Source organism: Caballeronia arationis (assembly GCF_001544975.2).
GTDB classification, from domain to species: domain Bacteria; phylum Pseudomonadota; class Gammaproteobacteria; order Burkholderiales; family Burkholderiaceae; genus Caballeronia; species Caballeronia arationis.
The window spans coordinates 1-52,933 of sequence record NZ_FCOG02000044.1; the positions used below are offsets into that span (position 1 = coordinate 1).

The window sequence follows — 52,933 nt, forward strand, 5'->3', positions numbered from 1 at the left end:
ATCCCAGATAGGAGAACGCGAGCGAATTGGGCACGTGGGGTGCTTGCAGTAGCGCAACCGGCCGGCGGCTGAGTTCGCCGAGCGCCGGGCGCAACAGGCGAAGCTCACCCACGCCGGGCTGCTGCACCAGCAATTCGACGAGCGACCCGAGCGGCCAGCCGCCACCTGGAAGCTCCGCCGACAGGGCCGCGTAGCCTGTGTCGACCGTCTTGCCATAGGCACGCGCGAGCTGCGACCCGCGCCACAGCGCGGGGTGGATCGACTCGACGTGTTTCGGCAGGGCGGACATAGCGTGAATGACTGTATGGATGTACAGTACTTTACATCGAAAACGCGAACAGTGAATTGCCCCTTATAAGTCGCCGGCAGGCGATCGAATGGATATCCTTGTACCGATGCGCATCGACGCAACGCTCGCTTTGACTGCCTCCAAGCCTCAGGTAAATCAGTTGGCGGGAGCCGCCGCGGGCGAATAGACAAGTTTTTCGGTGTTCAGGGCCACGTACAAAAGAGGAAAAGCGAGGATAAAGTCAGCGAATGATTTCAACCGGCGTCGCTGTCAAGAGCGTCATTCACACGCACTATCGCAGAACGTGTGACGGGCAGTGGGTTTGGCAACAATACGTGGTCAGCGGCGATGAAAACGCGCGCCTCGTCCGCAAGCAACGTGGGACGTCCGAGCGAGAATGTAGGAGAGAACAGGGATGGCTGAACACGAGATCGATGATCGGCCGGGCTCACGCGCCGAGTTACTGTGTTTCCTGGTAGCGACGGCCGCGGCGTCGCGTTCGCTCACGCACGAGTGGCGCGCGGATCACGTCGTCGAAAGCTGTCGCATCTGGCTTGCCCGGCATGCGGTCGTGATGCACTGGCTCGAACGCGTCAAAATAGGGCAGTTGGCGTTGCGGGTTGCCCGGCGCGATTTGCGTAGCGCGGGAATTACGGTTCGGCAATCGGATGTCCAAGCCCTCTTTACGGGCGAGATGGGTCTGAACCATGCGAGCACCGTTGTGCAGAAAATGATGACCCTGTGTGCTGCTTTGACGGCAGCAGAATAGAGGAACGAGCTGGCAGCGAAGTCGCACACGGTGGGATCCGGCGGCTGTCAGCGCAAACAGATTTCTGACGCCAAGCGCTAAACCGCTAGCGCTTACGCAGCCGCCGATTTTTATAGAAAGAGCACAGGTGTGATGTGGATACGAACGTTAAGCCGTTGGCGACGATCTCCCGCGACGGGAATGCTGTCGAGTTTGAGGTCGAGATGCGTGGAAAAAGACTCGCGTGTTCTATTAGTCGTGAGGCGCTCGAGGATCACTTCTGGCTCGGACGGCATGCTGATGAGGCTCACCTCCTTCATGCGTTTTCGGATGGTCAAAATAGGATTGTCGCAATGGCTGAACGCAAGGCCCGTCGCTTGGCGACCGAGGTGATTAAACTCACGTCACAGGACTTCGAACGGTAGGATCCGGACGGACGATGACGAAGAGCGATAAATCAAGCGAGGCGCGGGCGCTTGAACGTGTCGCGGATGCCGCGCGTGAAGTGCAGGCTGCCTCGATTGCGCTTGAGGCCCATTTTTCAGACGGCGCCTCACATGCCCCGACCACGCTTGAGTTGGCGCGGTTTGCCGCTGCGATGCAGGAATTGAAAGACGCTCGCGAAGCGTTTGACGCGTTGTTAATCGAACGAGAAACGAAGGGCGCCCAGTAATATCGTTGAAGCGTTGTTACGTCCGGGTGACTTTGCAAATGCCGAAACATCCGAGCCTTTGCAGACTGCTTATCGGCCTTAGCCGACGTTCGACGTTCAGCCGCAATTCGGCTGCAACGCGCCTCTTTGCTGTCGTTCGCGTTAACTGCTGTCGAACGTCAGTGTCTAGGAACGTGAACGGACGTTGAGCCTTCACGGCTCGACGGCCGCTGATTCTACTTTGCTTCGTCAGCCTCCCAACTGTATAGGACGGGCTCATCTCTCGCCTGCAGCTTGAAGTGAGTGTTGTGTCTTACGCGGCACAAATTCAGCGCATAATTGACGATAATCCATTAGTCGGCTCTGCGGCTGGCACCTACTCAACGAATCCTTCAATCTATCGATGACGCAATCACCCGAACTCGCCGGAGGCGAGGGCTTTACCTTTGAAGGCGACGCGGCTGCGTTCTATCTGGCCGCGTTGCTAGCCGAGGCATATGCGCCGGGCATTGACGATCGAACCGTTGTCCGAGTATCGGTTCAGCAGCGCGATTTCGGCGAACCTCTCGATGATGTGATTGTTGATTTCGAGGACGCCACGAAGGGCGTTGCGCGCCTTAGCCTCCAAGTGAAGCGATCGCTCACTATCAGTAAGGCGGACACGAACATTGATTTTCGCGACATCATTCGCGACAGTTGGGCCACGCTCAGAAAGTATGATTTCCGCATCAATGCGGACCGCTACGGAGTCGCAGTAGGTACGGTTGCGCCTGCTAAAGAACGAGCGCTAAAGACGCTTTGTGATTGGGCACGCGAAAGCCTAACGGCTGACCACTTTGACGCGCGCTTTGCAACGGGTGGTAGCGCCGGTGCCGACATCAAAGCGGTAAAGGAAGATGTCACTGTTCTACTAGAAGAAGCGAAGGGTGCCCCGTGCACACGCGAAGAAGTGCATCAATTCGTTGCGCACTTCGTACTCGTCCAATTTGACTTCCTTCGCGAAGGCGCTACCGATCCCCCTGACGCCATCAATCGGATCCGAAATTGCCTCGTGCCCGACGATGCGGCCAAGGCTCCTCTTGTCTGGTCGCGCGTCGTTCAGCTTGCCCGTTCGTCGGCAGGCAAGTCAGGTCAGTTTGATCGTGCGCGACTTGTGCGCTCGATTGCATCTGTCGCGCGCTTGCTCGGCGCGACCTCGTTTCGCCGCGATCTCGAGAAGTTGATGGAGGTCGCAAAGAGCTATGCCAGCCTCATTCCTGACGATGTTGGCGGAACAAGGCTTGATCGAACCTCGCTACTTGAGAGTCTGAACGCGAAGCTTACTGCTGCTCGAGTTGTCCAGATCCGAGGTCTTCCGGGCAGCGGAAAATCCGTCTTGGTGAAGCGTGCAGTACTCCACGCGCTAGAGCGCGGGCCGATCCTCTTTCTCAAAGCTGAACAGCTGGAAGGCACCAACTGGATCAGCTACGCGGCCTCGCATGGTCTTTCGGATGCTCCGTTGGAGCTACTTCTTGCGGAGGTCGGAGCCGCCGGCACTCCGACTTTCTTCATTGATGCGATCGATCGCATTGAGAAAGAGCACCAGGCAGTCGTCGTCGACGTCATCCGCACGATCGTAGAGTCACCGCTGCTCGATCACTGGCGGGTCATCGTCTCTCTTCGCGATACCGGCATAGAGGTGCTTCGCAATTGGTTGGGTGACTTTCTTGATGTATTGAAAGTTGAGACGCTTGGCGTTGATCAATTGAATAACGAGGAAGCCGAGACTCTCGCAATCGCCAAGCCACATCTGAGGCCACTTCTGTTTGGGGCGCCCCAAGTGCGAGAGATCGTCCGGCGCCCATTTTTTGCCAAGGTGCTGAATCAAAGCTACATTGCTGCCCCGAGCGAGCCGACGTTCGCCCCGCAATCAGAGGTGGATCTGATCGGGAATTGGTGGCGGCGAGGCGGATACAACGAGACCGGGCGAAGCGCAATTGAACGCCAACGCGCCCTGCTTGACCTGGCATGCGTTCGCGCCCGCCAGCTTAGCCAACCGATTCGCCTTAGTCAGCTTACCTCGGTCGCACACATCGATGACCTTCGCGCGGACGGCATACTTCAGAATGCTCGCGAAGGTATCTCGGTCCGATTTGCGCACGATATCTTTTTTGAATGGGCCTTCTTCCATGTCCTGGCCGATCGCGGAGCGCAATGGATGGAAGAGATCAGGGCGGGCGGCGAACCGCCAGCGGTCGCTCGCGTTGTCGAACTCGTCTCGCAGTGGGAGTACGCGCAGGGTACCGACTGGCGGGCATATCTCACGCAAACTGAAAGTTCGGATCTGAGGTCACAATGGCTGCGAGCTTGGTTGGTCGGGCCGCTTGGCACGGTGAGGTTTGAAGTTGACGAAGGCCAGTTCGCGACTGCCGTTCTTGCCGATGACTTCCGACTTTTCAGGAAAACGCTCGTCTGGTTTCAGGCCGAAAAGACCTCGCCGAACGTGAACATCCTCGCGGGTGCGCTCCCACTGGAGCAACTTCAACGGGTCGCTGATCTCCTCGGTTGGCCTTCTGACTTCGCCGCGTGGCGCCGCCTTATCAACTTTGTCCTCCGGCGCATTTCAGACATTCCGCAGAGACTCTATCCCGAGATCGTCGCGATCTTTGAGGTTTGGCAGAACGCTCTAGCTGGCATTAGCAACCCGACATCTCGCGCACTACTGCAACAATGTGCCGCCTGGCTCGCCACTATTGGTGCAATTCGCGCTGCTGATGGGCCTGACGAAAACTCTGCATACTGGAACAAGGTTCCCGACTTGGGCGATTTCGGAAAATCGCTTGGCCGACTTCTCATGAGATCGTCCAAGGCCGAGCCCACCCTTGCGGCTGGCTACTTGCAACGTGTCACCAACTCCGAGCGCATCAACGACGATGACTTCCATGACATCATCGCCTACACGCCCACCCTGGCCCAATCGCTTCCTCAGTCGGTTGTCGACCTATCGCTGATGTTCCTGCGAAAGGAGTTACCTGACGAGCAGGTTGTCCGCGAAAAGCGGGAGCGTCATGCCGCAGCCAAGTGGCGCGAATCTGTTTTGGCAGAACCGGAATCAGAGCGCACGCGTCGAGAGCAAAGCGCACTTTCGGTTGGTTTTTCGCTGCGAACCATCGGTAACTTCAGCTACCACGACTGGGATAGACTCTCAATTCAAGACGACTACCAAAGTTTCTCGCCACCATCGCCGCTCCGAGAGCCCTTTCACTCTCTCTTCCAGGCATCGCCCGGTGAGGCACTGCGGCTCCTTCGGGAACTCTGCAATCATGCTATGGCCGCATGGCGACAGTTGCATCGTCACTCGCGTGAACGTGGCGGCAGCCCTATACCGCTCGAACTTACTTTCCCTTGGGGTACCCAAAAATTCTGGGGTACCGACCGGGAGTATCTTTGGTTTCGGTCGATTTGGGCGCCGAAGGCTATCGGCTGCGGCTTTATGGCGCTGGAGGAGTGGTGCTTCGCCGAGCTTGCACGCGACCGGTCCGTTGACGAGCTGATACAGCAAATAGTTGAGGGGAACGAGTGCATTGCCATCCTGGGTGTCGCAGTGATGCTCGCGCTCCACACCGAGACGGTGTCCGAGGCCACATTGCCGCTAATCACCTCACAGCGCTTGTTGACGGCAGACCACAATCGAATGGTGCAGGACCTCTCGTCGATTGCAAACTTGATCGGTTTTACGCGTGAGACCGACGGGCCCCATGTTGTGGCGATCCGCGCAGCAAATGCCCGACCGATCCGTAAAGCACAGCTTAGTTGGATGGTACCAAGGTTCATCTTCACGACCGCACCGCTTTGCGACCAGGCCCGCGAAGCGATTCTCAACTTTAAGAACAATCTGCCCTACCAGTACGAAGAGCATCGCAATATTTCGGAGGCTCAGGAGCATCTCGCAGCCGAAGCTCTCGAATACGCCGAGATGGCGGATCTGGAGAACTATCAGGCATACCGCACGAAAGAGAATTCTGACGAGATTGCAATTGTTCACGTCAGCCCTACCGCCGCGAAGCCTGAAAACGTTGCTCGGGCCGAAGAGGCATCGAAGTATCTCAGGCAGACATCACTCTGGACGTGGGCATCCAAATATTTCGAAGAGAAGACGCTGGGCGCCACTTTCACAGTTGAGGCAGCCATCACATTGGCAAGAGAAACTGACGCCCGCGACTTGTTCGAGCATTCCAGCAATGAAAATGACGACGGGAGTTTGGGCATGCGCCGAGGAGCGGTCGCTGCTACAGCCGCCGTCGTACTCAGCTTCCGGAAAGGGCGCACCGATGTAGATCTTGAGTGGGCTCGTGAAGTTCTAGCTCGTGCAATCCGTCTGCCAGAAATACCTGGATCAAGGTGGTCGTCTGGCTCTGTTATCCCGTGGCACCAAGCGATCTACGTTGCGCGAGGTCTTGCAGCAGATTTTCGCGAAGGCACATCGGTGGATAGCACGCCTCGCGACCTTCTTAGTCTGATTGCACATCCACTTGAAATCGTCTCGTTAGCCGCGCTCGAAGAAGTCTTCAATCTTTGGTCCAAGGACCCCAAGCTGACCTGGACTGCGCTAATTTTGTCATTTTCGCTCTGCCACGTTTTACCGCGGCCTCAGGATCAGCTTCGTCAACACGGTGACGCGCTGCATTCGGTAAGCGAGGCGGAGGGGGCGCTTGGCGCGGCACTCGCGTTCTATGAGACTGGCAACGATTGGTCGCCCCTTCCGTTGCCACCTCCCGCGTGGGTGAGAGTCGAACCCAGCAAGGGCCGACAACGCTATCGAAACCATGACGAGTACAACGAAGATGATGTGGCAGATGCAAACGAGTTTTGGGGGGAGCCTGATATTTTCTGGTACTCAAAGCAGGCCGCAGAAATCCTGAAGCGCATCCCATTCGACGAGATCCTGCGCAGCGGGGCAAGGAATGCGCTACTCGATTTCCTTGCTGGAATTCTCGATTGGACCAACCGTAAGAATGCACCGCCCTGGGTAAGGCCAGGACGCCGAGATCGTTCTTCGTCGCAGATCTTTGAATGGACTCGCGCGCTTGGGTCGAGCCTCGGACGAGTAGCCGGGCTGCTCCCGCTCTGCGACTATCAGGTCCGCTTTCTTGACCCGATATTACGGCTCGAGGGCGACAATTGCTGGGCTCTCCTTTCTCCATTCGCGAGCACCTACATCTGCGCCTATGTGTACGATGCCCCGGTTGTTCCAACTGATGCAGTCACGATGCTCGATCTGTGTCTTGGTCGATTTCTCGTCGACCCAACGTTCGATCGCGACGCCTTCCGAAGCGGAGAATTTTCGGGCTTCGATCAGCCGAAACTCGTTGGCACGTTGATGTTTGTCGCGGTCGAGCACGCGGATTTGGCCGCTCGCTATGTCAATGGAAATTGGTCAGAGATTGGTCGCATTCTGCCCCTGATTGACCGTTTCATTCGCGCTGGTGGATGGGCCGCCTCCGTAATGACCCCGTTTTTGACGTTGTGCGAGCGAGCAAAGACAAACTACCCCGCCGAGCTGTTTGCAGACCAGATGCTTGCGGTAATAAGCGACGGGCCAGACCGCCTGAAGGGATGGCATGGGACATTCATTCCAGCGCGCATCGCCGAACTTGTGCAGCACTTCGCACATCGCGATGCGCCGATGAGGCTTGGCCTCGCACAGAAGTTTCTGCGAATTCTCGACATGTTGGTTGATATGGGTGACCGACGAAGTGCCGCGCTCCAGCTTGGAGAGGCGTTCCGCGAGATTCGTTTAGCTTCCTAGCGCAGAGGGGCCCCACTAGATCTGGATGCCCCTCGCTGCGTAATTTTGCTGTGCAGAGACGAATTCAACTTAGTGCTAAAAAAATGCCTCGAATTTCAAGGCACCATATGCGATGGTTCGCACCGGCGGCATCAAGATCAGCCATTCGCTTTAGCGGCGCTGCGAACGGCGGAGGATCGATCTACAGCTGCCGTATGTGTGGCGATAGGCGAAGGTCAGCTAAGGCCGAAAAGGGTGATGCCACCCAACGGGCATGCTGGCACAGAGACGAACATTCAGTCGTTCGTGCGACCGCCGCTGGTGTGCTGAAACGCACTTGAAGTCTAGATGGTTTCCGGAGCAAACCTCCGGAGACAGTTTTCGATGTGAAACTAGAAGGTCGCGCCGTCGCTTTTGTACTGCCCATCGTATGGACCCGCCGGTAGACCCTGGCCCGCCTTGTAGACCGAAATCGCATTCGCCTGCTGTGCGAGAGGGACGTAGTTCGGCTTTGCTTTTGCGATTGCTGCCGTGATTGCCGCGGCAATCAATGCCGCAAGGGGATTGCCAGCCGTCGAGGCTTGCGGCGAGTACACCATGGTCTGTTTGTGGGTCCACAAAGTTTCGCCTGTGGTACCGCTCTTAAGCGCATAACTTAGGTCCACCGTCACAGAAGTCGCCAGCACCGCATACTGAGCGTCCCAGCGATTGATCGTGATGTACATGATCGAATCTGCACCGAACATCTTGCCGAGGACCGTGGGATCGTTGGCGTGAACGAGGTCCGCATCGCCAAGACCGTCGTCTTCCATGACTCGCTTTGTCAGATTGACAGGAAATACGTAGTAGCCACGCTCGGCCAGCGGTTTGCTGATCGTCGACAGAAAGTAGTCGGGGGCGTCCACGTCAACGCTTCGATTTACAACCGGAACGACCAGAATCGAGTGGGGGTCAGAATGTCGGAAAGCGCTGTAGTCAGCGTGCACGGGCACAGGGGCGCACGCAACAATTCCAGTGACGGACGCTGCCGCAAATGCAAGCTTCATGAGACGGGCCATTGTGCTCATTGCTTTGCCTCCTTCGTAGTGCCTGAGGCAACGCGAATCATGGTCGTCATGAAGACTGTCGATTCAGGCCATGCAGCCTTTTCCTTCTCGAAAAATACCGCTGCTTGCTTAGAATCTCCAGACTCCAGCAGGACTTGACCATACTCAGCGTACACACCCGGCGGGACCTTTTTGCCGGAAGATTCTGCTGAGCTGATTGTGTCGGCCAGATGCTGAGCGAATGCCGCCGTGTCACCCGGCGTCTTATAGTGCTGATACAGCGACGATTCGTAGTTGCCCCACGTGTACTTCGTCTGAGGCGCGCATGCGGCTGTCATGCTGACCGCCGCGAGCCCCATTGCAAGCTTCCATACCTTCATTATTGTTGTCCTCCGCTCATAACATCGATGGCAACGGCTTCTCCGCTCGCTGCCAGAATCTTCTTTCTCGCTAGGACAGCAGAGCCTTGACGAACTTCGACGGAATGTGGGCCTTCTTCGATGGACATCACTCCACTTACTCCGTCAAATTGGCTCGCCGGCCCGATAAGCTGCCCGTCAAGAACAAGCTCACTGCCGTTGGGCGCGCCTACAAGACTGAGAGTCGGGCGCGAACTGCCCGAAACGACCTGACTGTGAGGCATAGCGCAGCCCGCGAAAGCAACGACGAGCGTTGCCACGCACAGAGAACGAATCATTTTGAAGTTACTCCGCTACGAAAAGAGACTTATCCTTCGTGACGGACCCACTGGTCACGAGGGCCACCGAGCCTTCGTTCACTTCGCTGTCGCCGAAGTTGGACGTGACGCGAATAGTGGCTACAGGAGTGGGGGGCAGGGCGATGGTGAAGCCTGTCTGTCCGCTTTGGATCGACTCGCCCGCCTTGTAAACATAGAGGTTCGCGCCCGGTTTGATGCCTTGGAGCGCGCCACCACTGAGATATATGGTTGAGCCGTCTGCTTTCAGGATGTCCGACTTCCAGGGACGTTCCTTGAGCTTCGTCATCGTTCGGCCGATGACGTCAGAGATTGCAGCGGAAATTGCCTTGTCGTTGAGCGAGCCGTCGTAGTCTGCGCGACTGCCAAACCCTGCAACTTCTCCGGATTCCGTCGAAGCTTCACCCGTTCCAGATGCCGAGAAGAAGACATACCCCGTCTTTACGTCGACCAGTCGAAGTTCGACTTTGGCGTGGGCATTCTGGACCTTGGTTGCGCTTAGGAAACCCGACTTTCCGGTCGTGCTCCGTCCAAATTCAGTTACTGAACCGAGAATAAGAGCGTCGACACCGATCAGACCTGCATCCTTTGAGAGGGACTGTTCTGCAGCGACCTTAGCGATGTCCGAACGTTCGAATACGAGAAACTGCTTGGACGCGACCAAACGGCTCGCGAGGATGTCGCTTGCTTGTTTTCCGAGCGGGTCGAGATTGGCGTCGGTGACGAACGTGCGCCCGTAGCGGGTTTCGTTGCTAAAGCGGCCAATCGCGACTTTTCGCTTGACAGCCTTCTCGTCGACTACCGAGTTCGCGACCTGCGCGGCCTGTTGTTGTGCTCGTGCGACTGGCGCCTCTTTGATTTGCGGAGGCGTAGATACGGTTGCGCAAGCCGCGAGCATCGCACTCGCCGCGCCAATGACAAAGACGTTTTTCATTTTCCCCGGAAGGCCGCTTGTAATGATTTTTCGATAGTCTAGACATCATGTATGGACCTGCCGCACCTCAAGGTACGCGGATTAAGCTTGAGGTAGGTTACGCCGCGGCTCAGAGCCGCATTGAGGGGGCAGGTCATGAACAAGTTTAGCAAGTACGTGGGCCTGGATGTACATCAGGAAACGATTGCCGTGGCGGTCGCCGACACGGCTGGCGAGGTGCGGTATATGGGCGAGATAGTGAACACGCCCGAGGCGATTGCGAAAGTGGTGGGACAGCTCAAGCGCGGCACGGGACGGCTGGCGTTTTGCTACGAAGCCGGCCCCTGCGGGTACACGATTTGCCGACAGTTGCGGCAACTCAAGCTGGACTGCCAAGTCGTGGCGCCGTCGCTGATTCCGAAGAAGCCGGGCGAACGCGTGAAGACCGACCGACGCGATGCCCTAAGTCTGGCGCGCCTGCACCGCGCTGGCGAGTTGAGCCCCGTGTGGATTCCGGACGAGTCACAGGAGGCGTTGCGCGATCTGACCCGTGCGCGTGAGGACATGAAGCATCTGCAACGCCAGGCCAAGCAACGGCTGTTGTCGTTTCTGTCGCGCCACGGCCATCGCTACACGGGCCGCTCAAGGTGGACGCAAGCGCACTGGCGCTGGCTGGAGGGCATCAAGTTCGCCCGGCCGGAGCAACAGATCGTGCTGCAGGAGTATATCGACACAGTTCAGGCCTGTGGCGGGCGCGTGGCCAGCCTCGACCGCGAAGTCGAGACGGCCGCGCACGCGAACGCAGTTTGGCCGGTTATCGAGGCGTTGATGGCGCTGCGCGGCATCGGTCTGCTCGCGGCTGTAACGGTGGTAGCGGAACTCGGTGATCTCGCACGGTTTTCCGGCGCGCCGCAACTGATGGCGTATCTTGGCTTGGTGCCTAGCGAACACTCCAGCGGCAAGCGCGAGCGTCGCGGCGGCATCACCAAGACCGGCAACGGCCACGTCCGGCGGGTACTCATCGAAGCCGCGTGGACGTATCGTCATGCCGCGCGAAAGACCGCGATCCTGCAGCGGCGCGCAGAACGTACGCCCCCCGAGGTCCAAGAGATCGCCTGGTCGGCGCAAAAGCGGCTGTGTCAGCGGTTTCGAAACTTGATGGCACGGGGCAAGCTCAAGAACCAGGTCTGTACCGCTATTGCGCGCGAACTCGTCGGCTTTATCTGGGCTATCGGGCAACACGTCATCCCCCTCAGCCGAGCTTAGCCGGCATGAGAAGATCGAGCACGCAACAGGATGTTTGGGCCAGGACCAGGCAACGGTGGGAGAACCCTCGTTGTAACACTAGGAGGCAACTGGAAACAGCATAACCCTCGAATCTAGATTGAGGCAGCTCCCCGACGTTTCGTTTGTCATGCGGTAACCAACCCGCGCATATCAGAATGTTCAACCGTCGGATAACCGCCTCGTCCTGGCCCAAGCATCCTGTTGTTGAAGACCGTCAAAGAAGCCGGTCTCGGATGATCGTGAGCACGCAAGTCCCGCGCTCACGATCCAATGCATAGCATGGAAAGCCTACGTCGCGTCAAGGGTTCGCTACGCCGGGCTCACGCCCGCCCTTGACCCGTCAAGCTTCGGAGATCTGCCTTTGGCACTTGACACGGTCCATACATATCAGTGTTACATATGGTTACAAGCAAGCTTGTCTTCTGCGCTTACCGAGAAATACAACAGTCCCGGAGATACCTATCAAAATTCTTACGAATTTGCCCAACGATAGTTCGCATTCCACCAAGGCGGTCGGGGGTTGCAGCGTTGTCAAGTCGATGCTAAAGAGGGGAGCGACGCCGATAACATTGATAACGAGAGTCGATGTGAGAATGAGGGCAACCGAGAATTGGCAGAATCCATCGACATTCAAGCAGCCCCTCCGCAGAGTCAGGCGCTGTCAAACGGCGGGCATCTTTCGAGATGTGTCGACCTTCGCGACGCTTTGCATTCGTATTTTAGGAAGCAGTCGGCGAGGAGGCGCTTTAGTCGTCGCAAAGGCAATCGTCGATGTCGAGTTCCCCGTCGACCTAGCGATGGAGCTTTAACCGCACAGATAGGCGCAATTACGTTGCGACTGCGCGACGTCATCGGTTTTAAGAGCCGTTGCGATCCGGCTCAGGAATTGGCGAGGGTGCGGTTCCGGCGAGAAAACGCAGAAGCCGTTGTTCAGCCTCCAACACCTTGTGGTAGGGCGCAGCGGCCAATTGCGCATCATGCAGCGCGAGCAACGTCTCGAAAGCCGGAATGGTGTCCTTGGCCAGAATCCATACATTGGACCTGTCCGCATGCTCAAGCGCTGACTCGACAGCGTATTCAGCCTTCTTATAGCATTCTACCGGCGCGTCGCCGTAACCAGCTTGCTGGAGAAACCAGGCCGTGTAGGCGACGCGAATCAGCTCGTTGAAAAGATAGCCACTTCCCTGCCCATCGCGGGATGCAGCAAGGGCGAGATGGTAAGACAAGGACCGCTCCCGCGCGAACGCCTGGTCGATCGGGAGGAGCATGTCTTTGTGAGAGTTTGACGGGCGCGTGATCCACCCCTTCTGCTACGCTTCGAACTCATGCGCCTTCTCGCCACACTCCCGAAAATTTACGAACCGCAAATTTAACCTCATGACCGACGACGTGTCATGTGTTGACGGCGTCCTCAAATGCCTCATCCGCCGTGAACGTGACGACTTTGACGATGAAATGGTAATGACTTCCCCGGTTGACGGATTGTGCCTGCCCCTTTCTGCGCCAGCCCGTCGAAAACGAACCGAACCGAATCAGTGGCGCACCGTCTCCTCAGGCCACCGCGTGTGTGACTGCGAAAGATCGCGTCAAACGATGCACCCCGATTTCATCAGGTATCCACGGTGGACCGGCGACTGCATCCATCAGTCCGCTTGTTCATGCGTCAATCCCATAAAACGCGTCCGGATAAGCGGACATTACCGCGCAGCTATACCGCATCTGGGAGCAAATGCGCAGCCGTCCGGGACTACGAGCAAATCGAAGGATCAATCTAAGCGAAGACAGTGTTATCGGAAGTGCGCACAAAGGTCGAATTATCAGCCCTGTGCGACCCACGCGTAGCGCGCGAACTCGCATGCAGGGTACGAATCGCGCAAGTAGGCGGGCGGCGCCACGCCGACGCTACATGATGCGCCTAGCAGGCTTCAGGACAACCTCGTTTCCGCAAAGACGTCGTTGTCGCAGATGGGGAACGTGCTGGTCGAGGTCGATGGGTTGCCGCAACTGGCACGCTCGTCAACAAAGTTATCCACAATCTCAGTGGACAAGCATGTTGATAACATTCTAGACGGCCTACTATGTTGTTGACATGCAACAAGATTCGATATGCGCTCAAAAACGCAGCAAACCGTATTACTGTTTTCGCATAGTTTGCGGTTTGTTGGAAATCCCGTCGACGATCACAGCGTGCCGCTTTCGGAAGGTTGAGACACGTGTGGGTCGACTGTCCCGGTATGGCGCTGGTGAGGGTAGCCCGAACAGACCCTGCCGACTGCTGTCCAGTTTTTGGCCGCACTAGTCTCAACACCGCCTCGTCTATAATTAACTACAGTGTCCTTTATCGTAGGAACCCTACTTATGAGTCAAGCGCGCGGGCGATATTCAGGGTCTCGAGACAGCGGTCAGCGCCAATCGAGCGCCATCAAGAAATCGTCGCCGAATCGACATCGCCAACCCTATGTGAAGGGGTCGCCTACTCGAGACACAACTCAGACCGCTTCAATTTTCAAGACCCGTTCGTTCCAGTTACTTGTCGAAGCGGTGGGCGCAGAAAACATCGCCCTCGGGCTGGATTCGAATCTGGCGCGAGTGACTGAACTGATGAAAGGTGAGCGGTTCACGCCCGAGACGGCCTTTCACATGGAAACCACGCTCGGGTTGCCTCACGGCTTTTTTGATCAGCCTAATCCTGTGCTCGCGGCTGAAACCATCGCTCGCTTGAGATCACCATTAGACTTCGTTCAAACGGACGCGGAAGCGGAAGCGGTAGCGGTAGGTGAAACGATCGAGCCGGCTCCCGCCTCAAGAGCGAGCGACCGGCCGTTTCTTGAGGATCGTGTTCCGGAGAAATCAGAAATGCAAAAGAAAGCATCTGGCGGCTCATCGAAGCTCGTCCGGGACAGTCGCGATGCGGCTGGGAAGCCAATCGCTCGTACCTCGGTAAAAGACGCGCCAATGAAAGTAAAGACTTCTCCAAATACGCGATCACATCCATCGATGGCATTAGATAATGCGGCCATTCAAAATATCAGGCGCGAAAACCTCCACGTGCTTACCACCCGCAACGGATCGAAAGTGAAGCTTGGCTCGGTCATGGGGCTCACCGGCTCCAACATGGCCCATCGGCTGCACGGCAAGAAGCGCATGGACGACGCCGAAGCGCATCGTTTTACGGAACGCCTAGGTTTGCCAAACGGGTGGTTGGATACTCCGCGTTCGGAAGCAGATATTCCAGAAGCGGTGTCTCGTTTGCTGCTTCCTTCTCCCCGCGGTCGTGCGCTCCAAGAACAGGGAACGCGTGGGCTCGCAGCAGAGGAGCGAGCGGTAGCGCAAGGTGATATCGAATCCGTTCCCGCACGGCACGCTCCAGTGAGTACGGCCGATGATGGCAGCCCGCATTTTCCGGCGGCGAGTACGGTCGGCGACGCGAGTTTCGTCAACCTGCAAGATCAAGCACGCGATTCCGCCAAAGGGCCTGCACGCCCTTCACATGGAGAGACCGACGCCTTGCTTGGGATAGCGCCTGAGCAAGTCTCGGTCGCTGCAGTTTCAGAGCTACAGCCGATGCCGCATCCTTTCACGTCTGCAACGAGCCTGAGCAGTCTTGAAGGTATCGAACCGATCGCGGAGGCGTTGATCAAGACGCTGGCAGGCAAAGCCCGCACCGGCCGATTGGACGAGTTAAAAGCGCTGAAGTTGTTGCAGCAAGCCGTGCTGCTGTGAGTGAATCGCCGGGCCGAAGCATAGTGCCGGCGCCTCAAGTAAAAGACGATCAGGCCGTAAAGCTAGAGGTCACGTTGTGACCGTCGGTGCGACCGTGCCGACGAAAGACAATCAGGAGACTTCGTGAAAAAGATCGTCGCGGTTGTAATCGCCATGCTGTGTGTTGCTAGCGCTGCCCAAGCTTGCCCCAAGGGCGAACATCCGCACGGAGGCACTGGCTCGCATCACAATGGCGGCTACTGCTCCTGAAATTAGCATTGGCGAGATAGGTAGAGCCCGCTTCGGCGGGCTTTATTTTGCGCGCCACGCATCGCTGCTGCCCCAAGGCCCCGTTTCGCTCAGGATCTTGCAGTTAAAGATGAACCGGTCGCCGATCACCAGGGTCAGCGGCCGCGATCCCGCTCGGTGACGAGAGACATGCAAGAAATGCAGAATACAAACAAGAAATGGGCGCTAACTTCAGGAAACTGGGAGGCAACCGACGCAGGATTCACGCTAGTCGCTTCGCCGCTGGGGAACACGCGTGCGATTGATTTGACGATGCCAGATGTCGCGCGACTGTTCGATATGTCCTTGGACAGCGACGATCTGAGTGCGCTTTACCCGCCCGAGTTCCGATATGCTCCTCGGCGTCCCGCTTTCCGTAGTTGAACGCGCTTTCGCTCGACGAGAAGCAAGGATTGCTTTCCCGATAGTAATCAAGCCCGCTGATCCAGTACGCCCAGGCCCAGTTACCGTCGACTGAAAAAACCTGAATCGCGAATCGTTCATTCCCGTAATCGAAAGTCATCGTGTCTTTTGTTCTTGCTTACAGTTTCTTTTGAACATTGCCCGACCCGCTAGTTGGTCGGCTACCCCACACGGGTCGTAGATCCACCCGACTGTCATTACTCATCCGCGTGTTTCAAGCTGCCGAACACGCTGAGGATGAAAGGGCACCCCGATCATCCAGCGTTTCAGAGCGCAGTCCATGTGCGCTCAGCAAGCGGTAGAGTGTCACGCGCGAGATGCCAAGCTCGTGCGCTGCCTCCCCGAGACGGCCGCGGTGACGCAGTAGAGCCATTTGGATCGCTTGCCGTTCCGCCACTTCACGCGCTTGCGCAAGTGTCATCGGCGCAACCTCGACGTGTTCCTCGAGTTCCAGATCGCGAGCGGTAATCTGACGCCCGTCAGACATCACGATCGCTCGGCGCACGCGGTTAATTAGTTCACGCACGTTGCCGGGCCATCCATAGGTGTGGAGAGCGGCGATTGCGCACGGGGAGAAGCCGCGCAGCCGCCGGCGCGCGTCCGTCTTGAAGCGCTCGAGCATGTGCTTGGCGAGCAACTCTATGTCCCTGCCGCGCTCTCTGAGCGGCGGCTCATTGACTTGCAACACACATAGGCGGTGATATAGGTCGGCGCGGAAGCGGCCTTCGATCATTGCCGTCTGCATGTCGACGTGGGTCGCAGAAATGATACGAACGTCGACCGGCGCGGAGCCATGGCCGCCGAGGCGTTCGATCTTGCGTTCCTGGAGGAAGCGCAGCAGGCTCGCCTGGCTCTCGAGCGGCAAGTCTCCGATTTCGTCGAGAAAGAGGGTACCGCCATTGGCTGCCTCAACTCGCCCGATCTTGCGCTGGTTCGCGCCGGTGAAAGCACCGCGCTCGTAGCCGAATAGTTCCGATTGCAGCAGATGCGCCGGAATCGCGCCGCAGTTGATCGCAACGAACGGCTGATCGCGCCGCGTCGAGCGTTCGTGAATTGCGGCGGCGGTCAGTTCCTTGCCGGTTCCCGACTCGCCTGAAATAAAAACGGGCGCATCGGTCATCGCGACTTTTCGGATTAAGCGGAAGAGGCCGAGCATCGCCTCACAAGAGCCGACCATTCCTGCTGTATCGTTTTCCCCGTCCGCTCGCTTGCCGTCTGAGGCCTCATCGTGTAACGACACCATGCCGTGCGCATGGCCGACAGCATCGACGATTCGCTCGTTGGCGATCGGTAGCGTTACATAATCGAAGCAGTAGTTGCGGATCAGCCGGCGCACCATGGCGTCGTTGAGCTGATCCGGAAAGCCAACTGCCACCCATCCCAGGCGCGAGTTGGCGAGCCACTGTTCGACAACAGGCAAATCCTGCGGAAGTCGAACGCCTGAAAAATCAACTATGCCCGCCCCGGCTTGCTCAGATCGGCTGGGGAAATCGCAACGGCTGTTGAGTCGAACCATGTCGATGGACCATCGACGCGCTTCTAGTGCGGTTTGCAAGTTGGTTGGCATTTCATGACCTAGATACCATAGGTCGCGTAATTCCCCGGTCATCGCCCTCTCTCTTCATATTTTATTATCTAATCGAGATTATGCATTTGTACAAAAAATCACGCTACGGCGCAAACGTTAAATCGCTTCTTCCTGATTTAAAAAGGGAAAAACAACAGAGTTTCAAAAACGACATGCAACATTTGCCGACTTTTAAGGCGAGCTTTCTTCCAAACTATAATTTTTACTTTCGGCAAATGTTTTTGCGATTCGCCCGCCTCGGCTAGCGCGAAAGAGCGCGTCCCATCATTTCACGAGCGAACGCAACAGAAGGCATTAAGAAGCAGATCGATAAGTTATTAGGCAATCGAGGAGCGAATCGCCCTAACGAATATTGCGTCCGTTTTGCTCGATTACCATCAGCACACTCGTCGCGAAGTGACCGCAGTCTCGCTGGGTGTGCCGATTTGGCTGAGCTCGACTCACGAAACCGGAGCGGACGCACTCGCCCTCGGGAACCGATATGCCTTGATTTGCGGATCATCTTTCCTAAAACGGTAAGCGGTTTCCTCGCGCATTCTGAGCGTGCGAATTGCCCGCCGGGTAAGCGCTGCGGCGGGTTTTTTTTGGCGTCCCCGGGAATCCATCAATCGACCAGCTACCGGCGTCCTTTGGTCGCGCGCGGCGGCAGGCGACTTAGATGTAGTCTTTTTCTTGCGCAGCGATAGCCGCATGTGTCTCGCCGGCCGAGGTCAATCCATAGTGGAAGGCCGACGTAGCTCCTCGGTCATGTGACTTGGCTCTTTCACGGGTCAGGTGGCCGCGCGCGACGAGCTCCGCGAGGTCTTGACCCAGCGTCGTGCAGCGCGGCCCGCTTTCACTTGCCGTGATCGTCCCATTTACGGCCGCGACATAGTCAGCGAGGAATGTCGGGGTTGTGGTCGTGACCTTGTGGCCGTACCTGCCCGATGCGATGGCAACGAGCAGCCAGTTCAGGCGCTCGCGCGGCGGTTTTTTCTTGCGTGCGAAGACGCGGTGCATCGTCATTTTCCTTCATTGCTCAGTTTTAGCTGCTCTCGCAATATGCGTGCTGGGGGCCCGAGCGCGCCCGTGCGCGGTTCCAACGAGACGCTCGACGGCTCGCCGGCAAGCTTTTACCTCGTGCAGCGATCGTTTTGACCGCGGGGTTGATCGCGCTCGTGCCCGCCCGGTTCGCCGATGCGGCCGCCCTGCAGGTCTCGCCCATCCGCCTGGACCTCTCCGCCGAGCGCCCCGTGGCCGCGCTGACGTTGCATAACGACGGCACGGCGCCCATGAACGCGCAGGTCCGCGTGTTCGTCGCCTGCTAATCGACGAAATTCCAAACGACCGGGCCGCCCAGACGGGCGTGCGGCAGCTGCCCTGACCTGCCGACCATAAAGTTCGCGCCACTTGTGCCGATAAACATGGGCCGGCGTGCTGCCGTTTTCAGCCGAACCGAGGAGACGGGCGCGTGAAAGGGAATAAGTTGAGAGGCATGATCGACGGATTTTTCATCGTGAACCCGCATCGACGCTACTTTGTTTATGTTGATTCGGAGGCCGGTGCTGGCGCCGAAACCTTTATCGTTGTGACGCGCGGCCTGGACGTCGTTGCGTTCGATCGCGTGGCGGATGAAAACGTTGTCCCGGCAGCGGCGCTCGCGGACTGGTTTAGCGATACGGACGAAGGGCAGGAGACGATCGCCAGGATGATCGCGGGCATGGATTTGGAAATGCGGATCGGCAGCGAAGTCCAGTCACGGGGGAACTCGCATTAATGACGGCTGACTCGACGGTGCACTAATCGGGGCGACGACATCTTTAGTCAGTGATTTGACAGTTATCGGCCCCATAGGTCTTGCATTTTGGGGTCGCTGCCACTAAAACATAGTGAGTCTCCTTCGCGTTCTCCTCGACGTGATGGTTCGCCCGCCCTGCCTCTGTCTCGGCGGGCCTTCTTTTGCCGAATTACCGGCTATGCCCAGTCTGAAATTGCGTCCTGCGTGGGAAGCGTACAGAACGCATGCTTGCGGACAGTTGAGGACCGGCTGAGCTCGCGCTAGTTGTCCGAAAGGCTGCATACGAACGCGCACCAGCCGGTACTAGTCGCTCAGCCCGCATCGAGCCAAGCAAATTCCGCGAAGCGGTAGCCCATCAAACGCCCCGACGGTGTTCCCACCAACCCTTTTACGTGAGTGCTGTGCGCATCGATGAAATTGATGAAGGCCGGAATGATGATGCTGCCTTTTTCGTAGACGATGGTCTGCATGTCGCCATACATCTGCTTGCGTCGGGTTTCATCCTTTTCCTGACGCGCTTGTAGTAATAGCTGGTCGAACTGCGCATTCTTCCATCCCGATTCGTTCCAGACCGAATCCGACTTGAAGAATTGCGTATAGAGCAAGTCGAGCGTCGGCCGTGGCAGGATCGATCCGTAGGTCATTGGATGCTTCATCCAGTGCGTCGACCAGTAGCCGTCCGCCGGCACGCGGCGCACGCCGAGCTGCAGGTCCGTCTGCAGCGCAGCCTGCTGCACCATCAGCGCGGAATCGAGCGCGGATTCGATCGACGGCGGCACCACAATCTCCGCCGCCGAAGCCGACAAATTCGCCTTTTTGATGAGCGACCTGGCGCGGTCAGGGTCGTAGGTGCGCTGCGGCAGTCCCGCAAGGTAATACGGATGCCACGCGGGAACCGGGTGGTCGTTGCCGATGCTTGCGTAACCGCGCAACAGCGTCTTCTGGATGCGCTCCCGATCATGAAGGTACTTGATCGCTTGTACGAACTCCGGGTTACCGGTAGGCGTCGCGTCCTGTCGCAGGATCAGGTCAGTGTACAGGCCCGACTGACTCTCCAGCACGCCGAAGCTGCCGGCGCGCTTGAGCCGCTCGACGTCTCGGGCAGGCACGGGCGAGACAAGCTGGACGTCGCCCGCGAGCAGGGCATTGAGACGCGCCGCATCATCGACGATCCCGACGAGCTGCACTTCGTCGAGATAAGGTAGCCCCGGCTTCCAGAAGTTCGGATTGCGCGTGCCGACACAGCGGCCGGCTGGCGTGAACTCCTTGCAGACGAACGGGCCCGTGCCGTTGCCCTTGGAGAAGTCATTCGTGCCTGCGGCGACAATCACGAAATGCGGCACGGCAAGCAACGCGGGCAGATCGACGTTCGGCGCGTTGAGCACGATCTCGACTTGCAGCGGCCCGGTCGCCTTGATCGAATCGATTGCGTCGGCGATCGACTTGGCTTTCGACGCCGTTGCCGGATCCTTGTGGCGCGACAACGAGAAAACGACGTCGTCCGCCGTGAGCGGCTTGCCGTCGTGGAAATGCACGCCCGGGCGGAGCTTGACGGTCCACAGCTTGTGATCGCTGGTGTCGAAGGCTTCGGCGAGCGCGTTCTGCACCTTGAACGCACTGTCGAACTCGGTCAGGCCGCTGTAGAAGATGAACATGCGCGAGTAGTCGGCGGTGTGCGAGGCCTTGGCCGGGTCGAGCGAATCCGAGAGCGATTGGTTCGCCGTCGCGACCCGCATCACGCCACCCTGACGCGGCTTGGCTGCGGCGGGCGTCGCCGACGCAGCCCGCCTGCGTTCGAGGTCGGGGCAATGCGCGTCGAGCGGCTTGGTCATGGTCTGTCCTTTGAGTGATGGTCGGTCGGAGAGCGCGTCGGCCTACATCGCGACGCAAAGACGATAGGCATCGTAGATGGCCGTATGAATGTCGCGCGACGCCACGGCGTCGCCGATGCGGTAGAGGTGGAACCAGGCATCGCCGTTCGCTGCCTGCAAGACCGGCTGCGCGGCACCGCGCGCGAAGGCGGCGAGATCGAGTTGACCGTCGTTCAGCGATTGCGCACGGGCTGCTTCGAAGAGATCGTCCACGGCGATCGTCCCGCGTTCGACCACGATCTGTTCTGCCTCCATTTCGACGAGTTCATCGGTTAATTGATGCCGGAAGACCGCGCGCAAGACGCCCGCGTCGCCGCGCCGGACTTCGACGAGTTCGAGATTTGCTCGCACCGGCACCTTCCAATTTTCGAGGTTGCGCATCCACACAGCGTCGTCGCCCTTGCCGCCGGCCTCCTGTGCGGGCAAGGCGTCGAGAATGGCGAGGCGCACATCGAGGCCGGCCGAGACAAAGCGCTCTGCGCACAGATAGGCATTGTGGCGGCCAGTACCGTCGTAGACGAGCACGCGTCCGGTTTTAGGCGGCGTGTCCGACAACGCATCAACCACCGAGCGGCACCACTCGCCGCCCGGCAACGCGTCGAGGTCAGGGACGCCGCCCGTCGCCATGATCACCACGTCGGGGCGCCGTTCGAGCAGGTCTTCGAGTTCGACGTAATGGTTGTATCGCACCTCGACGCCCAGGCGCTCCAGTTCGGCAAGCCGCCAGTCGATGATGCCGATCAGGTTCCTGCGCCAGCTTCCCGACGCCGCGAGCAACACTTGCCCGCCCGCACAGTCCGCCGCTTCCAGCAGGGTGACGCGGTGACCGCGGCTTGCAGCGACGCGTGCCGCTTCCAGGCCCGCCGGCCCCGCGCCGACGACCAGCACCTGGCGCGGATCGACGGCCGGGGCGATGGTGTGCGGCAGGAAAGTCTCGCGCGCGGTCGCCGGATTGTGGATGCAGGTCGCCTTCGTGTTACGGCAATGCGAACCGCCCACGCAGGGGCGCGCGGCGTCCTCGCGGCCTGCCTCGATCAGCCGCACGAGATGCGGCTCAGCGATGTGAGCGCGCGTCATGCCGACCATGTCGATGAGGCCCTCGCCGATCGCATAGCGCGCAGTCGCGAGATCGGCGATCTTGGCGGCGTGAAAAACCGGGAGCTGCACGGCGCGCCGAAACGCTGCAGCCTTGGAGAGCCACGGTGCCGAAGGCATGAACATACCCGGCATGCTGTTGACGATCAGCGACATCTTCGTGTCCATCCGGCCGTAGACGACATTGAAGAAGTCGAGAAGTTCGCTTCTTTGCAAAATGCGCGCCATCTCCAGGCTTTCCTCGAAGCCGCAGCCGTCCTCGAGCGCGAAGCGCAGGCCGACGGGAAACGCGTTGCCCACTTCCTTGCGGATCGCCTCGTGCACTTCGATCGCAAAGCGGCACCGGTTGGCAGTCGAGCCGCCGTAGCGGTCGGTGCGCTGGTTGACGGTCGGATCGAGGAACTGACCGATCAGATGGCCGCCGGCGTGCGTTTCCAGCCCGTCAAGACCACCCTCGAGACAGCGGCGCGCGGCGCGTCCGAAATCGCTAACGATGCGCCTGATGTCGCTTCCGGTCATTGCCTGCGGAATTGCGCGATGCAGCGTTTCGCGACGGGCCGACGGCGCGAGCATCGGCAGCCACGGTTCGGCGTAAGGATCGCCGCGGCGGCCGAGGTGGGTGATCTGGCACATCAGTGCGGCGCCGTGGGCGTGCACGCGCTCGGAAAAGCGCTGTAGGTGCGGCACGACTTCGTCGACTCCCATGTTGATCTGCTGGAAAGTGTTGGGGCTGTCGATGCTCACGTTCGATGAACCGCCGAACATCGTGAGCCCGATGCCACCCCGGGCTTTTTCCTCGTGATAGCGCTGGTAGACTTCCTGCGGGAATTCGCTCTGGATGAGGCGGCTCGCGTGGCTGGTGCTCATTACACGATTCTTCAGCACGAGGTGTTTGAGCGTCAGGGGCCTCAGCAGGGGATCGGATGAAGCGGCTGTCCGTGCGTCATCCGGGTTACGCTGTGTCATGTCGGGGACTCTCTGGATGGGTCTGCCGACAAGGTAGGATTGACGTTAAGGCGCGTCAATTTACATGTTCGTCACCGCCGATAACATGGTGTTAGTAGATGGGTCTTCGACTTCCTTCGCTGCAGGCACTCCTCGTTTTCGAGGCCGCCGCGCGGCATCTCAGTCTCACGCGCGCGGCCGCTGAACTGAACGTCACGCCGGTCGCGGTGAGCCGTATGGTCACGCGTCTCGAAGACGCGCTCGGCTTCAAGCTCTTCGCGCGCACGAAAACCGGGCTTGTGCTGACCGACGAAGGCGCAAAGTTGCAAGTCGCGGTGGCCTCGGGCTTCGGCGAGGTCAGCGACACAATCGAAGAACTCAAGAGCCACCAGGAACAGGGCGAGACGGTGACGCTCTCCATCTCGAGCGGCTTCGCGTCGCAATGGCTGCTGCCGCGCCACGAGCGCTTTCACGAAGCGTTTCCTGCGGTGAATCTGCGCTTGCAAGTGATGACGAGCCGCCTGTACGGGCCGCTGGATGGCGCGGATCTTGGCATTCGTTTGCATAAGCCCGGCTCCGAGCACGAGGCGTTCTGTTTCTGCCCGGAGGTGATCATCGCCGTGTGCAGCCCCGGTTATCTCGCGCAATACGGCCCTCTCGACGCGCCGCGTCAGGCGGGCGGTCACACGCTTATCCACCTCGAACCGACCACGCACGCATGGCCTGACTATTTCGAGCTCGCGCAATTGGCGAATCGCGCTTCGTCGAAGCATGTAAGCTATTCCGATCCGGGCCTGGCATTGCAGGCCGCGATGCTCGGGCATGGCGTGCTGCTCGGCTGGCTGCTTGCGATAGCGGCGCCGCTCAATATGGGCACGGTGGTCCCCGCGTCGAAACGAGTGGTGGAGACGGGTTATAACTACGTGCTCGAATGCCGCACGCATGAGCCGTCGGCTTCGGTCCGGCACGTCGCGCAATGGCTCATCGACGAGATGCGCGCGGAGTTGAAAAAGGTCGATTACGTGCTTGCTTCGGTAGAGAGAGTGCGGCGTGGCGCGCCAGGTTGAAGCGTGCGCTTCGGGTGCGCGACGAGGCGGGATAGGGCGCCGCAATCAGCGATTCAAGTTGGCTGAGATCGGAAAGCTTTGCATGATGAAAATTGAAGCGCGCGTCCATGGACTGCCCCTCCTGCCCGAGCGTTAATTATCCGCGGCGAGCGTTCACTGCTAGGAACCAAGCGTTTCGAGGAGTAACGCAGCGTCATCCGCGTCATCCGCGTCGTCCATGGCCCCACTCAGCTCGGCTGCGAAGGCGCGCGCGGCAGCGACGCGACAAGACGGGCGGCCTGAATGTTGACCGGTAACAAGCCTCCAAGCCGGATGCGCGTGAAGTCCATCAGATCTTGACGATGCGTTGCATCCGGGCGCTGTTGCGCTGAATGTTTGCCGCCACGCGCAGCGCTGGGGCTGGCGAATTCTCGACTCGCAATAAGTATTGGGCCGACGTGGCGATCGCGCCCGGTGGCGTTTTTAAATCATGCGCGAGGATGCCGGCAAACAGTTCGCGCACGCGGGCGAAGCCAGCCGAGTAGCGGGCAATTGACTCGGCTAGCGCCTGATCTACCGCCTCGTCGAACCGCACCAGTTCACTGAGGCGCGCGATCGCGTCCACAGACGGTACAGTCAGCCAGTGCCGGATCACGCTCGCCCGCAGCGCACGAAATTCGGCGACGACGTCATCCAACGAGAATCCTTGGGCGAGGCGATCATCGGCATGATTGCGTGCGATGCCGGTGATGCCCGGCGCATTGTCGGACAGCTGGCCGACGCTTTTCGCATCACGTTGCGCGTCGCTTTGCGCCTGCTGCTTTCCCGAGTGTGATAGAGCGGCAGCTCGGAGGGTGGGCATGGGCGGCGATTAACGGCAGCCCGCCGGGCACGGGCCGTAGCTTCTCTATCAATTGCACGAAGCGTTTCCGAGCGAAGAAGCCGCATTCAGCGACTCCGATAATGTGCTGCAGAAACTGCGCGTTACGCCTGCTGCAGCCCGGATTAACATAGGCAAGGCATAGCCATTGGCGTGACCGGAGAAAGCCCAAAGTACCAACATGGAGCGCGGCCGTTCACCTATTCCGGGACTGTGGAGCGTTCGATCGTTTCAGGGCGTCACTCCGCCCATCGCGGCACTGATCGTCGACGACGATGGTGCTCAGGCAGAGGCGCTCGCTGCTGCACTGGTGCTTGAGGGTTTTCGCACGACGGTCGTCGATGGGGGCTATTCGGCGTTTCAGACGCAAACTACCTTAACGCCCCATATCGTCATTTTGGACATTTAAATGCCGCGTTGCGACGGCTTTGCTGTGGCTGCGGCAGACCCGATTGCCCGCCTGTCGGGTTTGAAGCGTACGCACGACGTCGAACGGCAGCGCATGACGGGTTTTCCGCAGGGCACTGGCGCAACGTTTCGATCCCGCCCGGGCGCGGCCCTTCGTGCCGTCGATCGCCGCACGGCACCCGCGACTCGCGCAACGCAGCGCCGCGGGTTGGCACCGGAATACTCAGGGGTAAGCGACTCCAGCGGGTTGAGCGCCTTGCTCGCGCGCCGAGCATCATCCGACCGTTTGTATCGCCGGCAGCGATATGGATCGGCGGAGTCGGCTGCAACAATGAAGTGGGCGGCGCCGACTGTGCGACGCCCATGATCCGCCAGCATGTCGATCGACTCGCATCAGCCCCTTTAGTTTGCCGTGCTTTCCGCGTCAGTAATGGCCCGTCTGGCCGCGCCGTTCATCGCCAAGAAATAAACCATTCCGCCCGCGACGAAGCCGATCGGCCACGCGAACGCCGCAATCGCGGAAAGCGCGGGCAGCAGCGCGATCACCACCGTCACTGCTGCGGTCGGCACGAACACGGCGAGCGCACGGGTGTTGAGCCCGTTGCGATAGAAGTATTCGCCGCGCTCGTCCGAGCGATAGAGGTCGTTGATGTTGACCACGCCGTGCCGGATCAGGAAATAGTCGGCCGCCATGATCCCAAAGAGCGGACCGAGGAACGCGCCGAGTCCGCCAAGGAAGTAATTCACAACGACGGGATTCGAATACAGGTTCCACGGCATGACTACGAGCGCGAGCACCGCGCTGATGATGCCGCCGCGCCGGAACGTGATCCGCTTCGGCCAGACGTTCGCCAGGTCATACGCCGGTGAGACGAAATTCAGGACCACGTTGACCCCGATCGTCGCCACGATGAACATGAGCGCGCCGACTACCAGCACAAACGTGTTGGGCACTTTTGCGAGGATCAGGGCCGGATCGGTGATGGCCTTGCCGAACACTACCACGGTGCCGATCGTCATCGTGATGCTGATTGCCGCGAAGGCTGCAAAATTGATCGGAATGCCCCAGAAATTGCCGACGATCACCGCGCGCTCTGACTTGGCGAAGCGCGTGAAATCGCAGTAGTTGAGCAACATGGTCGCGTAGGTCGAAACCAGCAGGAACGCGCCCGTCAGCACGCCCTGAAGCGCGTCGCTGCTTGACAAGGGGTGCACTGACAGGCTCATCGGGATATGCCAGTCAGCCATCGCGAAGAGCCATAGGGCCATCACGAGCATCACGATCCAGACGATCGGGCCGGCCCAGTCCTGGAACTTGCGCACCGCCTCCATGCCGCGCGTGATGACGATCAGTTGCATGACCCACAGAAACACGAAGCAGGCCCAGCCGAGATAGGACAGCCCGAGCAGGCTCTGATCCTGCCAGTGCTGCAATCCCGGATTTATGCGCAACAGCAGCACGACCACCGCCGTCGATGCCAGATAGGTTTGAATGCCGTACCAGCAGATCGCAATCACCGCGCGAATCAGCGCCGGCACATTGGCGCCCCAGATGCCGAAGCTGATGCGGGCCATCACGGGAAATGGAATGCCTGTCTGCTGGCCCATGCGTCCGGCCCAGTTCATGCCGAAGAAAAGAATCGCGGTGCCGATCAGAATGGCCGCGAGCACTTGCCATCCGGTCAGTCCAAGCACGAACAGCCCGGCGACGAACGTGTAGGTGCCGATGTTATGAATGGCCGACATCCACACGGCGAAGAAACTGTACGCAGTCCATTTGCGCTCGATGGCGGGCGCCAGGTCTTCGTTGTACAGCCGTCCAGTAGGGTCCAGTTCGGCAAGATGCTGGTGCTGTCTTTCCACGATGACGTCTCCTCTTCATGAACCGGTGTGCGCTGTTCGATCAGCGAAACGACCGGCACTGCTTGTATGGGAACACCACAACGATGATCAGTTGCGCCCGCCGTCGGGCGCGAGCGTGGGCTTGCCGCAGCGTAGAAACCGGCCGAGGCCCGCGCGCGGATGGAACTGTCCGTCCCATACGACTGCGCCTCCGATGAGCGTCAGCGCAGGCCAGGCCTTCAGTGTCTGCCCTTCGTACGGCGTGTAGTCGACGGCATGGTGGAGATCGGCATTGCGCAGCACGAGCTCGCGCTCGTTCCAGATGACGAGATCGGCATCGCTGCCTATCGCGATGCTGCCCTTGCGCGGATGTAGGCCATACGCCTTCGCAGGATTGGTGGCCGTCAATTCGACGAAGCGGTTGAGCGTCATCCGGCCTGCCAGCACGCCTTCAGAATAGAGCAGCGGCATGCGCGTCTCCACGCCGGGTATGCCGTTCGGGATGTGCCGGAATGAGACTTCCTCTCGATCGGGCTTCTTGCCCTCGGGGGCGTCGTAGCGAAACGGCGCGTGGTCCGAGCTGAACAGCGTGAAGAGCCCGTCGTTCAGGCCGTCCCAGATGATTTCCTGATTCGCCTTGTCGCGCGGCGGCGGGCTGCACACGCATTTCGCGCCCTGATAGCTGTCGTCGATGCCAAGATCGGCGGCTGTCAGAAAGAGGTATTGCGGGCACGTCTCGGCATAGACCTTGAGACCATGCGCGCGCGCCCACCGAATCTGCTCGACGGCTTCGCGACCCGAGACGTGCACGATCAGCACGGGCACGTCTACCAGCTCGGCTAGCGATATGGCGCGATGCGTGGCCTCTCGTTCCACGAGCATCGGACGCGAGTGCGCATGAAAGCGCGGCGCGGTGCGGCCAGCGGCCTCGAGGCGCTTCGTCAGCCACTCGATGCAGTCGGCGTTCTCGGCATGCACCATAGCCATCGCGCCGTGTTCGCGAGCTACCGCGAGCACATCCAGTATCTGGCCATCGTCGAGCTTCAGGTCGTCATAGGTCATGTAGATCTTGAAGGAAGTGTAGCCATCGCGGATGAGCGCGGGCAATTCCTCCTTCAGCACGGCGGGCGTCGGATCGCTGACAATCAGATGGAACGCGTAGTCGACATGCGCACGGCCCTCAGCGCGATGATGGTAGTCCGCGACCGCTGCTTTCAGCGATTGGCCCTTCATCTGCGCCGCGAAAGGAATGACCGTGGTCGTCCCGCCGCATGCAGCCGCACGCGTGCCCGTGTCGAAGTCGTCGGCCATGCGCAGCGGCGGCGCCATCGGCTGATCGAAGTGGCAATGCGCATCGACGCCGCCGGGTGTTACGACGCGCCCTGCCGCATCAATTTCGCGCACGCCTTTCGGCAGGTCCACGCCCAGTTGAACGATTCTTCCGCCTGCAACGCCGATGTCTGCGTCGAAGGTGTCGCTAGCCGTCGCGACGCGGGCGCGCCGAACGACCAAGTCCAGTCCCGGAGCTGTCATCTGAAAATTTCCTCTTACGAGATTCAATCGTCAAACACTGCGCAACGTGTAGATTTACATGTCAACATCATAGTCAACAACGATGACGACGTAACTGGTGTTTACATTGATGTCGACAAAACTGACGCGCGCCGCTATCCTGTGGATATGCCTTTGAATAGGAGACCACCGCAGTGTCTGCAATCGACGAGTTCGCTTCGATCCAGCCGAAAACGACCATCGGCCGCAAGCGCAAGGACGTCGCGCCCGTCAGCGCGCCGCGTGAACTGGGCCAGGAAGCGATCTACGAACGCATCTACACAGCAATCCTTGAGCACCGGCTGCACCCCGGCACGAAACTCGCGGAGGAGCGGCTCGCCGAGATTTTCGGCGCGAGCCGTGGGCGTATCCGCGAAGTGCTCGCCCGGCTCGCACATGAGCAGATCGTGGAGCTGATTCCTCAGAAAGGGGCGTACGTTGCGAGGCCGTCGATTCGGCAGGCGCTCGATGTTTTCGAGGCGCGCAGGCTGATCGAGCCCGCCGTCATGCGCCGGCTCGTGGAAAACTTGACTGAGGACAAGCTGACGCGGCTGCGCCGGCATCAGAAGCTTGAAATCGATGCGCGCCATCGCGAAGACAAGCGGGCCGTGATCCGGCTGTCAGGCGAGTTTCATTCGCTGGCCGCGGAGCTCGCGGGTAATTCGGCACTCGCCCGCGCCATGCGCGAGCTTTCCGTGCTGACCTGCCTCATGATCTTTCTCTACGACGCGCCCACGGCAACCTGCTGCCGCGCAGACGAACATTCGCGAATCATTGATGCCATCGCTGAGCGCAATCAAACGCAGGCCGAGCGGCTGATGCTTGAGCATTTGGATCACATTCAAAAGAACATGAAGCTCGACTCCGTCGAGGAGCAGGACGATCTCGAAGAGATCTTCAGGAACTGATCCGCTAACGTCGACGGGTTATGACGGGCGTCCCGCCGAAGCGCTTGTCCGTGCGTGGTCGGCACGCGCTCACGAAGTCGTCAATGGGCGCATAAAGCCGGCGGTGACTGGTTCCGAGCAAAAAATGCCGTTCCATGCTAGATCGGAGCGAGAAGCCCAAATCAGTCACCCCCTGCTAAAAGGCGTGTTCACGATCTTGCCGGTATCCGGATCCATCCAATAAACCTCCATTACGTTCTTTGCGATATCCACACCCACGATCGTATGTGTCGTGATTGGTCGGCATATTGGTTCACGTTCGAGTACCGTGCTTACATTACCGGTACAAGGAACTCTAAGATAAACTGAATTAAGTGAGATATATTATTGAGGACTACAAAATGGTTAGGGCGGTTCTCGCTACCTTGCACGACGCGTTCTTCGACTAGCAGCCCGTTGACCCAGCCTCGCCTTGCTTGAAACTCAGTTCTATCTCGGCAGATTGCCGATGTGAAACGGACGCGGCGAGGTTAATCAACTTGTATGAAGCATACTTCATTGCCAGCTTTTTGGCAGTGGTCGATGAGTTTGACGTTAGTTCGGCGTGCAACAAGCCACGGAATACCCGCGTAGCCCAATATCGAACGTTTCACTCGGTACTCGTATTGATCGGGTCCGACGCGTTTGAAGAGGACGGCGTCCGCCGCGTGCAGCTGCGCATATGTCTCATCGACTAAGCCGGCCACCGCTGCCCGATGCATAGAGAGCGAGCCATCAAAAGGTTGCGCGAATACCCCTGCCCGTCGGGCGCAGACCGGGGAGGCAAGGTGCAAGGGCTGGACGGGCGGAGGGGATCACCCACCCCGAAAGGGGCGGCCGCAAGGCCGTCTTGCAGCTTGCGAAAGATGGGGAGACCGCCTGGCTAGGGCGAAGCCATTTCCCTTGCAGCGCGCCAGGGGCGGAGCCCCATAGGACGTTCATCTAACCGAGTGTCGGACTTTGCGAAAGGGATCGTCACCGAATGGCCGGGACGTCAGGCCCGGCGAGCGAAAGCGAATAGAGCCCGGTCCGGCCGTGGCCGGATTCGCCCAAGGATTTCTCCGTTTTGGTAGGGTGAGCGACCGGCCGCAGTCGATCTCACAAAGGGGCACTCATCGCGGCGCGCGACACGCCAGGATGTAACCGACGTACGAGGACACGATGGGCTTGACCAGTCGGCCCTAAATACCCGCCGCCTGGACAGGCGCCAGGTGATCGATAAGCGCGAGCAAGCATCGCATCGAATTGCCCTTTCGGCAGAACGCATCGATCTGCGCTTCCTTGCCGCGCTCCATCACCTCCGCTTCGGCCAGCGAGCTGTACGCGATAATCGGGGTCGCCGAAAACCGGCCGGAGTCCCGCATGGCCGCGGCGACGGCAAAGCCGTTACAAAGCGGCATTTCGATGTCGAGGATGACGATATGAGGCGTTAACGCCGGAGGTGTTAGGAACGCCGAATAGCCGCCATCGACGACGGCCGGGCGAAAGCCTTCGAATGCGAGCGCAGCAGAGAGCGCCTCCGCGACAGCACGATCGTCATCGACGATCAGCACCGCGATAGGCGGAGTCACGCTCTGGAACGCGCGGCTGCTCCAGAGTCCTGAGACTGGCAAGGAATCGTGCTGCATGTTCGAAAAAGAATGGTTTTCCTTTGGATCAGCAACGGTTGTGCCGTAGCTTTGTCGATTCCTCCGCAGCAGATTGAGTTTGAAATTTTTGCAAAACTTTTCTGGCGTCGCCAAGCGCGGCCTCCTCGCTACGGAAACGCTTCCAGCGATTGGTGCAGAATCTGCGGCGCCGCGCCGTCGGTGCTCGGCACGATGGCCGCCCACACCCAGCCTCCCGTTTGACGCTCAACCCCGATTTCCGGAACATCTGACATCGTTGTTGGCTTCCGTTTTTTACTATAGCCGACTATAAAAGTCCGGCACTGTAGAGTCCGGCACTGTCCTTGCGGTACGTTCAAGACCTGCGATCGGCAGGTGCTTATGGAGAGCCGCCATGAATGAAGACCAGGTCAAAGGACTCGGAGAGAAGGTCAAAGGGAAGATCAACGAAGGCGTCGGAAAGATGACTGACGACCCCGCTCAGGAAGCGAAGGGCGATGCGCAGCAGATCGCCGGCGAAGCCCGCAAGGATCTGGGCGACGCCAAGGAGGATCTGAAGGATGCCGCAGACGATGCAGCCGACCGCGCCGACGACACACGCACGGCACCTTAATTGAAGCAGAAGAATGCCCGCCAGAGTAGGCTCAACGAGCAACGGTCGCGTTCGTGCGGCGCCTCGCACGAACGCGACCGATCGTCGCTGCCGAATTTCATCTGGAGTAAATGACGGGCAACATATTAAGCCCTGCGTCCCTCCAACCGGGCCTTCAATGACTTCGTGCAGTCTGAACGCGCCATCTTCAGGCTGCCGTCGGCCGGCTTACTGACTGTCTGCAGCACGTCCTGCTCGAAGGGATTGAGCTTGATGATGCGTTCCGTCTGCCGGAAGAGTTCTGCCACTTCAAGCAGAACTGCCCGGATATTTGCCGGCGTGGCAGGTTAACTGATTCATCAAGACCGTCCAGCCGCCTCGAATTCCAGTGAAACCATCGAAGCTGGCTCGGGTCCAGCTTGCTTGCGCTTTGCGATGACGCCCCTGGATGGACCGTAGGCCACGGCTTCTGCGTGAAACGGTTTGCCGGGATTGAATGAGCGTGGTCGCTTATCGTCCATTCGAGCAATTACGGCAACTTGCGCCGGGACATTCAGCTTTTCGCCGCGAAGGTCTCCAGCCCCGAGAGCTCGCCCTCGCTCAACATCTCCCGCAACAGCGCGCAGAACGCAGTCGATGCCACCGTCCGATACGCATGCCTGCGCCGCAGCAGCGCGACCGTGCGGATCGGGAACGCCGGATCGAGCGGCACATACGACAGGTCGCGATGCTCGTGTTCCATTGCGCCGGGCAGGATCGTCGCGATTTCGCCGCGCCGGACGATCTTCAGCACCGCGCTGATTGAATTGGCCTGTAGCGAAATCTTCGGCTTGATGCGATACGCGCGGAAATAGTCGTCCACGTAGCCGCGCGAAACGAAGTTGCTCGTGAGGAGCGCGAGGGCGATGTCCGCAAGCTGACTTGCCACCACTGCGCCCGGCACGCGCGTCAGCGGATGCGTGCCTCCCGCGACGAGCGTCAGCCGCTCGGCGAAAAGCGGCTCGATCTCGACGTCGTCGGAGCGCAGGTCGGAGAAGCCGATCGCGAGATCGATCTGATCTTCGCTCAGCGCCGTCTCGATGGCTTCCAGCGACATCTCCGTCATCTCGATGCTGATCGCGGGATGCAGCGTGCGGAACTGTCCGACGAGCGGCCCTACGAGATACTCGGTGAACGTCGGCGTGACGGCGACGCGCACATGTCCGCGTGAAAGATCGCGCACGTCATGCAGTGCCCTTCGGCCCGCTTCGAGATCGAGCAAGGCTCGTCGTGCATGTTCGATGTACGCGACCCCGAAGTCGGTCAGACGGACGACGCGACCGCTGCGATCGAAGAGCTGGCCGCCGAGGTCGCTTTCGAGCTGGCGGATTTGTTGTGAGAGAGCGGGTTGAGAGACGCGCAGGGTCTCGGCTGCCCGCGTGAAATTGCCTTGCTCGGCGACCGCAATCAGGTAGCGGATGTGACGAAGTAGCACGTTCGTTTCTTCTCCACAAGCTTTTCTTGCCGCGATCCGAGTCCAGTCTGGGACCGGCTAATCGCTCTCGACATTATCGAAACTAGGCCAGGGGTTTAACAGGTCGCTTTGTAAGGCGCTCCGCCGGATCTCGTGTGTAAGCGGTCGGCAACCCGCCTTGACGATTGGACTAACTGACGGCCAGAGCCGGCTGGCGTCAGCGCGCGCGGATATACCATTTGCCGGCAGCCTGACGGCGTGCAGCGAGGCGTCACGCTGCGCCCTAGCAGCGGCCAGTACCGCCGGGCGCTGCGAACGCTGATACCATCGGTCAGCAGCGGCGCATCAGGCTTAATCATTACTCGCGCGATTCGTTCAAGATAGGGCTGGTTCGCTTGAACCGCGGCACCGACACGGCCCAAGTTCCACTAGGCGACCGGTTCGCTGATCCGGAGGCCGCCAACCGCGTCGACGACAGCCCATCCTCGGCGGCGGAATTGACGCGGGGCAAAAGAAGGCCCGCCGAAGCGGGCTGAACGATTGAGACAGCGTTCTTGCGACCCCTCGCAAGAACGCAATCTCAGTGTAGTTGTTGATCGTATTCGATTTCAAGACGAAGCGAAATTCGCATCCCAGAAACCCCGCCCGTCCAACCGCGCGTCGATGACTTCGTGCAGCCGAAACAGCGCCATCTTCAAATTGCCGTCGTCTGTTAGCTTCTCGACCGTCTGTATTACTTCCTGCTCGAACGGATCGGGTTCGATCATATGTTCCGTCTGCTGAATAAGCGCTTTCACTTCCATATAGAACTGATCGGGGTATCGACCGACGTGGCGGTTGATCTGATTCATCAGCACCGTCCAACGGTCGGCGAGCTGGTTCAATGTTTCCGGGTAGAGTGATTTCACAAGGTCGCCTTCGCGCAAAAACGTCGTGGGCATCTCATGACTAGTGTCCGATGTGGACAGAAGCCCGCCGGAGCACGCAACGACGCACATGGACCACTCGCACCTTAGCAATCTCCATGCCGTAAATTACGGTCCGGTTATCGGCGGGCCAGTCAGGAGCACGCTTGTAAACACAGCAAGACTTTGCGCGGTGTCATCCAGAACTTTCATTCTCGATCTCGACCCCGATCCAACCTGTCGTGGCGCATGAGGACGGAGGCAGCGCAGCTCGCAAGGTCCTGCTCAATGAAATCCGCCTCACGAGCTTCATTCAGGACCAGTGGAAGGGAAGGGATATCACGTGGTCATCCCGGTGACGCGTCAGCAGGGGACCGACGAGGAACGCGAAGCGGCAGTGGGCGTCGGCGGGTACGCGCGTCGCACTCTTTGGGGAGATTCTCACGCTGTTCGACCCAGCAACTCGCTGTCGTTCCTCTCGTCGGATTTTCGAGCGCGCATGAGCGGTTAGGAAAAGTTTTGGAGCGAAGCCATGCGCGCAGGCAAAAATCGGCACCGCTCGGGCGACCGCCGGTTTGCCGGTAAGAAAAGCCCGCGCAATGCACGCGATGTTAGAGATGATGGAGTAGTGCGTGAGGTGGAGTGATTGTTGTCGACACGCTGGAACGCGCGAACCTCAAACCGGAGCAGATCAGCGAAGTGATCCTCGGACAGGTGCTGACGGCCGGCTCCGGCCAGAACCCGGCGCGCCAGTCGGTCATCAAGGCGGGCCTGCCCGCATCGGTGCCCAGCATGACGATCAACAAGGTCTGCGGCTCGGGCCTGAAGGCCGTGATGCTGGCGGCGAACGCGATCATCGCGGGCGATGCCGACATCGTGATCGCCGGCGGCCAGGAAAACATGAGCGCGGCGCCGCACGTGCTGCCGGGCTCGCGCGACGGCTTCCGCATGGGCGACGCGAAGCTGATCGACTCGATGATCGTCGACGGCCTGTGGGACGCGTTCAACTCGATCCACATGGGCGTGACGGCGGAGAACGTCGCGAAGGAATTCGGCATCTCGCGCGAGGACCAGGACAAGTTCGCGGCGCTCTCGCAGAACAAGGCCGAGGCCGCGCAGAAGTCGGGCCGCTTCAACGATGAAATCATCCCGATCGACATCCCGCAGCGCAAGGGCGAGCCGCTCAAGTTCGCGACCGACGAGTTCGTGCGCCACGGCGTGACGGCCGAATCGCTCGCGGGCCTGAGGCCGGCGTTCTCGAAGGAAGGCACGGTGACGGCGGCAAATGCGTCGGGCCTCAACGACGGCGCAGCGGCCGTGATCGTGATGTCGGCGAAGAAGGCCGAGGCGCTCGGCCTCACGCCGATCGCGCGCATCAAGGCGTACGCGAACGCGGGCGTCGATCCGAAGATCATGGGCATGGGCCCGGTGCCGGCATCGAAGCGCTGTCTGGAACGCGCGGGCTGGTCGCCGGCCGACCTCGACCTGATGGAAATCAACGAAGCGTTCGCGGCGCAGGCGCTCGCGGTCCACAAGCAGATGGGCTGGGATACGTCGAAGGTCAACGTCAATGGCGGCGCGATCGCGATCGGTCACCCGATCGGCGCATCCGGCTGCCGCATTCTCGTCACGCTCCTGCACGAAATTCAGAAGCGCGACGCGAAGAAGGGCTTGGCGTCGCTGTGCATCGGCGGCGGCATGGGGGTGGCGCTGGCAGTCGAGCGCCCATAGGTAGGACGAGAGAGTCGTGCAGCAGCAGAAGCCAATCACCGGCTTCGGCATTTTATGGAGGCAGACATGACAAAACGTATAGCGTAGTGACAGGCGGCATGGGTGGCATTGGCACGAGCATCAGCCAGCGTCTACATAACGATGGCTATACGGTCGTCGCGGGCTGCGGCCCGAACTCTCCGCGCCGCGTGAAGTGGCTGGAGGAGCAGAAGGCGAACGGCTACGACTTCATCGCGTCGGAAGGCAACGTCGGCGACCGGGAGTCGACCAAGAACGCGTTCGACAAGGTCAAGGCCGAAGTCGGCGAAGTCGATATTCTCGTGAATAACGCCGGCATCACGCGCGACGTCGTATTCCGCAAGATGACGCACGAAGACTGGACGGCCGTCATCGACACCAACCTGACGAGCCTCTTCAACGTGACGAAGCAGGTGGTCGACGGGATGGTCGAGCGCGGCTTCGGGCGGATCATCAATATTTCGTCGGTGAACGGCCAGAAAGGGCAGTTCGGCCAGACGAATTGTTCGACCGCGAAGGCCGGCATCCACGGCTTCACGATGGCTCTCGCGCAGGAAGTGGCGACCAAGGGCGTGACCGTCAACACCGTGTCGCCGGGCTATATCGGCACGGACATGGTGAAGGCGATCCGTCCGGAAGTGCTCGAGAAGATCGTTGCGACGATTCCGGTGCGTCGCCTCGGCCGTCCTGAAGAAATCGGCTCGATCGTATCGTGGCTGGCATCTGAAGAGTCGGGATTCTCAACCGGCGCGGATTTCTCGCTGAACGGCGGTCTTCATATGGGATAAGTATGTTGAATCGAGAAAAACAGACAGCCCGTCATTTATTTTCGTGCCAGTACTTGTGAGTTCAAGTTAAAGATGCTTTGAATCTCAACCCGGTTTTAAGGGTGGATGCTCTGTAAAGTTCACTCACACAACCTATTTTAAGGACGGAGACATGAAGACCTATCGCATTGCAACGATTCCCGGTGATGGCATTGGCAAGGAAGTGGTACCGGCCGGCCGTCAAGTTCTTGAAGCGCTCGCTAACAAGAACAAGACTTTCGCCTTTGAATTTGAGGACTTCGATTGGGGCGCTGACTACTACCGTAAAAACGGGGTGATGATGCCCGAGGACGGTCTTGACGCCTTGCGCGACAAAGACGCCATTCTGTTCGGATCGGCGGGCGACCCCGATGTCCCGGATCACATCACGCTGTGGGGCTTGCGTCTGAAGATTTGCCAAGGCCTTGATCAGTACGCCAACGTGCGGCCGACGCGGATCCTGCCGGGCATCGACGCGCCACTTAAGCGTTGCACCCCCGAGGATCTAAACTGGGTCATCGTGCGTGAGAACTCTGAAGGCGAATATTCCGGTGTGGGCGGTCGAGTCCACCAAGGCCACCCGATTGAAGCCGCAACGGACGTGTCAATTCTCACCCGCGCAGGGGTCGAGCGGATCATGCGCTTCGCGTTCAAGCTCGCGCAATCGCGTCCGCGCAAGCTGCTCACGGTGATCACGAAGAGCAATGCGCAACGTCACGCCATGGTGATGTGGGATGAAATCGCACTTGAAATCTCCAAGGAATTCCCCGACGTAAAGTGGGACAAGGAGTTGGTCGATGCATCGACCGCCCGCATGATCAATCGGCCGGCAACGCTTGACACGATCGTCGCTACCAACCTGCACGCCGACATTCTCAGCGATCTGGCTGCGGCACTCGCTGGCAGCCTGGGCATCGCGCCGACTGCGAACATTGATCCGGAGCGTCGCTATCCGTCGATGTTCGAGCCGATCCACGGCTCCGCATTCGACATCATGGGCAAAGGCCTCGCTAATCCGGTTGGCACTTTCTGGTCGGTCGTGATGCTGTTGGAACACCTTGGAGAAGCCGAAGCGGCCAAGCGTGTGATGCAAGCAATCGAAGCGGTTACCGGCGACCCGTCTTTGCACACCGGCGATCTCGGTGGCAACGCGACGACCGTACAAGTGACCGCAGCGGTGTGCGCGCTGCTCGACAAGGCCGAGGTACCGGCAGCTAAGGCTACCACTTAAGGCCGATAGCCGGCTCTGATCTTTCGCACCGCAAACCTGCCGGTCGGCAGGCTGCGGGGCGGAGTGCGGTGATTCTAAGGCCCTTCTTAACTAGGCGCCTCGTCGCTAGTTTCAGTTGACACAACCGCTATCTAGACAAAGCCGCAATGGTGCGTGGCGGATGAAGCTCGTCCCTACGAATCAGGCACAAAGCAGGAGACACGATGTTCGCCTCGACCCATCTTCCGCCTTTCATGTTTCTCGTCGCCAATGTAGCCAGCGCGCGGGACGACAAATGAAAGACTCGACCCCTGCTTCGCCGTCGTCCAATGTCAGCGCAAGTGGCGAACTCGACGCCGACCGCTTGATGAAAAGGATGTTCAATGCGGCAATCGCGATTGCACAGCCTTCATTGCGGGTACCCGATTTTCTCCCCGCCCCTCCGCGCGGGCGACTCATTGTAATCGGCGCCGGCAAAGCCTCGGCGGCAATGGCCAAAGCGGTCGAAGATCACTGGGAGGGACCGCTGGAAGGAATGGTTGTGACCCGCTACGGCTACGCGGTTCCTTGTGAGCGAATTGAGATCATCGAGGCAGCGCACCCAGTCCCGGATGAAGCCGGGCTTACCGCAGCCAAACGAATGCTTCAACGTGTGTCAGGGCTGACTGCCGAAGATCTGGTCCTATGCCTCATTTCGGGCGGCGGATCGTCGCTGCTGCCGCTGCCGGCCGAAGGCATGACATTGCAAGACAAGCAAGACATCAATCAAGCGCTACTTGCGAGCGGCGCGACGATCTCGGAGATGAACTGTGTGCGCAGACATCTTTCGGCGATCAAGGGTGGTCGGCTCGCAGCGGCTTGTTACCCGGCTCGGGTGGTCAATCTGATCATCTCAGATGTGCCGGCAGACGCTGCAGCCGATATCGCATCGGGACCGACCGTACCTGACCCAACGAGTTGTGCCGACGCGCTGGCCGTATTGAAGAGATACGAGATCAAGGTGTCATCTGCGGTGATCGCGCTGTTGGAAAGCGGCCGCAGCGAAACCGTAAAACCTGATGATCCTAGGTTGCCGCATATCGAAACCCATTTGATTGCGACACCCCAACTCGCGCTCGAAGCAGCGGCGCGCGAGGCGCGAGCGGCCGGAATCGAAGCTCATATTCTTGGCGATTCAATTGAAGGCGAGGCTCGCGATGTAGGGGCGGTCATGGCTGGTATAGCCAAACAGGTACACCGCCGCGGACAGCCTTTCGAGCCACCCTGCATTTTGTTATCTGGCGGCGAAACCACGGTAACCATTCGCGGTAACGGCAGAGGCGGGCGCAATGTCGAGTTCCTGCTGTCCCTCGGCGTTGCGCTAAACGGCGAGTCCGAGGTATTTGCCATCGCGGGTGACACGGACGGCGTCGACGGTCAAGAAGAGATCGCAGGCGCATTGCTCAGACCCGACACTCTGTCGCGTGCCCGAGAACTCGGCATCCGTCCCACCGATCGCCTCGAAAACAACGATGCTCACGGATTTTTCCAGGCGCTGGGCGACTCGGTGGTCACCGGGCCGACGCTCACGAACGTCAACGACTTTCGTGCCATTTTCATTGCCGCTCAAGACGGCGATCTTCCCCGGAGTCACTAAAGATGCGCCGCAATCGAAACGCCAAAATCGTCGCAACCCTCGGTCCTGCCAGCACCAGCCGCGAGACCATCGAAGCCCTGTTCAACGCCGGAGCCGATGTCTTCCGGCTCAATTTCAGCCACGGCACGCACGAGGATCATCAACTTCGGCTCGAGACTATTCGCTCAATCGAGCAGGAAGCCGGGCGTCCAATTGGTGTGCTTCTTGATCTGCAGGGTCCGAAGCTTCGGATCGGAACGTTCAAGGACGGCCCCATCAAGCTTGAGAAGGGCGCAAAGTTTCGCCTCGATCTCGATGCGACGACACCGGGCGACACGAATCGCGTGGCGCTGCCGCATCCGGAGATTTTCGCAGCGCTCAAGCCCGCAACGAACCTCCTGCTCGACGACGGTCGCGTGCAGCTTCACGTCGAACGCTGCGGGGCAGACTTTGCGGAGACATCGGTCGTGGTCGGAGGGCCGCTTTCGGAGCGCAAGGGCGTCAACGTGCCGGACGTCGTCCTGCCGCTCTCCGCGATGACCGACAAGGATCGCCGCGATCTCGAATTCGGCCTGACGCTCGGCATCGACTGGCTGGCGCTGTCGTTCGTGCAGCGCGTGGAGGACATTCGGGAGGTGCGGGAGATCGTCGGGGATCGCATCGGCATCGTCGCGAAACTGGAGAAGCCGGCGGCGATCGGCAGCCTCGATGCGATCGTCGACGAAGCCGACGCCGTGATGGTCGCGCGCGGCGACCTCGGCGTGGAGATGCCCGCCGAGCAGGTGCCGGCGATCCAGAAGCGCATCGTTCGCGCTTGCCGCAAGGCCGGGAAGCCGGTGATCGTCGCCACGCAGATGCTGGAGTCGATGGTCACGGCGCCCGTCCCGACGCGCGCCGAAGCCTCCGACGTGGCCACCGCCATCTACGACGGCGCGGACGCGGTGATGCTGTCGGCGGAATCGGCGAGCGGCAAGTATCCGGTCGAAGCCGTCCGGACGATGGACCTCATCATCGCGCAGACCGAGAGCGATCCCTACTACCGGGAAGTCATCGCCGCCTCGCACGCGGCGCCGCGCGCGAACACGGCGGACGCAATCGGCTACGCGATGCGCCACGTCACCGGCCTGCTCAACGCCGTCGCGACGGTCGCCTACACGAGCTCCGGCTATTCGGCTCTGCGCATGGCGCGCGAGCGGCCGGCCGCGCCGATCATCGGCATGACGCCCCGGCAAGCCACGGCCCGGCGCCTGGCGCTGGCCTGGGGCGTCCACCCGGTCCTCTGCGACGAAGTGATCGATCTGCTCGAAGTCAGCGAACTGGCATGCGCCACCGTCCGCGATGAAGGGTTCGGCGAGACGGGACAGACCGTCGTCATTTCCGCGGGCATGCCGTTCGGCACGCCCGGTACCACCAACTTGCTGCGCATCGCGCAAATTCAGTGAGGGACGACATGACACGGATTCAGGAGGTCAAGGGCTTCGAGCTGCTCGATTCCCGAGGCAATCCGACCGTCGCGGCACAGGTCACGCTCGACGATGGTTCGAAAGGGTTCGCTGTTGCGCCGTCCGGCGCATCGACCGGCGCGCGCGAGGCGCTGGAAATGCGCGACGGCGACAAGACGCGTTATGGCGGCAAGGGCGTGCGGCGGGCGGTGAGCCACGTCGATGGCGAACTGCGTCAGGCGTTGCTCGGCTTCGACGCTGCCGATCAGCCAGGCATCGATCGCCGCATGATTGATCTCGACGGCACGCCGACGAAGGCGCGCTTAGGCGCCAACGCGATCCTCGCGGTCTCGTTGGCCGCGGCTAAGGCGGCTGCGGCGTCCGCCGGCGTGCCGTTGTACCGGTACGTCGCGACGACACCGAACGCTCGCTTGCCCTTGCCGATGATGAACATCATCAATGGTGGTGCTCATGCTGACAATAATGTCGACCTTCAGGAATTCATGATCCTGCCTTTCGGCGCTCCAAACTTCTCGGAAGCATTGCGCTGGGGCGTCGAGGTGTTTCATGCGCTTAAGGGCGTGCTGAAGAGCCGGGGCCTGTCGACATCGGTGGGGGACGAAGGTGGCTTCGCGCCCGATCTATCGTCGAACGAGGCCGCGCTCGACACGATCATGCTCGCAATCGAAACTGCCGGTTTCGCGCCCGGCAAGGACATCGGCCTTGGTCTGGACACCGCGAGTTCTGAGTTTTTCCACGACGGCAAATACCTGCTGGCGTCGGAAAACAGGAGTTTTGATTCGCAGGGTTTCGTGGACTACCTGGCGAAGCTTGCCGAGGGCTATCCGATCGTTTCGATCGAGGACGGCATGTCGGAGGGCGACTGGGAGGGCTGGAAGCTCCTGACGGATCGTCTTGGTAGCCGCGTGCAGCTCGTCGGCGACGACCTGTTCGTGACCAACACAGAGATCCTGAAGGAAGGAATCGAAAAAAAGGTGGCGAACTCGATCCTGATCAAGCCGAATCAAATCGGTACGCTGACTGAGACGCTCGCTGCCATCGCAATGGCGGATCGAGCCGGCTATTCGTCGGTGATCTCGCACCGCTCGGGCGAGACGGAGGACACGACGATTGCGGACCTCAGCATCCTTACTGCTGCGACCCAAATCAAGACCGGTTCGCTTTGTCGTTCCGACCGCGTAGCCAAGTACAACCGGTTGCTGTTGATCGAGGCCGAGCTCGGTGCCGAGGCGTCTTTCTGCGGGGCAAAGGCGATTGCTCCAGTCCTGAGGACGTAACACGTAAAGCCGCGCCGTGAATTGGCGCATCCAACAAATAAAAGGCCGCACAGACGGCTGTTATCAATCATTAGTCAAACGGAGACATTCCATGGATACCGATCTCGAAAAGCGGACTTTGCGCAAGATTAGCTGGCGCATCGTGCCGTTCATCATGCTGCTGTACTTCATCGCCTACATCGACCGAGTCAACATCGGCTTCGCTTCGTTAACGATGCGAACGGATTTGGGGTTCACCGCCTCGATCCTCGGTTTCGGTGCGGGCATCTTTTTTTGGGGATACTTCCTGTTCGAAGTGCCTTCCAACATCGCGCTACACAAGGTAGGAGCACGATTGTGGATAGCTCGGGTGATGATCACCTGGGGCATCATCTCCGCGTGCATGGCCTTCGTTACGGGGACGACAAGCTTCTACATCGTCCGGTTCCTCCTCGGCGCCGCCGAGGCGGGTTTCTTCCCGGGCATCATCTTGTACCTTAGCTATTGGTTTCCTGCACGTCATCGCGCAGGGGTGGTCGCATTTTTCATGGCCGCGGCTCCGATATCAACTGCGCTCGGGTCGCCCCTCTCGGCCGCCTTACTCGAAATGGAAGGCGTTATGGGATTGCACGGCTGGCAATGGATGTTCATTCTCGAAGCAATTCCGGCGCTGATTTTGGGTGTCGTCGTCTTCTTCTACATGACGGACAGACCTGAAAAGGCGAAATGGCTTAAGGACGACGAGCGCGCCTGGCTGGTCGGTGTAATGAACGAGGAAAATGCAAGGAAAAGCTCAAGCGGCGCAAAGCACGGAATTATCAGCGGCCTGGCCAATCCTCGTGTGCTGGCATTGTCTCTGATCTACTTCGGTACTTCAGCTGGCTTGTATACGCTCGGGATATGGGCGCCCCAGATCATCAAGCAACTGGGAGTCTCGTCGATGACGGTCGGCTTGCTCAATGCGATTCCTCCCACTGTGTCCGTGGTAGCAATGGTCTTATGGTCCCGCCACTCTGACCGGACTAACGAACGCACTTGGCACGTTGTGATCGCGTGCGTGGCGGCGGCAATCGGGCTTGCGGTTGCAGCGGTTTCGAACAGTGTTGTGGGTTTGATTGCTTCCCTGACGCTGGTCAATATTGGAATCAGCTGCGCGAAGCCTCCCCTGTGGACCATGCCGACAATGTTCCTCTCCGGTGCTGCAGCAGCAACGGGTATCGCTACGATCAATTCAATTGGCAATCTCGGCGGCTTTGCCGGCCCTGTGATGATTGGGTGGATCAAGGACAAGACCGGCAGCTATGCTGGTGGGCTGTATTTTGTTGCCGGCCTGCTTGTGATGTCCGCTGTGGTAACGCTGCTGCTCGCTCGCTCGCAGAAGTCGCCAGTCACGCCTGGTAGTGCGGCCGTGCATTGAAAGTAAATGTGTGTCATAAGATGGACAAGGAACCAAGGCGGCTTCAAAAGCGATGTGCAACATCTATCTCTTATAAGGTGTCGCAATGTCGGGACAAAACTGCTACCAGCAGCTTCGGCCTGAGGAACGCCTCGTCATAGCAAGCCTCGCTGCAGGACTTCGAGTATCAGGGCCGCGGCCCTGGTACTCGACACTCGCCAACCACGAGAAGTCGCGAATTGGCGCGAGATAGCCCTGTACTGGCTATGCTTCGGTGTCGGCTGTCGCGCTGAGAAACTTCGCGACGGCGTGGGCCGCCACCCCGCTAAGCAGGTCCACCTAAACCCGCCGGTACTAGCGGCGTGCACCGTAGGACCGGTTCGGGTAACTGGGACATCGGGTCGATGCGGTCCGGCTCGCTATCCGTAGACCCGATTAAATCTGTCACTCTTGCGTCAATAATTTTGTCAACTCGCCGTGGGAACCCATGCCCGTGCCCGCTCAGCCTTGCGAGACAAGGGTTTCCCGGAGCGAAATTATTGTGTCACCAGCGAAGGTAAGTTCGGCAGGGTTGGGCGACAGGCAGGACAGCAAGGTCTCAGTCCGGCCAATTCCGGCCCTTCGTCCGTGCTTTTGGGTTGACGTTTGAACGGCGGCTTGATTTTGAAAGCGGACCAGCAATTGAGCGGCAATGGTCTGCTAAGAATGAACCTCCGCGCCGAAACTAGGCACTTTTGAGGCTGTTTTGTGCTACATCGACTTTAGAAAGCGCTTCGTGCATCGACTCAATAGCCGCTACTTTTTTCTCAAGTTTCCGCCGATAGCCACGAGTAGCGCGTTCAGCGACACGGGCTTACGCAAATGCGCATCGAACCCTGCACGCAGTGCCTCGGCAGCGTCCTGCTCGCGTCCGAAACCGGTTAAAGCGATCGCTGGAACCGCCCTACATGCCGGCAGCTCACGCAACTTCGCAATCAGTTCATAGCCGCTCATTGTCGGCATGCCGATATCCGACAGAATGAGATCGAATTCGCTTTCGCTCGCGACCTTGAGAGCTGCTTCGGGAGTCGATTCCGCTCTGACCTGCGCCCCTTCTAATTCAAGCAAAGTCCGGAACCCTTCGAGGCCCTCCAGCGAATCGTCGACAAGAAGTACGCGCAGCCCCGTCAGAATGCTGGGATCAGCGGTTTTACCCGCGGGCAATACAGATGAAGATGGAGGAAGATGTGGCAGCCAAAGGCGGAAACAGGATCCTTGTCCCAATCCAGCCGAGGTACCCTCAATGCGTCCGCCGTGCATTTCAGCCAGTTGCTTGGTGAGCGACAAGCCGATGCCTAAGCCGCCGCGATCACGTCGGCCGCCGCCGTCCGCTTGGCTAAACATATCGAAAACTTTGGGCAGAAAATCGGGCGCGATGCCTTGTCCCGTATCGCATACCTCGATGCAGACGTATCGATCATCGCGCGTAAGCGACAGATTCACGCGTCCGCCGTGCGGCGTGAACTTCAAGGCATTGCGCACCACGTTCCAAATCATCTGCTCCAGGCGTACCGAATCGGCCTGAATCGTCAACGGCGCGTCAACGCCTGACACTAACATTCGAATCTGCTTGTTCGCGGCTTCCGCCTCACTCGCCTCGACGATCGCTCGAAGAACAGATGCAAGATTGACCGGCGAGAAGTGCAACGCCAACTTGCCCGTGCGCACCCGCGATAGATCCAACAGGTCGTCAATGATCTTGGATTGCCCAAGGACCGAACGTTGAATCGCGTCCGCCGCATCCTGAACCAGCGCAATATCTTTCACCTCGGGCGAGCGGCTCAGTAACTCAGCCTTGACGTGAATTAAGTTAAGCGGATTCTTCAGCTCGTGCGACAGTACCGCAAAAAATTCATCTTTTTGGCGGTTCACCGTTTCCGCCTGGGCACGAATGGCTCGCTCGAGCGCCAACTGCAGTTGCTGCTGGCTCTCCACGCTCTTACGGTCGGTTAAATCGCGCGCTATTTTCGCAAGACCCTTGAAGCCGACCGTGTCGATCGATGTCATGACGCCGCTGCAATAGATCTTTCTGCCGTCTTTTCTGAGGTGCCAACGTTCGTCCTCGGCACGACCTCCCTTCTTGGCTGTTTCTCTTTCCGCGAGCGCTGCGCCCGGCCGGTCTTCCGGGACGAATATGAGGTCGATCGGCTTGCCCACGACCTCATGTTCTTCAAAGCCAAACATTCGGTGCGCTCCTCGATTCCAACTGAGGATCGTGCCGTCCAAATCTTGCACAATGATTGCATAGTCGTCGGTGGTCAAGGCAGCGAGCTTCAGACGTTCTTCGCTCGATCGGGCCGCTGCCTCGGCCCGGCGTCTTTGCGTGATGTCGATCAGGGTGAGCACAGCACCGTCGATGCGATCGTCCACGGTTCGGTACGGCAGCACGCGAGCGAGGAACCAATCGCCGTCCAAAGTGCTGACTTCCCGCTCCGCCGACTTCAGGTCCTCGAATGCGCTTCTTACATCTGCGGCGAGTTGCGGATAATGCAGGCGATGCGTCAAATCGAGCAAGGGGCGGCCGATATCCGTCGCGATTAAGTTGAACAGTCCCACGGCTGCAGGCGTATAGCGTTTGATGCGCATCGAACGGTCGACAAAGATAGTCGAGATGCCGGTAGAGGCAATCAAGTTTTGAAGGTCATCGTTGGCTTTCGCGGTCTCTTCTACCTTCGCCTGCAGCGCACCATTGACCGTCAGGATCTCTTCGTTGACCGACTGCAGTTCTTCCTTGCTGGTTTCGAGCTCCTCGGACGCTGAACGCATTTCTTCGTTGATCGCCTGCAACTCTTCGTTGGAGGCCTTTAGCTCCTCGCTCGAGACGTTTGAATGCTCAACGGTCGATTGCAAAAGCTCCTTTAATCGCCGTACTTCGGCCTCGAGGTGTGCGACGACAGGACTCTCGTCAGTCGGAGCGACTTCGGACGCTTCGGGCAACGTGGTCTCCTCCGCCTCATCGAAGAACACTGCAAGGACGTCTCCACCGGCCGCATCGTAGAACGGGCGCACAGTCATATTGACGTAGGAAAGAGCGGTACCACGCGCGAACCTCACGCGCTCTGCATCGACGCTTTTGCCATGTCGCAGCGCTTGAAAGAGAGCAGTTTGAAGCTCCAGCCTCAGCTCGGGGTTGATCAGAGTGAGCAGATTGTGAGACGGTTCACCGCCGACGTATCGGAGGAACCGGCCGACATCCTCTGACATATGCAGGATTTCCCCGTCGCGATCGATCAGCACGCTTGGCGGCGCATAATGCTCCATGGCGCTCCGGTGCAGGGCTGAGAACGACGAGTCCGTGCGACCAATCGCTGGCTTTATGTTACTGAAGTGAGTCGGCTGCGCCAGCGGGCCGACGAACGGTAACGTCGACGCAGGTCGCGCGCTCGCCGACTTCTTCGCGCGATAAATCCGGCTCTTCTTGTCAATGGCGACGAAAAGGTCATCGGCAATCTCAGCCGACTCGGAACTACCCAAGAATAGATAGCCGCCCGGTTGAAGCGCGAAGTGAAATGTTTGCAAGACCTGTCGCTGTACCGTACGGTCCAGGTAGATCAGCAGGTTGCGGCATGACACCAGGTCGAGCTTAGAGAAGGGCGGATCACGCAGCAGGTTGTGGGCGGCAAACAGAACCTGTTCCCTTAAGGATTTGTTGATGAGGTAGCGCCCGTGCGTGAGCGTAAAAAACTTTCGAAGCCGGGCAGGCGGAACGTCGGTCACAATCGGCGATGGATAACTGCCCGTGCGCGCCGTCTCGATAGCGCTCTCATCGATGTCTGTGGCGAACACCTGGATGCCACAACCTTTATTGGCTTCCGCGACACACTCGTTAAGCAGCATGGCGACCGAATACGCTTCTTCGCCGGTCGAGCAGGCCGCCACCCAGACGCGGATGGAGTCGTCATCGGACTTGTCTTCGCAGATGCGCGGCACGATTTCGCGCTCAAGGGCTTCAAAAGCGTCCCGATCGCGAAAGAAATTCGTCACACCGATCAACATGTCCTTAAGCAATGCGGAGGACTCTTCCGGGTGAGTGTCGAGAAACCGCTGGTACGAGGGTAAGTCTGGAAGCGCGTTGACTTGCAGCCGACGTTCAATGCGTCGCAGAACCGTCGCGCGCTTGTAGTGCCGGAAGTCGTGCGCGGTGCGGGCGCGCAGCGTAGAAAGGATTTTATGCAGTGCGTCTTCTGCGAGCGGCGCCGAATCCGGCGCTGCACTACTACCTGCCGATGTTGCTATGAGAATCTGATCGTCGCCGGCGGGAGGCAACTGAATCGCTCGCGCGTTGTCGCGCAGTTCGATAAGTTTCTGCGGGATCTCAGCGACCGGCAGCGCAATGTCGACCAAGCCCGTCGCGATGGCATTGCGGGGCATCTCATCGCATTCGGCATCCTCGGGACTTTGCGCGATCGTGACACCGCCATGCTCCTTGATTCGACCTATTCCGATCGTACCGTCGCTGCCAAAGCCCGACAAAACGACGCTGATCGCGCGGGTGCGGTGTACTTCGGCGAGGCTGCGAAAAAACAGGTCGATCGCCACCGGTCGTCCTGGTTCGCGATTCGACGGCGTTACTCTCAGGTAGCCATCATTCATCGACAGGTCGTTGGCCGGCGAGATGAGATAGACATGATTCTTTTCGATCTGAGTCGCTTGCAAGACTTGCACGACCGGCATTCTAGTGAGTCTCTGGAGCACGGCGTCGGCCTGGCTTTCATGCTTGGGCGACAGATGAAGGACGATCACAAACGCCATGCCCGCGTCGTTTGGCATGTGCTCAAACAGGCGCGTCAGCGCTTGAATTCCGCCGGCCGATGCCCCGATGCCGACAATCGGAAACTCCAGCGACGGCGTGACAGATCGAGTCACGTCGGGCGGGTCAGCTGAAGGTTCAGGCGCTTTATTGCTTGTCATGACGACGCTCTTAGTGACCACGCTTATTGGCAGTTTTGCCAAAAAGAATTTAGATGCGTGAAGGATTGATTCGTCGAGCGTACACCACGAGCGTCACGGAGGTTGTCAAAACAAGAGACCGGCGAATTACGTTGGGGATTTTCGGGAAAACCTTCCATTGCATGCAGGTTAACAGATGGCAGTGTCGCAAATAGTGCCGGCCCACGCGCGTCCATTCGCAAGCTCAGCTGCCCACAATAAGTCTCACAGAAGCATGCCGCGCAATTGGGCGTCGAGATCTCGACGTTCGACAGCGCAGTTTCGGATCGATGTGGATGCCGAGGAGTCTCTTTCCGTTACTTGCTTTTGCTGAGCAACGACATTATGGCAGGCTTACGTTCGTACGGATCGCGTTGCCCCTGACCGTCAAGACCCGCGGCACCAACGATTCCACCAACGGCGACCTCGAAGGTGCCCCTTTGATTGCTCCAGCATGGTCGGTGACCTTCAAACGCGACTCAGTTGCTCCATTAATTATCGACCTGTCCCTCGAGAAGGCCACCAAGCTGGAACCGACCATCATTTCAAAGATGGCCGCATCATTCGTTTCGTGAAGATCGGTAGTTGCGATGCTACGACCGTTTCTCAGAACGGTGCCACGGGCGCAGAGCTCGCGGATTTCTTCAGCCGATGAGAGATGTACAGCACAGATGTGCCGCGCGCCGTCTCGGCACGTATGAGCGCGAATAACCAATCGGTGGAAGACAGGACGGCTGTAGGTTCGTCGAGGATGAGGAGCTTCGGTTCCTTGCTCATCGCCCGAACGACGCAAAGCCGCCCATCAGCGCCTGACGAACCTTCTCCGCATCCACGCCGGCTTTGGATGCCAACAGCAACGCCTCGCCGACCGCCTCGATGGTCGCGGCGACGATCACTGGTTGGCGACCTAGCAAACTTGTCCGGCGCCGACTTCGCCAATCAGAGATACGTTTTTTCCCATCATGTCGAAATAGGGCTTTACCGCGTCGAAGCTCGCTTGCGAGCCGCCCACCATGATCGTGAGCGATCCCGCTTTAGCGCCGACTTCGCCTCCGGAAACGGGCGCGTCGAGATACTCCGCGCCACGCGCACGCCGGCGGCGAAATCGCGCGTGGCCATCGGCGAGATCGAACTCATGTCGACCACGATCTGACCGGCCCGCAGGCTCTCGGCCACTCCGTTTTCACCGAACAGCACGCGTTTGACGTCGGGCGTGTCCGGAACAATGATGAAAATGACGTCTGCCTGGGCGGCGACCGCAGCGGCACTGTCTGCCACGACGACGCCCGCTTGCGTGAGGTCGGCCGGCACGGCACCTTTAGTGAACGCGACGAGTTCGACGCCTCCCTTTCGCAGATTGCCCGCCATCGGCGTGCCCATGATCCCAAGTCCGATAAAGCCTGCCTTTTGCATCTGATTCTCCAAACGTTGTGATGTCACGTTGACCACGCGTGCTTACTTCTGCATGAAATGCCTCTGTACGGCTTGTGCGGCGTTCCGAAGGAGGCCCATGTCGGCGCAGACCGCCACGAGCGTGCTTCCCATCGCGAGGTAGCGCTCGGCATCCGCCTGCACGGGCGCGAGAATTCCGCTTGCCTTGCCGGCCACCTTGACGCGCTCGAAAACATGAGCGATGGCTTCCTGCACTTCGGGGTGGTTTGCATTGCCGATATGCCCGTATGAGGCGGCGAGATCGGAGGGACCGGCGAACACGGCATCAACACCATCGACCGCAGAAATCTCATCGATCGCCTCGACTGCAGCACGGCTCTCGATCTGCACGACAACGCAGATGTTGTCGTTTGCAATGTCGAAATAGTTGGCAATGGTTCCGTAACGATTGCCTCGTTGGCCGACCGATACGCCACGCACGCCCAGCGGCGGGTAACGCGTCGCGGCGACGGCGCGTTCGGCATCAGCGGCGCTGTCTACGAAAGGGATGAGGAAGTTGAAAAAGCCTGCGTCCAACAGGCGCTTGATGACAACGCTGTCATTCGCCGATGGCCGTACGAACGGCGCGCTCGGGCTGTCTTTCAGCGCCATGAGCTGCGGGATGAGCGTTAGAACGTCGTTCGGGGCGTGTTCCGCATCCAGCAACAGCCAGTCGAAACCGACGACGCCCAGCAATTCCGTCGTAATCGGACTTGCGAGGGAGGCCCATCCCCCAATCAGGCGTTCGCCGTCGCGAACTGACTGGCGAAACGTGTTCGGTAATGGCTGACAAGGGGTCGACGCTGTCATGGCTAGTTTTCCTGAAGTCGTGAGTAGTAAGGGCCGCTACGCGTCGAGTCTTAAGTGATCGTACATCGTATATCTATCCGGCTTGGCGCGACTGGAACGTTTACCCGTATGTATTGCGATCAACTTCGATCATCAACCGCCCTCCGCGGTTTGTGAGCGCCTGTTCCCATGGTATTAGGCAGTTCGGTCGTCGGCTATGCTCGGTGAGGCGTCATCTGCGGGTAACTGCCTAGTTGAATTCTGATGCCGCTGTGCAAAAGTACGTTATCGTACAACAAGCGATCGCTTTATTGGCTCGCTCTACAGTCTCGGCTTGACCGCTGGCTATTTGCCATAGCTAGGCTCAAGCGTTCGGGGCACTTAAGGACCTTTATGAAGAAGATTGCCCTGAGTGGGGCCGGTGGGCAGCTCGGCTCGGTCGTACGGGCCGCGTTGATCGCACGCGGCACCTCGTTGCGCTCGGCCGCTGGCTCAAGGCCTCTCGCTCCTTTAATGGATGGCGAGGACGTCATGCACGGGGACCTACGCGACCCGCGCGTTGTCGATCGTCTGCTGGACGGGGTCGACGTGTTAATCCACCTCGCGGGTACGAGCGTAGAGCGCCCTTTGCCTGAGATCATTGACAACAACCTGCGCGCGCTCGTCGAAGTGTACGAAGGCGCGCGCAGGCAAGGCGTGCGGCGCGTGGTGTTCGCCAGTTCGAACCACGCGATCGGCATGTACCCGGTCACCGAACATCTCACCCTCGACTGCGCGTTGCGCCCGGACGGTTTCTATGGGTTAAGCAAGGTGTGGGGCGAAGCATTGGCAAGAATGTATTGGGACAAGCACGGCATCGAGAGTATCTGCGTTCGGATCGGCAGTTGCCTCGAGCAGCCGACCGAGCCCAGACACCTGAGCACGTGGTTCGGCCATCGCGACCTACTGCATTTCCTCGACCGTTGTATCGAAGCAGAGGACGTGGGCTTCATGACCGTGTGGGGTGTCTCCGCCAACACCCGCAGTTGGTGGGACAACCGCGGCGCGGAGCGCCTAGGTTATCAGCCGACACAGAACGCCGAGGCGTACGCCGCGCAAGTACTGGCACGGCCGAATCCGCTCGATGCTCTGGGCCAACGCTACCAGGGCGGCAGCTTCGTCGGCCTCGATTACTCCCGCGAGGATAGCGGGCCCGATGGCTCGACTGCTTCCGCGGTCCGGCCCATCTGATCAGTTCAAGATTGCGAGGAGACACAGCAATGAAAATCAAGGGCATCCGCTGGTGGATGGTTAGCCTGGTAGCGGCCGGGCTCATCATCAATTACCTCGCGCGCAACACGCTTTCCGTGGCGGCGCCGACACTGATGAAAGACCTCCATATGACCACCGAGCAGTACGCGCATGTGGTGGTCGCGTGGCAGCTTTGTTATGCGTTCATGCAACCGGTCGCGGGCTATCTGCTCGACACGGTCGGCACCAAGATTGGTTTCGCGGCATTTGCGCTCGCCTGGTCTTTGGCCTGCGCGGCGGCCGCATGGTCGACGGACTGGCGCAGCCTTGCGTTCTTTCGCGGCCTCCTTGGCATCGCCGAGGCGGCCGGCATTCCGGCCGGCGTGAAGGCGACCAGCGAGTGGTTCCCCGCCAAGGAGCGTTCGGTGGCGATTGGCTGGTTCAACATTGGCTCGTCCATCGGCGCGCTGCTCGCCCCGCCATTGGTCGTCTGGGCATTGCTGCACGGCCAATGGCAATGGGCGTTTTTGATCGTCGGCGTGCTGGGCGTGGCCTGGAGCGCGTTGTGGATGCTGCTGTACAAGCACCCGCGTGATCAGAAGCTGTTGAGCGACGCTGAACGCGATCACATCCTCAGTGGGCAGGAGGCCAAGCACAGCGACGTGGGCGTCTCCAAGCGAAAGTGGACCGAAATGATCGGCAGC

40 protein-coding genes and 3 pseudogenes are annotated in these 52,933 nt (G+C 59.5%); 22 read left to right on the top strand and 21 right to left on the bottom strand.

Going from position 1 to position 52,933, the window contains the following annotated elements:
• Positions 1–289, bottom strand: a 289-nt coding sequence (locus AWB81_RS23550) for an ImuA family protein (RefSeq protein WP_510183677.1), incomplete at its 3' end; no start/stop codon positions are given.
• A gap of 415 nt (positions 290–704) precedes the next feature.
• Between AWB81_RS23550 and AWB81_RS23555 the strand changes: the two genes are divergently transcribed.
• The 4 genes from AWB81_RS23555 (at position 705) to AWB81_RS46930 (ending at position 7,477) form a co-directional block, all read left to right on the top strand.
• Positions 705–1,058, top strand: a complete 354-nt coding sequence (locus AWB81_RS23555) for a hypothetical protein (protein WP_062638965.1) — start codon at positions 705–707, stop codon at positions 1,056–1,058.
• A 134-nt stretch (positions 1,059–1,192) separates the two neighbouring features.
• Positions 1,193–1,462, top strand: coding sequence for a DUF1488 family protein (locus AWB81_RS23560; RefSeq protein WP_268811761.1), 270 nt, complete (start codon positions 1,193–1,195; stop codon positions 1,460–1,462).
• A gap of 14 nt (positions 1,463–1,476) precedes the next feature.
• Positions 1,477–1,710: a hypothetical protein gene (locus tag AWB81_RS23565; RefSeq protein WP_062638967.1), complete on the top strand. Its 234-nt coding sequence runs from the start codon at positions 1,477–1,479 to the stop codon at positions 1,708–1,710.
• A gap of 382 nt (positions 1,711–2,092) precedes the next feature.
• Positions 2,093–7,477 (top strand): NACHT domain-containing protein, encoded by a 5,385-nt coding sequence (locus tag AWB81_RS46930; protein WP_062638968.1) that lies wholly within the window; start codon positions 2,093–2,095, stop codon positions 7,475–7,477.
• A gap of 371 nt (positions 7,478–7,848) precedes the next feature.
• Here AWB81_RS46930 and AWB81_RS23575 read toward each other — a convergent pair whose 3' ends face one another.
• The 3 genes from AWB81_RS23575 to AWB81_RS23585 all read right to left on the bottom strand — a co-directional run bounded on the left by AWB81_RS23575 (position 7,849) and on the right by AWB81_RS23585 (position 10,151).
• Entirely contained in the window at positions 7,849–8,523 is a 675-nt protein-coding gene (locus AWB81_RS23575) for a DUF799 domain-containing protein (RefSeq protein WP_235025885.1), read from the bottom strand.
• Positions 8,520–8,882, bottom strand: coding sequence for a DUF4810 domain-containing protein (locus tag AWB81_RS23580; protein WP_062638969.1), 363 nt, complete (start codon positions 8,880–8,882; stop codon positions 8,520–8,522). The genes AWB81_RS23575 and AWB81_RS23580 overlap by 4 nt, the downstream gene beginning before the upstream one ends.
• A gap of 324 nt (positions 8,883–9,206) precedes the next feature.
• Complete coding sequence (locus tag AWB81_RS23585; RefSeq protein WP_062638970.1) at positions 9,207–10,151, bottom strand: CsgG/HfaB family protein; 945 nt, start codon at positions 10,149–10,151, stop codon at positions 9,207–9,209.
• Between the two features lie 135 nt (positions 10,152–10,286).
• Between AWB81_RS23585 and AWB81_RS23590 the strand changes: the two genes are divergently transcribed.
• The gene (locus tag AWB81_RS23590; RefSeq protein WP_062638971.1) at positions 10,287–11,396 is read left to right on the top strand and encodes an IS110 family RNA-guided transposase; all 1,110 of its coding nucleotides are present in this window, start codon (positions 10,287–10,289) and stop codon (positions 11,394–11,396) included.
• A gap of 878 nt (positions 11,397–12,274) precedes the next feature.
• Here AWB81_RS23590 and AWB81_RS23595 read toward each other — a convergent pair.
• A complete protein-coding gene (locus tag AWB81_RS23595) occupies positions 12,275–12,643 on the bottom strand; it encodes a hypothetical protein (RefSeq protein WP_235025886.1) in 369 nt (122 codons plus the stop codon).
• A 1,132-nt stretch (positions 12,644–13,775) separates the two neighbouring features.
• Here AWB81_RS23595 and AWB81_RS23600 point away from each other — a divergent pair.
• Positions 13,776–15,140 carry a hypothetical protein gene (locus AWB81_RS23600; protein WP_062638972.1) on the top strand — a complete coding sequence of 455 codons (1,365 nt, stop codon included), beginning with the start codon at positions 13,776–13,778 and terminating at the stop codon, positions 15,138–15,140.
• 904 nt (positions 15,141–16,044) lie between these two features.
• Here AWB81_RS23600 and AWB81_RS23605 read toward each other — a convergent pair.
• Both AWB81_RS23605 and AWB81_RS23610 read right to left on the bottom strand, forming a co-directional pair.
• Positions 16,045–17,439 (bottom strand): sigma-54 dependent transcriptional regulator, encoded by a 1,395-nt coding sequence (locus tag AWB81_RS23605; protein ID WP_062638973.1) that lies wholly within the window; start codon positions 17,437–17,439, stop codon positions 16,045–16,047.
• A 633-nt stretch (positions 17,440–18,072) separates the two neighbouring features.
• Positions 18,073–18,417, bottom strand: a complete 345-nt coding sequence (locus AWB81_RS23610) for a hypothetical protein (protein WP_062638974.1) — start codon at positions 18,415–18,417, stop codon at positions 18,073–18,075.
• A 146-nt stretch (positions 18,418–18,563) separates the two neighbouring features.
• Here AWB81_RS23610 and AWB81_RS44225 point away from each other — a divergent pair, with 146 nt between their 5' ends.
• Positions 18,564–18,725, top strand: a complete 162-nt coding sequence (locus tag AWB81_RS44225) for a fimbrial biogenesis chaperone (RefSeq protein ID WP_200822540.1) — start codon at positions 18,564–18,566, stop codon at positions 18,723–18,725.
• 143 nt (positions 18,726–18,868) lie between these two features.
• Entirely contained in the window at positions 18,869–19,174 is a 306-nt protein-coding gene (locus AWB81_RS23615) for a hypothetical protein (protein ID WP_144444172.1), read from the top strand.
• Between the two features lie 332 nt (positions 19,175–19,506).
• Here AWB81_RS23615 and AWB81_RS23620 read toward each other — a convergent pair whose 3' ends face one another.
• On the bottom strand, positions 19,507–21,027 hold the full coding sequence (locus tag AWB81_RS23620) for an ABC transporter substrate-binding protein (protein ID WP_062638976.1): 1,521 nt from the start codon (positions 21,025–21,027) through the stop codon (positions 19,507–19,509).
• Positions 21,028–21,069: 42 nt separating this feature from the next.
• Complete coding sequence (locus AWB81_RS23625; protein WP_062638977.1) at positions 21,070–23,127, bottom strand: oxidoreductase; 2,058 nt, start codon at positions 23,125–23,127, stop codon at positions 21,070–21,072.
• 98 nt (positions 23,128–23,225) lie between these two features.
• Here AWB81_RS23625 and AWB81_RS23630 point away from each other — a divergent pair, with 98 nt between their 5' ends.
• Positions 23,226–24,173 (top strand): LysR substrate-binding domain-containing protein, encoded by a 948-nt coding sequence (locus tag AWB81_RS23630; RefSeq protein WP_062638978.1) that lies wholly within the window; start codon positions 23,226–23,228, stop codon positions 24,171–24,173.
• Between the two features lie 328 nt (positions 24,174–24,501).
• Here the strand turns inward: AWB81_RS23630 and AWB81_RS23635 are convergent, their stop codons facing one another.
• Complete coding sequence (locus AWB81_RS23635; RefSeq protein WP_062638979.1) at positions 24,502–25,014, bottom strand: RsbRD N-terminal domain-containing protein; 513 nt, start codon at positions 25,012–25,014, stop codon at positions 24,502–24,504.
• 199 nt (positions 25,015–25,213) lie between these two features.
• On the opposite strand from AWB81_RS23635, the gene AWB81_RS23640 reads away from it, so the two are divergent.
• Complete coding sequence (locus AWB81_RS23640) at positions 25,214–25,441, top strand: response regulator (protein WP_062638980.1); 228 nt, start codon at positions 25,214–25,216, stop codon at positions 25,439–25,441.
• Between the two features lie 401 nt (positions 25,442–25,842).
• On the opposite strand, the gene AWB81_RS23645 is transcribed toward AWB81_RS23640, so the two are convergent.
• Entirely contained in the window at positions 25,843–27,303 is a 1,461-nt protein-coding gene (locus AWB81_RS23645) for an NCS1 family nucleobase:cation symporter-1 (protein ID WP_200822538.1), read from the bottom strand.
• Between the two features lie 87 nt (positions 27,304–27,390).
• On the bottom strand, positions 27,391–28,815 hold the full coding sequence (hydA, locus tag AWB81_RS23650; RefSeq protein WP_062638982.1) for a dihydropyrimidinase: 1,425 nt from the start codon (positions 28,813–28,815) through the stop codon (positions 27,391–27,393).
• A gap of 281 nt (positions 28,816–29,096) precedes the next feature.
• On the opposite strand from hydA, the gene AWB81_RS23655 reads away from it, so the two are divergent.
• Positions 29,097–29,741 carry a GntR family transcriptional regulator gene (locus AWB81_RS23655; RefSeq protein ID WP_087135159.1) on the top strand — a complete coding sequence of 215 codons (645 nt, stop codon included), beginning with the start codon at positions 29,097–29,099 and terminating at the stop codon, positions 29,739–29,741.
• 1,199 nt (positions 29,742–30,940) lie between these two features.
• On the opposite strand, the gene AWB81_RS23665 is transcribed toward AWB81_RS23655, so the two are convergent.
• Positions 30,941–31,501: a response regulator gene (locus AWB81_RS23665; protein ID WP_062638984.1), complete on the bottom strand. Its 561-nt coding sequence runs from the start codon at positions 31,499–31,501 to the stop codon at positions 30,941–30,943.
• A gap of 14 nt (positions 31,502–31,515) precedes the next feature.
• Positions 31,516–31,641: a hypothetical protein gene (locus AWB81_RS48325; protein WP_268811762.1), complete on the bottom strand. Its 126-nt coding sequence runs from the start codon at positions 31,639–31,641 to the stop codon at positions 31,516–31,518.
• Positions 31,642–31,760: 119 nt separating this feature from the next.
• Here AWB81_RS48325 and AWB81_RS23670 point away from each other — a divergent pair, with 119 nt between their 5' ends.
• Positions 31,761–31,979: a CsbD family protein gene (locus tag AWB81_RS23670; protein WP_062638985.1), complete on the top strand. Its 219-nt coding sequence runs from the start codon at positions 31,761–31,763 to the stop codon at positions 31,977–31,979.
• 125 nt (positions 31,980–32,104) lie between these two features.
• On the opposite strand, the gene AWB81_RS45810 is transcribed toward AWB81_RS23670, so the two are convergent.
• The 3 genes from AWB81_RS45810 to AWB81_RS23680 all read right to left on the bottom strand — a co-directional run bounded on the left by AWB81_RS45810 (position 32,105) and on the right by AWB81_RS23680 (position 34,319).
• Positions 32,105–32,266: a hypothetical protein gene (locus AWB81_RS45810; RefSeq protein ID WP_159938930.1), complete on the bottom strand. Its 162-nt coding sequence runs from the start codon at positions 32,264–32,266 to the stop codon at positions 32,105–32,107.
• 245 nt (positions 32,267–32,511) lie between these two features.
• Entirely contained in the window at positions 32,512–33,432 is a 921-nt protein-coding gene (gene cynR / locus AWB81_RS23675) for a transcriptional regulator CynR (protein WP_062638986.1), read from the bottom strand.
• A gap of 587 nt (positions 33,433–34,019) precedes the next feature.
• On the bottom strand, positions 34,020–34,319 hold the full coding sequence (locus AWB81_RS23680) for a hypothetical protein (protein WP_144444173.1): 300 nt from the start codon (positions 34,317–34,319) through the stop codon (positions 34,020–34,022).
• 654 nt (positions 34,320–34,973) lie between these two features.
• Here AWB81_RS23680 and AWB81_RS23685 point away from each other — a divergent pair.
• From AWB81_RS23685 to AWB81_RS23715, 7 genes and pseudogenes are all read left to right on the top strand, one after another.
• A pseudogene (locus AWB81_RS23685) lies at positions 34,974–36,047 on the top strand (acetyl-CoA C-acetyltransferase); the annotation flags it as partial.
• Between the two features lie 66 nt (positions 36,048–36,113).
• Positions 36,114–36,853 (top strand): annotated as a pseudogene (locus AWB81_RS23690) (3-ketoacyl-ACP reductase).
• 151 nt (positions 36,854–37,004) lie between these two features.
• Entirely contained in the window at positions 37,005–38,102 is a 1,098-nt protein-coding gene (locus AWB81_RS23695; RefSeq protein WP_062638989.1) for a tartrate dehydrogenase, read from the top strand.
• 346 nt (positions 38,103–38,448) lie between these two features.
• Positions 38,449–39,717: a glycerate kinase type-2 family protein gene (locus AWB81_RS23700; protein WP_062638998.1), complete on the top strand. Its 1,269-nt coding sequence runs from the start codon at positions 38,449–38,451 to the stop codon at positions 39,715–39,717.
• A gap of 2 nt (positions 39,718–39,719) precedes the next feature.
• Positions 39,720–41,138: a pyruvate kinase gene (gene pyk / locus AWB81_RS23705; RefSeq protein ID WP_062638990.1), complete on the top strand. Its 1,419-nt coding sequence runs from the start codon at positions 39,720–39,722 to the stop codon at positions 41,136–41,138.
• An 8-nt stretch (positions 41,139–41,146) separates the two neighbouring features.
• Positions 41,147–42,436 (top strand): phosphopyruvate hydratase, encoded by a 1,290-nt coding sequence (gene eno / locus AWB81_RS23710; RefSeq protein WP_062638991.1) that lies wholly within the window; start codon positions 41,147–41,149, stop codon positions 42,434–42,436.
• 91 nt (positions 42,437–42,527) lie between these two features.
• Positions 42,528–43,832, top strand: coding sequence for an MFS transporter (locus tag AWB81_RS23715; RefSeq protein WP_062638992.1), 1,305 nt, complete (start codon positions 42,528–42,530; stop codon positions 43,830–43,832).
• 774 nt (positions 43,833–44,606) lie between these two features.
• Here the strand turns inward: AWB81_RS23715 and AWB81_RS23720 are convergent.
• Positions 44,607–48,761, bottom strand: a complete 4,155-nt coding sequence (locus AWB81_RS23720; protein ID WP_062638999.1) for a CheR family methyltransferase — start codon at positions 48,759–48,761, stop codon at positions 44,607–44,609.
• A gap of 314 nt (positions 48,762–49,075) precedes the next feature.
• On the opposite strand from AWB81_RS23720, the gene AWB81_RS23725 reads away from it, so the two are divergent.
• Positions 49,076–49,354 carry a hypothetical protein gene (locus AWB81_RS23725; protein ID WP_144444174.1) on the top strand — a complete coding sequence of 93 codons (279 nt, stop codon included), beginning with the start codon at positions 49,076–49,078 and terminating at the stop codon, positions 49,352–49,354.
• Between the two features lie 31 nt (positions 49,355–49,385).
• On the opposite strand, the gene AWB81_RS48805 is transcribed toward AWB81_RS23725, so the two are convergent.
• The 3 genes and pseudogenes from AWB81_RS48805 to garL all read right to left on the bottom strand — a co-directional run bounded on the left by AWB81_RS48805 (position 49,386) and on the right by garL (position 51,020).
• Positions 49,386–49,625 (bottom strand): ATP-binding cassette domain-containing protein, encoded by a 240-nt coding sequence (locus AWB81_RS48805; RefSeq protein ID WP_144444176.1) that lies wholly within the window; start codon positions 49,623–49,625, stop codon positions 49,386–49,388.
• A pseudogene (locus AWB81_RS23730) lies at positions 49,565–50,192 on the bottom strand (NAD(P)-binding domain-containing protein); the annotation flags it as partial. The gene AWB81_RS48805 and the pseudogene AWB81_RS23730, both read right to left, overlap by 61 nt.
• A gap of 42 nt (positions 50,193–50,234) precedes the next feature.
• Complete coding sequence (garL, locus tag AWB81_RS23735) at positions 50,235–51,020, bottom strand: 2-dehydro-3-deoxyglucarate aldolase (protein ID WP_062638994.1); 786 nt, start codon at positions 51,018–51,020, stop codon at positions 50,235–50,237.
• A gap of 372 nt (positions 51,021–51,392) precedes the next feature.
• Between garL and AWB81_RS23740 the strand changes: the two genes are divergently transcribed.
• Together AWB81_RS23740 and AWB81_RS23745 are read left to right on the top strand one after the other, a co-directional pair.
• Positions 51,393–52,229: an NAD-dependent epimerase/dehydratase family protein gene (locus AWB81_RS23740; RefSeq protein WP_062639000.1), complete on the top strand. Its 837-nt coding sequence runs from the start codon at positions 51,393–51,395 to the stop codon at positions 52,227–52,229.
• Between the two features lie 29 nt (positions 52,230–52,258).
• On the top strand, positions 52,259–52,933 hold a 675-nt coding region (locus AWB81_RS23745; RefSeq protein ID WP_144444175.1), incomplete at its 3' end, for an MFS transporter.

Excerpts from the sequence above, each read along its gene's own strand:
- AWB81_RS23555 (WP_062638965.1), top strand. The coding sequence starts at position 705 with ATGGCTGAACACGAGATCGATGATCGGCCGGGCTCACGCGCCGAGTTA.
- AWB81_RS23565 (WP_062638967.1), top strand. The coding sequence starts at position 1,477 with ATGACGAAGAGCGATAAATCAAGCGAGGCGCGGGCGCTTGAACGTGTC.
- AWB81_RS46930 (WP_062638968.1), top strand. The coding sequence starts at position 2,093 with ATGACGCAATCACCCGAACTCGCCGGAGGCGAGGGCTTTACCTTTGAA.
- AWB81_RS23575 (WP_235025885.1), bottom strand. The coding sequence starts at position 8,523 with ATGAGCACAATGGCCCGTCTCATGAAGCTTGCATTTGCGGCAGCGTCC.
- AWB81_RS23580 (WP_062638969.1), bottom strand. The coding sequence starts at position 8,882 with ATGAAGGTATGGAAGCTTGCAATGGGGCTCGCGGCGGTCAGCATGACA.
- AWB81_RS23585 (WP_062638970.1), bottom strand. The coding sequence starts at position 10,151 with ATGAAAAACGTCTTTGTCATTGGCGCGGCGAGTGCGATGCTCGCGGCT.
- AWB81_RS23590 (WP_062638971.1), top strand. The coding sequence starts at position 10,287 with ATGAACAAGTTTAGCAAGTACGTGGGCCTGGATGTACATCAGGAAACG.
- AWB81_RS23600 (WP_062638972.1), top strand. The coding sequence starts at position 13,776 with ATGAGTCAAGCGCGCGGGCGATATTCAGGGTCTCGAGACAGCGGTCAG.
- AWB81_RS23605 (WP_062638973.1), bottom strand. The coding sequence starts at position 17,439 with ATGACCGGGGAATTACGCGACCTATGGTATCTAGGTCATGAAATGCCA.
- AWB81_RS23610 (WP_062638974.1), bottom strand. The coding sequence starts at position 18,417 with ATGCACCGCGTCTTCGCACGCAAGAAAAAACCGCCGCGCGAGCGCCTG.
- AWB81_RS23620 (WP_062638976.1), bottom strand. The coding sequence starts at position 21,027 with ATGACCAAGCCGCTCGACGCGCATTGCCCCGACCTCGAACGCAGGCGG.
- AWB81_RS23625 (WP_062638977.1), bottom strand. The coding sequence starts at position 23,127 with ATGACACAGCGTAACCCGGATGACGCACGGACAGCCGCTTCATCCGAT.
- AWB81_RS23630 (WP_062638978.1), top strand. The coding sequence starts at position 23,226 with ATGGGTCTTCGACTTCCTTCGCTGCAGGCACTCCTCGTTTTCGAGGCC.
- AWB81_RS23635 (WP_062638979.1), bottom strand. The coding sequence starts at position 25,014 with ATGCCCACCCTCCGAGCTGCCGCTCTATCACACTCGGGAAAGCAGCAG.
- AWB81_RS23640 (WP_062638980.1), top strand. The coding sequence starts at position 25,214 with ATGGAGCGCGGCCGTTCACCTATTCCGGGACTGTGGAGCGTTCGATCG.
- hydA (WP_062638982.1), bottom strand. The coding sequence starts at position 28,815 with ATGACAGCTCCGGGACTGGACTTGGTCGTTCGGCGCGCCCGCGTCGCG.
- AWB81_RS48325 (WP_268811762.1), bottom strand. The coding sequence starts at position 31,641 with ATGTCAGATGTTCCGGAAATCGGGGTTGAGCGTCAAACGGGAGGCTGG.
- AWB81_RS23670 (WP_062638985.1), top strand. The coding sequence starts at position 31,761 with ATGAATGAAGACCAGGTCAAAGGACTCGGAGAGAAGGTCAAAGGGAAG.
- AWB81_RS23695 (WP_062638989.1), top strand. The coding sequence starts at position 37,005 with ATGAAGACCTATCGCATTGCAACGATTCCCGGTGATGGCATTGGCAAG.
- AWB81_RS23700 (WP_062638998.1), top strand. The coding sequence starts at position 38,449 with ATGAAAAGGATGTTCAATGCGGCAATCGCGATTGCACAGCCTTCATTG.
- pyk (WP_062638990.1), top strand. The coding sequence starts at position 39,720 with ATGCGCCGCAATCGAAACGCCAAAATCGTCGCAACCCTCGGTCCTGCC.
- eno (WP_062638991.1), top strand. The coding sequence starts at position 41,147 with ATGACACGGATTCAGGAGGTCAAGGGCTTCGAGCTGCTCGATTCCCGA.
- AWB81_RS23715 (WP_062638992.1), top strand. The coding sequence starts at position 42,528 with ATGGATACCGATCTCGAAAAGCGGACTTTGCGCAAGATTAGCTGGCGC.
- AWB81_RS23720 (WP_062638999.1), bottom strand. The coding sequence starts at position 48,761 with ATGACAAGCAATAAAGCGCCTGAACCTTCAGCTGACCCGCCCGACGTG.
- AWB81_RS23725 (WP_144444174.1), top strand. The coding sequence starts at position 49,076 with ATGCCGAGGAGTCTCTTTCCGTTACTTGCTTTTGCTGAGCAACGACAT.
- garL (WP_062638994.1), bottom strand. The coding sequence starts at position 51,020 with ATGACAGCGTCGACCCCTTGTCAGCCATTACCGAACACGTTTCGCCAG.
- AWB81_RS23740 (WP_062639000.1), top strand. The coding sequence starts at position 51,393 with ATGAAGAAGATTGCCCTGAGTGGGGCCGGTGGGCAGCTCGGCTCGGTC.